The following is a 57,671-nucleotide window of genomic DNA, read 5'->3' as shown; positions in this document are numbered from 1 at the left end:
AAAGTTGCAAGACTAGGGAAGATTTGTTGATTATTTATTGTGTGTTCAAAATTGTAACCGTCATGAGCATATAGGCGTGTACTGAACTTCATTTCATTAAGTGTTGAACTATTGCGTTCAATCAATGGATGAAGTTTTTCCACGGCTCCTTGTTTCTCAACAGGTGGGATCCAGTAGCGTTCTTTTTTAAATGGATAATGTGGCAGAGGAATTCGTCTTCCAGTGCCTTGGTGTAATAAATCCCACACAATCTCTACACCAGCTAACCATAATTCCGCAAGTTTGTTTAGCTCCTTGTTAACAGTAAGATTCTTTACAAAGGCTTCTCCCGCTTCTCCTTCAAACACACTAATAGAACGAAAAGAAACCTGAACATTTCCGACAAATATATTCTCATCATAAATCTGATCTGCACAAAATTGTTCAAGCTTATTTATTAATTCATCTATACCAGATACAACAAGGGCTAATCGTTCATCCATTTTTTCTCGTCCTACTTGAAGCGTGTAGGCAATATCACCGAGAAAAAGGTTATTGCCACTTTTAAGATTCACGGACTCATTCTGATCCTTTTGATCGATCTCATTGATATTTAATTCACTATACAACGTTTCTGACAGTGCTTGGATTGAAGAAGGTTCGGAAAAAATGGTAGAGTCTATTTCTATACCATAAATTTGATTGATATGGTGGATAATTTCAGATAAGTTCATGTGATCCGTAATATAATCTGTAATATTTTCATTTATATCAATATCTTTTTTCACCACACCCATTACCTTTGAAACAATATCCACGATTTCTGCTTGCAATCTGCTCATTGTAACTGTTTTATCCGTATGATTTCCAGTATTTGAAGGTGTATCTTCATTAGTTAGAAATTCTATCAATTGGCGAGCTTTTTTCTTTAACCTATCTTTATCTTTAGCAGAAAGGAGAATCAACTGCGGATCATTACCTATCTGATTAGATGTAATATCCTGTTCATATTCTTGTACAATCAAATGTGCATTAGAGCCTCCTGCCCCAAAAGAACTTATACCTGCTATTCGAGGAACTGTTACCTTCTCCCCAGCTTTGAGTACAGTTGGCTGAGCCCACTCTTCCAATTGTTTAGGTACATAGAATGGAGAGTGTTCAAAGTCAATATTCGGGTTAAGTGGTTCTGAATGTATAGAAGGAACAATCTTCTTATGTTTCATCTGTAATAAGACTTTAGTTAATGCAGCAATTCCTGCTGCTGATTCCAAATGACCAATATTAGATTTAACAGATCCTATTGGAAACTTGTCTTTCTTCGATAAATTATGAAACGCCTTGGTCAATCCAGATATTTCAATTGGATCTCCTAATGAAGTGCCTGTTCCATGGGCTTCAATATAACTAATCTCGTCTGGAGATACATTTGATTTTTGTAATGCTTCCATAATTAAATTCCCTTGGGCATTAGGATTAGGAACAGTATAACCATTAGTTTTCCCACCATGATTCACAGAACTTCCCTTAATGACACCGTATATATAGTCATTGTCTTCTATTGCTTTATTTAGAGGTTTTAAAAGGACTGCCCCAACTCCTTCCCCGGGAACATAACCATCCCCACCCTCACCAAAGCTTCGACAACGCCCATCACTAGCAGTAAATTCACCTTCACTTAATTGCAAATACTTATTAGGATGTACAGTCAAATTTACTCCACCTGCTACCGCGACATTACTTTCTCCTTTGTGGATGCTCATACACGCTAAATGAATTGCAGTGAGTGAAGATGAACACATTGTATCCAAAGCAATACTTGGTCCCTGGAAGTTAAAATAATAAGACGTTCGATTAGCAATGGAAGCATATGACGATGCAGGAACAAAGCCATTCTGCTGTTGTGCCTCACTCGCACCGTATAATTGGTATTGCCCATACATTACGCCAACAAAAACCCCAACCTTTTCACTCTGGAGACGGTGCTTTGTGTAACCAGCATCCTCAATTGTGTGAAAAACAGTTTCTAAAAATAGACGTTCTTGAGGATCCATTAGTTCAGCCTCTTTGGGTGAAATATTGAAAAATAAAGGATCAAACTTATCCATGTCATCAATGAAGCCACCCCACTTACTGTATGTCTTACCTTTTTTCTTTTTCCCTTCAAAGTATTTTCTATAGTCCCATCTTTCTTCCGGAATTTCTGTAACACAGTCACTTCCTTGCTCCAAACTTTTCCAAAATTCATTAAGATTTTTAGCTTTTGGAAAACGGCCGCTAATACCAATAATGGCAATCTCCTCATTATTTTCATGACTTGTTCGGGAAGTTTCGACTTTTTTACTCTGTTTTTTTTCAGTTCGCATCTTCAGATCTGACTGGGAAAACACAGGACCTTGTTCTAAAACTTTAATTTGATTTTGAACCTTAATATCTAGTATTTCAATTAAAGTTTTAGCATAATGATCAACGAAGTAATTTGATAGTTCTGTCAGTGTTTGATATTCGAAAAATATGGTTTTAGATAAAGGTCCAAAATTTTGCTCTAATGTCCGAGTCAAGTCCATAATAATCATAGAGTCTATTCCATATTTTTCAAGTGGATCATCCGGTTTAATTTTATGATTTGGTATCTTGGTTTCTTGAGAAAGAATATTACGTAAGTATGCTGCGGTCTTCTGTCGTAATTCTTTTTTATCCAATGAGGACACTGTCTCAGTGTTTGGCGAAATAGACAATGGACTCTCCAAACGCTGTTTACCTTCTACCATTCTAATAGCCTCGTAAATTTTTTCCCTTTCACCTACTAAAACCATCACTTGTGAAGCATCATAGTCTATGATGTGTTCAAATGCTTGATATCCTTGCTCAGTCTCTAATGGAACGAGTCCCATCCCTTCCTCCAACCATTCTTGTGATTGTTCGTTAGCCCTCATTCCACCTTCTTTCCAATACGGCCAATTTATTGAAATAGTTTTACCAAAGCGCTTCCCCGCAACTCCCATCCTTTGGCGCTGTTCTGCAAAGCCATCCATAAAGCAATTTCCATAAGAGTAATCAGCTTGTCCTTCGTTTCCAAACTCAGCAGTAACAGAAGAAAACATAATAAACAGATCAAGGTTTTGAGATTGAGTCACTTCATCTAACCAAATCGTGCCATATACTTTAGCTGCCAGTACTTCATCCATCTCTTCTTTGCTCTTATTAATAATTAGAGAATCCCGTGTAACCCCTGCGCAATGAATAATACCATTAATACTATGAAATAATGATTTTGTTTCCTTGATCAAAGCATCGACTTCTATTTTGTTAGAAATATCAGCTTGAATATATACTACTTCTGCACCTAACTCTTTAAGTTCCTCCAATTTCTTTTGCTTATCTGGAGTTAATGCTGATCGACCGGTTAGTATAAGCCTTGCTTGTACTAACCGTGCCAGATATTTAGCAAACAACATTCCAAGTCCGCCTGTGCCACCAGTTATGACATATACACCTTTTTCTTGCAGTAGCAACTGATCTCGTTCCTTTTGCTTAGGTGTATACTCATTTAAATGTCTAACAAATCTCTGATTTGCTACATACTTAATATCTGTAGAATAATCCGCCATACCAAGTTCCTGAATAATGTTATTCATATATTCTTCCTTATCTGCTGAATCTATCGCAACTACTTTCATAAAGATATGGGGATTTTCCTTATTTACTGTTCTTGCAAAACCACTGACTGCAGCATATTGTGGCTTTAAGTGATCCTGGCTAAATTGATAAGCATACAATACATTGATATTCCTCATGGGTGAGTGTTTCATCAGAACTTTACTAAGGTATAGCATCGAATAAATGCTCTGTTCCAATTGTCTACTAATATCTGTCTTCTCAGTGAAATTTCCCTCATCGGACCAATGATGAAGGATCGTACTTGGCATCATTTTTTGTTTAACTAGGTCCTGAAACAATTGGTGATAATCTTCTTCTTTTCCTGGATTAATAATATAAATATTTTCTGCTTGCTGATGATAACTTTCTCCGGGTTTCACTACCGTAACCGATACATCAACATCTTTTTTTGCACATTGAGATATCACCATTTCTGATAGGTTACCAATTGAATCAAAAACTAAAATGTTTTCTGCTCTTGATTGAAGCATGTCCTCTTCTGGCCCAACAGTTGATTTTTTCCAAATCGATTCGAAATAAAGATTATCATTAGTCTGGATTGTTTGCTTACTTTGAGTCAATAGCTCGAAGCCTTCAGCTGCTGACAATTCTTTATTCTGTATCATTTTAAGTATCTCTTTCCGATTAGCAATAGCGTTACTCATACGATATCTCCTCCATTATTTTATTGGCTTCATCAGCATCTATTTGTCCAAGTTCCAATTGTTTTAGCAATTCTTTAATTACAACGTGTTTGTCAACATTGCCCCTTTGACCTTGAGTCGTAGCAATTATTTCTTGTTGATAGGAACGTACGGAAAGGTTTATTAATTTAACCAGTAGTTGCCCGTTCTGGTCAAGAATCCATATGTCAAACGTATGATGATTTTTGGTCGACTGTTCACTTGCATATTTCACATAAGCGTAACACTTCTGAGTTGGTTCACTGATTATTTGCACTTCTTCCAGTGCATACGGAACAGACATTGCTTGAGTCTGGGCGAGCCCTAAAATTCCAATAACGGATTGGACAGCTGCATCCATAAGAGAAGGATGTAAAACAAACTTGCCAAAATTACTCCGGAGTTCGTCTCGCAATTCAATTAAGGCTAAAGATTCCGACTCATTATAGGATAGTTTTTGAATTCCTTGAAAACTTGGTCCATAGGTTAATCCTACTTCCTTAAAAGCTTCATAGCATTGTTCACGAGTCATTGAATAGGATAACCTTTGTTTAATATCCTCCAAGTCTATCCATTCAGTAGCGGGAACTGAAGAATCAGTTTTTATGTGTAGCTCTCCTTGGGAGTGGAGGATTTCTTGGCCTTCTTCGCCTTTCATACATATTTCAAATTCACACTTATCGTTCTTCCCGATATATACAAATATGTCCTGAATTTGGTTTTCAGACACTGTAACCGGATGTAACCAAACAATATTGGTTATCTTGTCAATCTTATTCTCCAAGGCCTTATTACCAGTAAATAAAGCCATCTCTAAAGTGGCTACACCAGGAAGAACTTTTTGTTGATTAAGTCCATGGTCGGAGACTACAAACTCACTTCCCCTTAAATGCTTGACAAACTTTATTGCTGAAATAGTCGATTCGTTTCGATCAATAAGAGGATGTAGACTTGCTATATCGTTCGGATAATTCTTGTTTTGAGAGTTTACGGAAACCGGTGTTGGCAGCCAATGACGTTTTCTCTCAAAAGGATAAGTAGGTAATGAAACACGATATAATTGGTGTCCTTCATGCAATTGTTTCCAATCAATTTTTTCCCCTGCAATCCAAAGTTTGGCCAGTTTGTCATACTGTTTTTCTTTCATCAGCCTTAGAAATTCATCTTGTTTAATTTCCTTTGATGCCGATAAGTGTTTGGTCTGTTGAGCGGTAACAATTCCGTAATTTAGTTGGTCAACAGATTCTCTTTCCGTACAGAATCGATTCAATCTCTCCTTCAGCTCTGCAATACTATCAACAACTAAGGCAAGACGTACGTCCATCTCTTCTCTCCCAATTTGTAGCGTATAAGCAATTTCTTTCAAATTGTCACTTTCACTTAATTTATTTGCCAGGTTAGCCGCATATTCTTTCAAACAATCTTCATTCTGAGCTGATAAAATAATGATCTGGCCCTCATTATCTCCGTTTAAATGTCTTGACGATTTCGGTCGATATTCCTCTATGACGACATGCGCATTTACCCCCCCAAATCCAAAAGAACTTATCCCCGCACGTCTAGGAATCGGTTGTTGATATTCATCTTTCATCCTTTCCCAATTAGCCTTTTGGGCGGTAATGTAAAATGGACTGTCATCAAATTTAATGTATGGATTTAAATGGTTAAAATTTATGGAAGCAGGTAAGACATTATTTTTCATGGCTAGTAGTACTTTGCACACACCTGCTATTCCTGCTGCTGTTTCAAGGTGACCGATATTAGTTTTGACAGAACCCAGTCCACAGTAAGGTTTTTCAGGCATCTTTTTTCCCCAGTCCTTGTATAGTTGATCAAATGCTTTTTTTAGTCCATTAATTTCAACTGGATCCCCTAATGGTGTTCCTGTACCATGTGCTTCAATGTAAGACACTGTCGATGGATCTAAATTTGATTCTCCCCATGCTTGAACTATCAGATCGGATTGTGCATTTGGGTTCGGCGCAGTTAAAGAATTGGCTCTGCCACCGTGATTTACTGCACTTCCTTTAATTACACCATAAATATGATCACCGTCATCTTCAGCTTTGCTTAAAGGTTTCAATAATAGTGTCGCTACACCCTCGCCTCTGACATAACCGTTAGCATCTTTATCAAAAGTTTTACATTTACCATCTTCACAGAGCATACCAGCTTTGTTAAAGGATATATATAATTTTGGACTTATCATCACGTTTATGCCACCAGCGATAGCTAAATCGCATTGTCCACTCTGGATTTGTTCAACAGCTCGATGAATGGCAACTAATGAACTGGAACAAGCTGTATCAATTGGTTCACTTGGGCCATGTAGGTTAAGATAGTAAGAGATTCTATTTGTTAATATTGAATGGGACATCCCTGTTGACGTTTGAGCCTGTATTTCACTGTTTTCCTGTAAATAACCATAATCCGTACTTGCAACTCCGACAAAAACGCCCGTCTTTGTTCCAGATAAATCCGATGCCTTGTACCCTGCATCCTCAATTGTTTTCCACACTGTTTCCATTAAAATTCTTTGCTGAGGATCCATCAGTTCTGCCTCTTTCGGAGAAATACCAAAAAATAGGCTATCAAATTTATCGACGTCTTTCATAAATCCCCCCCACTTAATATTCGTTTTATTCGATTGAGTAGCGGGATCACCATAAATTTCTTTCCAATCCCATCGATCTTCAGGGATTTCAGTAATTAGATCCTTCCCTTATTCAATGTGTTTCCAAAAAGCATCTAAATCATGCGACTGGGGCATTTTTCCACTCATCCCTATTATTGCAACTGGTTCATTCGTCAAAGAATATCTTTTGCGTTGGGATTTCTCAGGATTCACTTCTTCCGGTAACCAATCACCATCATCCTGATTAGCTAGTAATGAATCTGGAGCTTCAGAGATATTTTGTCCACTATCAATTGACAAAGTAGGTTTATCTATTTTTTCCTGGTACATTTCTAATACTGAATCATTATGGTGTTCCAATATAAAGTCGACAACTGAACTTAACGTTTGATGTTCAAAAAAGATCGAGGGCATTAGCTCTAGCTGAAATCTATCATTTAATTGATTACTCAAATCTGTTAATGTTAAAGAATCAAATCCAAATTCACTAAAATTTTCATCTAGAAATATATGCTCCTTATCTATTCTTAATAGATTAGCAACAATTTCTAATACATCATCCTCGAAATACTGCCTTAGTGAATCTGTATCTAATTCAAAATTCGTATCTCCTTTTGTTGATACAGTTTCATCAGCTTGCTTAGTTTCGTTTATATCACCGATTAACGCTTTCATTTTTTCCCGTTTTCCTACAAAGACGGCAAAATGATTGTTCTGTTGTCCTATACCGGCTACGACTGTCTGGATACCAGTCTTCGTTTCTAGTGGCTCCATACCTAATGTCTTCGTCATCATTGTTTCAATTTGCTGCTCTACTTTCATACCGCCTTCCTTCCATAACGGCCAGTTAATAGACAACGTTTTTCCATTACGTTGTCCAGCTTTACGTAACTGTTCACGATGATCAGAAAAATGGTCCATAAAAGAATTACCATAAGCATAATCACTTTGTCCTATATTACCTGTAACAGAAGCAGTTGAAGAAAAGAGTACAAACAAATCTAAGTTTTCCTGTTTAGTTAATTTATCGAGCCATACAGTACCAAATATTTTAGGAGCAAGTACTTGTTCAATTTGATCACTTGTCTTATTCGTTAATTTGTCGTCTTTTAGTACACCAGCACAGTGTAAAATACCGTGTATAGAATCTCTTTCTTCTTTAATATCTACCATCAACTGTTCTACTTGTTGACGATTAGAAACATCAGATTGATAATAGGTAACCTCTGATCCAAAAGTACGAATCTCTTCGATTTTCAATTTATCTTTTTCTGTTAAAGGTGAACGCCCAGTCAGTAGAAGATTGGCCTTGTATTCTTTTGCGAGATACTTGGCAAAAATAAACCCTATTCCTCCTAGTCCACCAGTAATTAGATAAACACCATGTTTCCTCCAAGGAGAATTTCCATCTTCAACTGTATTTAAAGCAAACTCCCTCATTTGCTTAACTAAGCGCTGTCCCTTCATATATCGAACATCTAACTGCTTTGAAGCGCTTTGTAATTCAGGCAATGCTGTTGCTAGAACCGTTTCAGGAGTTATGGATTCCATGGCCAATGATCGATACAAGTATTTTTTCTGTTCAAGGCTAATCGATTTGGCAAATGCCTCAAACGCTTTATGTAGCGATTGTCCAAAGAGTCCATTAGTTAACTGATAGACATACAGTAACTCTAGTGGATGTGAAGTCCAAAGTTTATTAAACGCCTGACTCAAGTAAAATATGGCATAAATCCCATAGCTGAGTTGTTTGTACACATCATCGCTTGTATCAGCAGTCTCCCTGTGAGCCCATAGAAATAAAATTTGGGTTGGAGTTATACCTTTCTGTTTAAGAACGCTTAACAGTTGAACATAATCACTATACTTATTAGGACTAATCACATATACGTTATTTTCAACCTCTCGAAATGCCACGCCAGGTCTAACTAATATTGCCTGTGATAAACTTGGGTGAGATTTTACCGCTTGCCAAACCTCTTCTTTATCATCAAAAATTAATAAATTACCTAGTAAAGTGTTCTTTTCAAAACTTAGCGGTGCAGGCTCCCAGACCTTTCTAAAATATAGAGGGTGAGGTTGAGGTTGACTGTTCTTTTCATCAAAGACATATCTCCTAGCTGTAAGATTCCTCACACGAACCAACACCTGGCCCCTGTCATCCAAAAGATCAACATCAAAGGTCATGGATTGTTCGTGTTGCCCTGTGCGTACTGAATATACGGAACTGACATTTGATAATGAATGTAAAATTTCTATTTCACCTAAGGAAAATGGTACATACAAGTTTTCAGATTGTGTGCCTGCTAATGCTGTTTGAAATGCACCATCCATGATGGATGGATGAAGTTGGAACCCATGATTTTCCTCTTGAACAACCTCTGGAAGTTTAATTCTGGATAAAGTTTCACGCTCATTACCATACAATTCTTGAATTGATTGAAAGCTCGGGCCTAAAAATATTTTCGTCTTTGTAACAGCCTTGTAAAATACATTACTTGTTGACAAATGTTTGCATCTACTCATCACCTCTTCAAGATCTAAAAACGTAGGCTGTGTCTCTTGTTGTTCATGATGTTCAAATATTATTTTCCCATGGTGAAGTAATTCCTCTTTATTGGATTCACAAAATACTTCATAATGAACTTCTTGCTGTCTTGGCTCCAGTTTAATATGTATGTCCTTGAAAGTATTATTTATTTTAAAAGGATGGATCCATACTAGATTTTTCATTTTCGCAACTTTTGCTTTACCAGCGATTTGACCCGCAGCGCGTCCCATCTCGATATAAGCTACTCCTGGCAACACACTTTCATCACCTATCACATGATCCTTTAGGAAAAATTCGTTACCATACATTCGGGTAGTAAATTTTATTCTGTTTAAGTCAGAGGTATTTTGTTCTATTAATGGATGGATCTGTTTAATCCCACCATCTACATGTTGAATAACTGTTCTTGCCTTTGGTACAGAATTACTAGGCAACCAGAAACGTTTTTTCTGAAAAGGATAGGTTGGCATTGATAGACGGTAATGTCTGGTATCTCTGTATATTTTTCCCCAGTCCAAGTCATACCCGTGGATATATAAATCTAGCAGGAACGACAACTTTTCTTTATATTTACTTTCTGACAATCCCACTAGCTGTAGCGTGACATTCAAAATATGCTTACCTCGGTCTTCCTTAGCTTGGTCATACTTTTGTGAGGATGTTCTGTTGTTGAACTGATAATAATTGGCAACTCCCCCATGTTCTAGAATCTCATCTAACTTCTGTCTCAACTCATCCACATTCCTCACAATCAACCCCCCACGGACGCCAAAATGTTTTCTCCCCACCATTAACGTGTAGGAAATATCAGCAATGGATTTTTCATCTTCTTCTAGCAACCATTTTTCTAAGTTAGCGATTTGTTGGAACAAACCTTCTTCGTTTCGCGCTGAAAAAGGGATCAAGTACAATGGATTTTCTTGTGAAATACTGGCTCGTGTAGGCGGTTCCTCAATAACTAAATGAGCATTGGTTCCACTAAAACCAAACGAGCTGACTGCTGCGGGTCGTTTTTCTCCATTCTTCACTTTCCAATCTTTTAATTCTGTATTGACAAAGAATGGACTATTCTCAAAGTCTATATGTTCATTTGGTTTATCGAAATTAAGTGAAGGCGGAATTTGTTTATTTTTCATTGACAGCAAGACCTTTATTACGCTCGCAACTCCAGCCGCTGTAGCAGCATGACCTATATTCGATTTAACTGAACCGATCGCACAGTATTGGGTTTTAGCAGTTGATTTCCTAAATGCATTCGTTAACGCCTCAATTTCAATTGGATCACCCAACTTAGTCCCTGTTCCGTGTGTTTCAACGTAAGTAATCTTTTCTGGGTTAATATTTGCTTTTTCATATACTGATTGTTCTAGTTCCGTTTGCGATAGACTACTAGGAGCGATGATACCATTCGTCGTTCCATCCTGATTGATTCCAGAACCTTTAATCACTCCGTAAATATGATCACCATCTCGTTCGGCGTCATCCAAAGATTTTAAGACGAGCATGGCTACGCCTTCACCAGGAACAAATCCGTCGGCATCGTTGTCAAAAGCTGCACTTCTTCCCCTAGGAGAAAGCATCTCAGCATTGCTAGAAGCAATATGAAACTGAGGAGTAACGTTGATAAAAGCACCACCAGCCAAGGCCATTTCACTCTCTCCAGAAATGATACTTTGACACGCCAAATGAATGCTGACCAATGAAGAAGAACAAGCTGTATCTATTGCTATGCTAGGTCCTTTCAAATTAAGAAAATATGATATTCTTGCTGCTGATACCGAGTTGTGGTTCCCCCAAAATGACTGCGCTTCTTTTTCAACGCCCATTTCATTCATCTTTTCCACGTAGTCACCATTGCTTAGACCAACAAAAACAGAACAAGACTTATTTGAAATTTGGTCATTGGCATATCCTGCATCTTCTAATGCATTCCAACTTTCTTCCAATAGTAAACGTTGCTGAGGATCACTCAATTCAGCTTCTTTTCCAGATATTTTGAAGAATAATGCATCAAATAGGTCAATGTCATCCAAAAATCCTCCCCATTTACAATTTGTTTTATCCAATTTTTTCGGGTCACTATCATAATATTTATCAGGGTCCCATCTATTCTTTGGAACTTCTCGAATAGAACTGACACCCTGAGATAGGTTGGACCAAAATTGTTCTTTATTTTTGGCTCCTGGAAATTGACAAGATAGCCCGATAATCGCAACATCTTTTCTATTTGGAGTTTCAGTTGCCTTTGCATCGTAGGTTGTCTTCTGTTTTTCACCTTGTACTAAATCTTTATCGCTCCATAGGGTAGATGGTGTAGTCACCACAACTTTCCCAATATTTTCTCTCTGATCTAAATATTTATAGGCTTGATGGATATCTGAAAAAGAAAATACTTTACCTACAGTCGGCTTAATCATCCCTTTTTCTAGCACTTCATACATTTCATCAAGGTACTGTGTAACACTTTCTATGTTTGACAACATCATTTTACGCATGTCAATACTGTAAAAGATTTGATTATTGTCTAAACATGATAAATCGATTTGTTTAGCAGTTTTTAAACCGGTCATAGCAATTTCAAGATACCGTCCATTGGGCTTCAGAATGTTTAACCCTTTTTGGATTGATTCGCCTGACAAGGTATTAATAACTACATCTACACCTTCACCTTCAGTCAAGGATAATACTTTTTGTTCAAAATCTTCTTTTCGGTAATTGATACAATGATGCACCCCTAGTTGTTTCAAATATTCTATTTTCTCTTGTGATCCTGCCGTAGCAAAAATTTCAGCTCCTTGCTGAAGAGCCCTTTGTACTGCAATCAAACCTGTTCCACCTGTAGCTGTTTGAATCAGAATTTTTTCACCACGTTTAACATCCGCTTTTTTAAAAACATGATGCATCGTCAAATAGACAATGGGTAACGAACATGCTTCTTGATGATTCAAATTTTTTGGTTTTTTGACGACTAATGCTTCATGTGTATTTAAAACAAAGCTTTGTCCACCAAGTTGTGGGCCAGTTAATGCTATAACTTCATCACCTACTTTAATCCTTGAAACTTCTGACCCTGTTTTGGTAACCACTCCAGAAACTTCAAAACCAGGTGAAAAAGGATATTCTGGCATAGTCGGGTATAGACCCTTTACACAAAGTAAATCACCGAAATTTAATGAAAAAGCATGAACAAGAATTTGAACTTCGTTTTTCCCGGGATCTTTCGGGTTAATTGCATGCGTCTGAATACTTGAAATTGGCCCTGGTTTTTGTATGACAACTGATTTATATTTCTCATAACCCTTTACATTATCTGTTTCCATTTGATCGGGCTGAAGTGTTTCATCAGCCCGAGATTGACTCATCTTTTCAATTAGTTTTTTTCCATCTAAAGGTGACAGCTTTCCATTCTGTATCAAGTCAAGTATTTTTTTAATCTTCCGCTCCATAATTCCACCCCATTAACTTATAAACTTGATCAATATTTAATTCACCATTGGCTAATTTATTCAGGAGTTCTAGTTCTTCATCCTCCTCTTCTATTACGCCATCAGACATTGCTTGAGAAATGATTTCGCCATATTGATTCAAGATATAATCTGTTAATACATTTACATTCGTATAATCAAATAAAACTGTCGTCCTTAAAGTGATGCCTAATGTATCATTAATCTTCTTTATTAGTTCTAATCCGGTGATAGAGTCAACACCATATTCAGAGAACTGTTTCTCAATAAAAATGTCTTCAATATTCACCTCAAGCGCTTCAACAATACAGTTCACCAATGTCTCTTCAATATAATCCCGTATATTATTTTTTTGTGCCGAAACTGTGTGAGACTGTGAAGTAGGCTCTTGTGTCACTGCTACCATTTCTTGAGACACCTGTTCTTCTGCTATTTCAAAGGAAAGTTCCTTTGTATCCACAATTTTAGTGGAGGTACTGTTTTGAACAATTTCTGAGAGTCCATTACTTTCCCCAATGATAACATTTTGGACAAAGACACTATTCTCCTGAGACATGGATTCTAGGGCAGTAGTTTGTTCATATCCTAATCGCTTCAATAGATCTTCCCACATAGATGTGCTGAGTAAAGGTGAGTATGGCAACCTCTCCTCAGAGTCTTCGTACAGCCACCATCCTTCAAGTAATCCAAAGGTAAAGGTTGTAAAGTTATTAACGATCGTTGCTTCATTTAAAATAAGCCATCCATTGGTTTTTAGTAGTTTTTTAATGTTATTCAATGTCTCCTGCAATTGTTTGGTCGCATGGAGCACATTTGTAGCAATAACTACATCATATCCACCAAGAATAAATCCCTGTGACTGAATATCCTTTTCAATATCTAATAAGGAAAACTTAACAAATTGATTCTGAACTCCATATCTGTTTCGACCATAATTAATAAATCCTAGGGAAATGTCTGTATATACATACTCCAAGTGTTCATCAAATTCATGAATTCCTTCAAATACTTTGGCACTTGTTCCTCCCGTTCCAGCACCCACTTCTAATATTTTTATTTTTTCTCCTTCCTTCAATGTTGGCAATCGTTTCTGGATAAAAGAACGTAGTCCCCAGACAATCAATTGATTAAAATAATCTGCTACGACATTGTTTTGATAAATGTTTTCTACCTTGGTCATTGATGAATTAGGGAATATAATGTCAGTGGCAAGAACGTTACCCCTTAAAATATCAGCAAAATTTTGGAAACATGTTCTTAGTAAATCTACGTGGCCCTTCATGTCTAGAAGACTATCTGACTGATCAAATCTATGCGTTATACTCTTGATCTCTTCCTGTAAAAATGGATTTTCAACTCGGGAAGTGGTTCGTATAGTCTTCTCCTCAATTTGAATCAATTCACTTCGTGCCATAATATCTAATAGAGCCTCGAATAATTGACTATACTGATCAATAATCCCTAGCTTCCTTTTCAATTCTTCTTTTTTGTATTGTTCATGACTACTCTTAAAAACCCCTAAGTTCTGAAACATGAGCAATAACATTAGCTCACTAAGTTCTTCAATCTCCAGAAATGCTTTCCTTGACTTTTGCAGGGATTCTTCATTAAGTCTTGGCCTTCGATTCACATCAATCGTTGAATGCAACGTAGATGGCAGATTAACACGATGTTGAATCATCAAGGAATTCATATCTACACCAATATGTTCTAATACGTCTTTTTCCGCTTTCATGACCATCACCTGGTCGACTGGATAATGAAGAACTCTCTCTAACGCTTCTATTCCCTCATGCAAATCAATAGAATAAATTCCTTGAGAACTTAATAGTTTTTGATAATGTTCTGAGGCCACAATACCAACATCACCCCAATATCCCCAATTAATAATTTTAACCGGGAAGGAAGCGGTCCGCTTAAGATATTGAGCAAAAGCATCTTTAAACGTACAGGCAGCTGCATAATTGCCTTGTCCAGCATTTCCACTAAAGGATTGGGCAGATGAGAAAAACATCATGAAATCAAGTGGTTCATCTCTAAACACTTGATAGAGGATGTAGCTGCCTTGGACTTTTGGCGATAATACAGCTTGGAATGACTCCTCATCCATATTTTTTATCGTACTATCTTTGAGAACAATAGCAGAATTAATAACACCATGAATATGGCCAAATCGAGACTTTACCTCATTAACAGCATCTTGCATACTTTTTAGATCAGTACCGTCTGCCTGAATATATAATATTTGTCCATCATATCTCTTTATTTCATCTATCATTTGCTGTTTCTCATCATTTAATGGGCTACGACCGATTAAGATAACTTTTGCCTCAAATTGCTGGACAAGATATTGGCTTAATGCTAAACCAATACCTCCAGCACCCCCAAGAATAAAATATACGCCATGCTTCCTAAAACCACTTTCCTTTACCGGCGGGAGTGAAATTTGTGAAAGTGAACGGACATAACGCTGACCCGCATAAATTAAAATATCTTCACTTGATTTAGCAAAAGATTCAGCCATTAGAGCTTTAATTGTTCCTTGCTTTACAGATGATTGTGATGTATTAATAAACGATCTTAGATCAACATCTGTATAGCTTATATCCCAGTAAGGATACTCTTTTATCATCGATTTTGTTAGTCCATGTATACCTGCTACTTCCGGATTTGGAAGCTCATCTTGTGAGAGTATATATACATGATTTGTGATGACATGTAAACGTAGATATCGTTCATCATACCCTTGCTCACTTAATGCTTGAACAATTCTAAACAAACTAAGAACACCAACTTCTTGTGTATTGTTCAGTTGATCAATGTCCGTAAGTTGTATCCCCTTTCCTTTAATCCCTCCGAGGAAGTAAACCACTTCAATATCACTTGGGAATTCCTGCAAACAAGCTTTGAAAGAGTATGGGTCGCTTGAGTTAATTTCCCAAGTATTGTCTGAATATTTAACGTTTTTCTTCCCTAAATGAATATTATAAACTTGTGATCTATCGTGCACTTCCGCTAAACCAACGTCTAATCCAGCACAATCATTATGAGAAATAATTAATATTTTCTGATGTGTTGTAAAATCTAGTTGAGAAATGAGGGGTAAAGGTGAGCGCTTCCATCTAGGCTTATAATAGATAGAAGTCGATGGTATTGTTTTCACAGGTGCTGGACGAACACTAACATCATGAAGACTGACACATACATGCCCTTCGTTATCCAACAATTCTACCTGATAAATATCATTCCCTGTTGAATGAACATAGGCATAACCAGAAGAAGAAAGAGGCTGTTTCACCACTACACGTTCAACAGAATATGGCAATTTCAGAGCATTATCCTGACCTTGGATACCCGCAATTGTTTGTAGTGCACCGTCTACTAAAGATGGATGTAAGTTATATTGTCTTAATTGTTCCTCCTGTCCCTGTGAAATCTGGAACTTACTTAATGCTTCTAGTTGGTTGCCCCAGATGTGTTGTGCACTTTGAAAATACGGACCATAATCAATACCTATCTCAGAAAAACTTTCATAGAATTCCGTCTTTTCTAACTCGAATGTCGTTCTCAGTTTTACATCTTCAACAGAAACATATTGTTCCTGCTCACCCCTAGGTAGACTCTCCTTACGGATGATGCCTTTTGAATGGGTAATAGTCCTATCTTCGGGAGTACTTTGAATTTCAAAGGTAAGTTGTCCATCTTTTTCTTTAATCAAGATATGAAGTTCCAGTTCCTTTTGGTTCATGAGTACTGGCTGTAACCAAACTACATTAGATAGACTATAACCGTTACTTTGTTTTAAATGAGTTATTGCACCCATTACCATTTCTAATTGGCCAACACCAGGAAGAAGTCGTTTTTTATCTACAAGATGATCTTTGACGATTAAATCATTGTATTTCAATTTTTTCACATAAACGATACCGTTGTTTTTTAGGCTTAAATCAGGATGAATGAATTCTACCAAAGGATGAATCTCTAAATTACTGAATGCGGTATTATTAGGCTTAGCATCTTCTCGAAAAATCCAATGCCTCTCTCTCTGGAATGGATAGGTAGGGAGTGGTTGCTTTGTACCTTTATTTAGCGATAGTTTGTCCCAATGAATTTTTACACCTGCCACCCACAACTCAGCTATTTTACCTAACTCTCCATTTTCCCTCCACTTACTTACAATACTTTGTACATCTCTTCCATGAGAGTGTAAATCAGAAATCTTTGTAACTTCTGTAACCTCATTTATATTTCCAACATAAATGGATGAAGAATGCTGCCCTTGAATATATTGGCTCAATTCACCTCTAAATTCCTCTATAGTTGAAGCAATAATGGCTAATCGCTCATCAAATTCCTCTCTCCCAAATCGTAAAGTGTGGGCAATGTCAGCAAAGGAAATCTGTGACTCTGGTTTTTTACTATTTAATCTTCTGTTGCTAATCGTCTTATCAAGAAATTCTATCATTTTTCTCGAATATACTTGTAGTCTGTTTTTATTACGGGCTGATAAAATGAGTATTTGTGGCTCTTCCTTAACATCAATCGGTAATTTTTGTTGGATGTACTCTTCAACGATGAGATGGGCATTCGAACCTCCTGCACCAAAAGAGCTAATTCCAGCGATTCTGGGAATTTTTTTCTCTTTTCCATCTTGTAAAACAGTTGGTTGCCTCCATTCTTCCAATGATTGCTGTAAGTAAAAAGGTGACTGTCTAAAATTGATGTTTGGATTAGGTTCAGACGCATGAATCGAAGGAACCAGTTGCTTGTGTTTCATTTGCAACAACACTTTAGTAAGGGCTGCAATACCAGCGGCCGATTCCAAATGACCAATATTAGACTTGATTGAACCAATTGAGCAATACTGCTTGGCATGCTGTTTACCAAAAGCTTGGATTAATCCGTTGATTTCAATTGGATCCCCTAATGATGTTCCTGTTCCATGAGCTTCCACATAGCTAATATCTTGTGGAGATACATTTGCTTTTTTCATTGCTTCCTTGATGAGATTTCCTTGAGCATTTGGATTAGGCACTGTATAACCATTGGTTCTCCCGCCATGATTTACGGTACTAGCTTTTATCACACCGTAAATATGGTCGCCCGCGGCAATAGCTTTGTTAAGGGGCTTTAATAAGATAGCTCCCACACCTTCACCAGGTACATAACCATCGCCACCATTTCCAAAGCTTCGACAACGTCCATCACTAGAAGCAAAGTTGGAACCACTTAATAGTAAATACTTGTTCGGATGAATAGTTAGATTCACACCACCTGCTACCGCCATTTCACTTTCTCCTTGATGGAGGCTGTTAATTGCCAAATGTATGGCAGTTAACGAAGATGAACACATCGTGTCCAAAGCCAAACTTGGGCCATGGAAATTAAAGAAATAAGAAACACGGTTGGCAATAGATGCATAGGATGAGTTTGGTAGAACAAAATTTCCTTTTGCCTCCTCTTCTATCCCATATAATTGGTATTGACCATACATCACTCCAACAAAAACACCTATTTTCCGTTTCTCAAGCTCCCTTTTTGTATAGCCGGCGTCTTCTATTGTATGCCATACAGTTTCCAAAAACAGACGTTCTTGGGGATCAATATTTCTTGCTTCCTTTGGGGATATATTGAAAAATAACGAATCAAATTTATCGAAATCGCTAATAAAACCTCCCCACTTACTGTAAGTTTTTCCGATTTTCTTTTCTAGATCGTAGTATTTCATATAATTCCATCGCTCTGCGGGAATTTCCGTAATACAATCACGCCCCCTTTTGAGTACTTCCCAAAATTCATCTAAGTTATCAGACTGAGGGTAGCGTCCACTTAAACCAATAATAGCAATATCATCATTTTGTTGCTGATCATTTTTTTCAAATCGTACACGTTGTCTCTTACTTCTAGAAAACGGTTCTTCAATATGATTCTCTTCGGAAGTTTTCGTTTCTTCCCTCTTTAATATCCCGAGTATGTGAATTAATTTATCATAATGCTCTTCCATAAAATATGTTGTTAATTCTTCAATGGATTGATATTCAAAATATAATGTTTTAGGCAGTTCACCAAAAACTTTTTCTAATTTGCGAACCATTCGCATAATAATAACTGAATCTATTCCAAATGTTTCAAACTCTTTCTCGACATCTATATTTGATACAGGTATCTTCGTTTCTTCCGAGAGTATAACTGCTAAATATTGTTCTGTCTTTTGGCGTAGTTGTTGTATGTCGTTACCCACTAGTGGTTCATAAGAACTTGCTTCATTTTTTGGAAGTGAATTTTGTATTGACCGTAATAGTTTGTTCTTGTTCCCTTCCATTACAGCGAGTTGTGTATAAGAGGCTGTTAACCCCTTTTCAAATGCCTTTACCCCATTTCTTGTACGTAAAGGTAGAAGACCGTACGTTTGTTTCAGCCAGTTCTGCTCATCAGTATCTAACTGCATCCCACCTTGTTCCCAGTAAGGCCAATTAATCGAAAGTGTTCTTCCATAACGTTGTTCTTGTGCTTGTTTTCTGTCTCTTAGGTGAGCAAAATGATCCATAAAACTATTTGCATAAGCGTAATCTGCTTGCCCTACATTACCTAACAGTGCAGCTATTGAAGAGAATAAGCAAAAGAAGTCTAGTTTTTCATTCTCTGTATATTTGTCCAACCAAACTGTGCCAAAAACCTTTGGTGCCAATACGTCATCTATATCTTGCTTCGTCTTTTTATAGAGGAGAGAGTCTCGTATTACCCCTGCACTATGAATAATACCGTGAATTTCCTTAAATTTATTTTTTGTATGTTTGATGATGTGTTTTACTTGATCTTGATTTGATATATCTGCTGAAATATACTTAACTTCAGCTCCCATGTCCTCCAGTTTTCTTACCTGATTTTCTATTTCGAGACTCCATTCCCGTCGTCCAACGAGGACTAGTTTAGGTTGGTATTTTTCAGCAAAGTATTTTGCGAACAGAAAACCTATTCCACCGGTCCCCCCGGTAATAATATATACCCCATTCTTCCGTAAAGGTACAGATTCTTCCTTCTGAGATTGCTTTTCCTGAAATGAATTAACATATCTCTGCCCAGAAATATACTGAATATCTGAATGGTGGTTAGCGTCAACTGTCAATTCTTTGGAAAAGATTTGACATATGGATATGTACCGTTGGTCTCTTGAGATTCCGATTGTTTTGGTTGCAATTCTAGGATTCTCTAATTCAATTGTTTTTACTAGTGCGTGGACTGCTTCATATGTTGGTACGGGCGTTTCCTTTTCAAACGGGTATACATATAGTAAATTGACGCCGTTTTGATATTTTTCACTTATTAGTGCTTGGCTAAGATGCACTATGGAATATATGCTTTGTTGCAATTGTTCGCTTAATAGAGTGTTAGAATTGCTGTCTTCCTCTTTTGACCAGTAATGAATAATGTGGTTTGGGATAAAATGTTCTTCTTTTATAGATTTCAACAAGTTCCGATAATCTTCCGGTTGTAAAGGATTAATTTCATATGTGTCATGTCCTACACATGTGAATCGGTCACCCTTCCTAACTTGGATAATTCTTTTATCATGCTCACTCAATTGTCCATTCAGTATATTACGAAGATTAACATCGGAACTAAATAATAAGATATTTCCCGATAACTGTTGGCTTTCTTCTGAAAAATCAATCTCCTTTCTGTGCCAAACCTTTTGCAGTAACAAAGTCTCAGACTCTTTAATCGAAGTGCTTTTTGTTAAAGACATCTTCACAGTGAAATTATTTAGTTGGACAAGTACTTGTCCTTCTTTGTCCAAAATGTTAATCATGAAGCTATACATTGTTTCGGGCCCAGTTGGTTGTTGCTCTGCCCAAGTGACGTGAGCATAACATTTATCTGTTAATGGCCGAACGAGAATAACTTCACCTAGTGAAAAAGGTAAATAAGTTGATGTAGAGTTTTTATCGATTAATAACCCTATAACAGCTTGAAAAGCTCCATCCAACAGGGAGGGATGTAATCCATATTCTGATTGGTTTTCCTTTAAGTGGGGAGGTAAAGATAGCTCTACTAGAGTTTCTTCCCGATTGAAATATATTCCCTGTATGGTTTGAAAGCTTGTTCCATAATTAAGACCTGCTTTTTGAAAATGGTTGTAACACTCGTCCTGTGGCATAGTTTGATTACATCGGGAACTAATAGAATTTAAATCTAAATTTCCTGGTTTATCAGATACACCATACGTCATTAACCCCTCGGCATGAATTAGTTTTTTCTCTTCTTGGGTGAAAGTCCACACTTCATATTCGATACCGTCTTCAACCATAAACAGACTTACAAAAACATCCTTATTAGCCAATTCTTTACCTTTTTGTTTCAAAACAATAGGTTGATTCCAGGAGATATCCTTTATACTGCAAATTTTATTCTCTGTGGAAAAACTACCTGCAGCCCTAGCCATTTCTAAAATGGCTGAACCTGGTAAGACCATTTGATTACCTAACTTATGATCAGCCATTAAAAATTCATGTCCTGTCAACTGTACAGTAAATTTTTGTTCTTTTAAAGTTGATATATTACTGACAAGCAAAGGGTGTAATTTCTCTCTATTATCATTAGGTATACTGTTACTCCTTGATATCCAATAGGACTCCTTTGCAAATGGATAAGTGGGCAGTGAGACCACTTTGGGTTTTTCTCCCTGATATAACCCTAACCAATCAATATCTATACCAGAAACCCATAATTTAGCCAGTCGGCTTAAATTCTTTTGTTGAAGACTTTTTTGTATTTCCTGTTCTTGTTGGGTTTCGGACTCCTTTTGATAGTACAGATTTTCAATATTTGTTTGCTCTTTATTGAAAAATGTTAACTTCTCTATTAGCGTGTCTATATTAGTAGCGACAATTGCTAATCGTGTCTCCATTGCTTCTCGACCAATCTGAAGTGTATAGGTGATATCAGCAATTTTGATTTCCGACCTGTTTTGCACTAAAAAAGTCTGCAATTCACTAGCATAATCACGCAATGTCGCTTCATTTTTGGCTGAAAGTAAAAACAAGCATTCTTCTTCCTTAACATAATTGTTTTGAACTAAGGGTTCATTATACTCCTCCACAATGATATGGGCATTGGCACCTCCTGCACCGAAAGAGCTAATACTAGCTCTTCGAGGCAACGTTTTCCTTTCCCCATTCTCGTACTTTACAGGTCTCTCCCATTCTTCTAACTGTTGTTGCACATAGAAAGGTGTGTTCTCAAAATCAATACGCGGATTCAACTGTTCTGAATGCAATGAGGGTACCAATTTCTTGTGTTTCATTTGTAAAAGCACTTTGGTTAAACCGGCTATACCCGCGGCTGATTCGAGATGACCAATATTTGACTTAACAGAACCAATTGGACAACTTTCATTAAATTTGTCTTCCCCCTGAAACGCTGTAGTTAGACCTGCTATTTCAATCGGATCACCCAAAGATGTTCCAGTTCCATGGGCCTCTACATAGGAAATAGTTTCTGGGGAAATACGAGCTTCCTTAAGGGCTGCTTTAATTAGGTCTGCTTGAGCATTCGGATTAGGAACTGTATATCCACTGGTTTTCCCTCCAGCATTAATAGAAGTTCCTTTGATTACCGCATATATCCTATTGTTATCTGCTATTGCCCTTTGCAATGGTTTGAGTAGAACAGCACCTAGGCCTTCACCATCCACAAATCCATCGGCGTTCGCACCAAAAGCTTTACACTTATCATCCTTAGAAAGCATGTTCATTCGTGACAAATTCCCATAATGGTCAGGATGGAGTATTAGGTTTACTCCTCCAGCAATCGCTGTATGACACTCCCCTTTTTTTAGGCTTTCACAAGCCAAGTGAATAGCAGTCAGCGATGAAGAGCAGGCTGTATCTACCGCTAGGCTAGGACCTTGTAAGTTCATAAAGTACGAAATACGATTAGCAAGAGACCAATATGCCGAAGTCCCCCCTTGGCGTACATAGAAGTTATTCATTATTCCTACGAAAACCCCAACTTTTGAGCTTTGTTCAATTAGTGTAGATCTTGTGATGCCTGCATCTTCTATAGTTGCCCATGCTGTTTGCAAAAACAACCTTTCCTGAGGGTCAATTTCTTCTGCTTCCTTCGGTGTAATGTTAAAAAATGCTGGATCAAACTTATCAATATCCTCTATAAAACCGCCCCATTTAGTATAACTTAAACCTTGTTCATAGCTATCTGGATTGTAGTACTCTTCCCAGTCCCAGCGATTTTTAGGAATTTCACCGATACAATTTTTTCCATTACTAATATTCTCCCAAAAATCATTAAGATTTTTGGCCATTGGATATTGTCCACTAACACCTACGATGGCAATATCTTTTGGAGATTGTTCTGTCTTATCTAGTAGGCGTTTCAATATTTCCCTTTTTTGTTGTTGATTAGGTGTATGCATATTGATCTCTCCCATACATTTTCAATTTAAACCCACTATTTTATTAAACAACTCATCGATCTCTTCGTCAGATAAGCTGTCAACAAGATATTCCATTTCTTCCGTTTGTAATTGTTCTGTAACAAATGGTTGAGTCTCTTTAGTGGCGGCGACTCGGTTCTCATTATACGAATGGTAAGATTGTTCCTTCATTAATTCCACTGATTGCGGTGTAAAGAGTTTGTTTAAATGTTCTTTATGCTTTAGCATGAAATATTCGCTAAGTTTTTCAATTGTCATATGTTCAAATAGTAATGTTGATGGAAGCTTACCAAATTCTTTTTCTAGGTGAGAAATTAGCCTCACCATCACAAGAGAGTCCACACCATAAATTTCAAATGTTGATTTGTGATCTATTCTATCTTTATTAATTTTTAATACATTAGCAAATTGTTCTTTTAGATAATCAGTCGTCTTAGATTGCAATTCAACGTGTGAAAGGTCTTGGTTAATATTTGCATTTGAAAATAAAGTTGATTCATTTTCCTTATCAATCTGGTCCTCATTTGTTGAATCTAGCTTTCCAGTAACGGTTGTCGAAACTCGTCCGTCACTTTCAGCAATAATAATGCTCTGGTTCTTGACATGATCCGATTGGTTAGGAAGACCCAATAGCTTCGTACGCTTATATCCTGTTAGAGCAAGTAATGACTGCCATTTATCTGTATTTAGTAGTGGAGAATGTGGGAGTCGGTATTCTGGATCCTCGAATAACCACCAACCGTCTGTTAGTCCAAAAGTTAAAGTCAAAAATTCTTGATTCTGCGTTACTTCATTAATTACCACGATTCCATTTGTTTTAAGAAGGAATTTGATTCGTTCCAAAGTATTTTTAATATTCTTAGTGGCATGTAAGACATTACTTCCTAGAACAATATCAATGCTATTCATTTGAAAGTCCTGTTGTACTATATCTTTTTCTACATCAAGTACCTGAAACTCCACAAACGGGTAGTGTTCCCCATATACTTTTTCAGCTTGCTTAGTAAATCCTGGTGAAATGTCAGTATAATAGTAATGGATATATGGGGCATATTCCTTTATGGCCTTAAATACAAGATGGCTTGTTGCCCCTGTACCTGCACCGATTTCTAGTATATTTAGTTTATTCTTGGTACTATTTTTAAGACGTTGCTTAATATATTTTTTAATAAACTGAGCTACCAACAAGTTGTAATAGTCTGCACTGTCGTTACCCCCGTATATGTTTTTAACCTGATCTGTTGACCCAGATGGAAACAGCACTTCCATATGTGACTTTTTCCCTGTAAGTACTGAAGGATAAGAATTTACACAAACCCACAATAAATTCACATAAGGTTCGAGATTAGGATAATGATATAGCAAATCATTTTTATATTCTGAAATTTCTTTCGTCTTTTGTTGTAATTCTTGACTGTCTAAATAATGTGTTGTGGTAACCTGATGCGAATTTGTACGAATAAAGTCACCTTCTTCTAAAATAGTTAGCAATGTCTCAAATAATCCTGAATAGGTAGGAACAATTTGCATTTTCTTTTTTAGATATTCTTTGTTATACGATTCTTTGCTTCGTTTAAAAACACCTATTTGTTGAAATGCCGAAAGTAATAAATAACGAGCAAAATGTTTAAGTTTTTTAAGGGCTTCAGTATAACTTGTTGCATTTAAGCTATCCAAGCCCTCTTTTTCAACTGCTTGTACAGTTGTATCAATAAGCGATGGTATTTCTACAGAGTAAATTCGATCACATTTTTGTAATTGAACTCCCAACTGTCCCAGAAAATCATTACTTGCTTTAAATGGCATGACTTGTGTAACTTGGCTTAATAAAACTTGCTGAATGACTTCTATTCCTTCTTCAGGTTGAATCGATTTAATTCCCCTTGCCGCCATTCGTTTGTTATATTCTTCTGTAGCGACAACTCCTATCTCTCCCCAATAACCCCAATTGATTAGTTTTATAGGAAAGGGTGCGTTTTTGTGCAAGTACCTAGCCCAAGCATCTTTAAATGTAGACGCAGCAGCGTAATTGCTTTGACCTGCACTATCTAAAAATGAAATAGCCGAAGAGAAGAACATCATAAAGTCCAATGGTTGATCTTTAAGAGCTTCATATAAATTAACACTTCCTGATATCTTAGGTTTAAGTATAGACAGGAGTGTTTCTTCATCCATATTGACCAGCATTTTATCATTTAACACCATGGCTGAATGAATTGCTCCATGAATATTACCAAAGGTTTCTTTTACTTGATTGATTGCCCGTTCCATGCTCGAAAAGTCGGAAGCATCAGCCTGTATATGGAGAACTTCAGCACCCATTGATTCAATATGCGTAATTTGTTCTTTTTGTTTTGCGGATAATGGCTTTCGTCCCAATAAAACCAACTTTGCTTTGACACTCTTAGCCAGGTAACGACTTAACTCCAAACCGATTCCACCAGTACCACCAAGTATGACATAAACCCCATTTTGTCTAAAAGGGATTTCTTCCTTGTTGGGTAGTTGTAGTGATCTAATCCTTTGTATATAGCGTACACCGTTGCGAATAGCAACAGCACTTCCTGGAAGACTACCGCTTTCTTCCATAATAGATTCGACTATGTTTTGTGCTTCCTCAGAATATAAGTCCACATCGATACAACTAATAGACCAGTTTGTATGTTCTAAGGCTACAGACTTTGCAAAGCCGAACAAACTTGCAGCTTGAGGATATGCAAGATACTCATCCATTACCTGATGTACATTATTCGTTATCACTTTAATTTCCAAAGGATCCTCTACATAACTTGTTCGTTGTAATGTCTTAATCAACCTAAAAAGCAAAAGCACTACCTGTTCCTGACCGCCATCTCCTTCTTTCAAATGGTACATACTGTCAGTAGATTGCTGAATCCCACCTAAATAATATAAGGTATCAATTTTTGGTAATTTTTGTATGATTGAATCAAAACAATCCTCTTCATTTGATTGGACTTCCCAGTTGTAAGGGCCTACTTGTCGGGTTTCTGACCCTAGATTAATACAAAACACTTCTTGATGTTTATCACATAAATCATTGACAAGTTCCGTCCCCTGATCTGAATGAATAATCAATGCTGATCCCGCGTCTTTCTTATTCCTTTCTGAAAAAACTGGTTCTGCTTCCCAATTAGTGGCGTACAAAAAGTTATTGTCTGTTTCCTTCACCTCTTTGATGATAAAATCAAACACCCTTATGCAAACAACCCCTTTAGCATCTGTAATTGCCAGTTGAATTCGATCCTTATCCACCATACAAACATGAGTATAAATATTAGATTCTAAAGGTCGTAAAATTTCTATTCTCGATGCAGCAAAAGGAATTTTTAACGTTCCCTTTTCCACATTTTCCATATCTAAACAGGTCAATGTTTGCAAAGCAGCATCCATCAGCATAGGATGCAATGTATACGACAATTTTTCTTCTAAGCAACTCTCAGGTAACTCAATATAACTAAGTGCTTCGTCTGTGCCTTTCCAAGCTTCTTGAATACCTTGGAACGAAGAACCATATACCAAGCCAACTTTAGCAAGGGCATTGTACATTTTATTTTGGTCTATTTGTTCTGTACACCTTGTTTTGATATCTGCTATAGATATTTCCTGTTCTTCAGAAGCGGTAGCTGTAAAATCAATACGGCCTTTTCCATGGATAATTGTATTGTCCTGTTCTCCACTAACAACTTCATAATTCAGTTGGTCCTCATCATTTGTTATTACAACACTTACCGTCTTTTCATCCTCAACAATCAGTGGTTGCAACCAGTACACATCCAATATGGATTGGGGCAATTCGTTGGTAATTTCTGAAGCTGCTGCATACACCATCTCCAAATACCCAACCCCCGGTAACGTTGGTTTATTATTAACTTTGTGTTCTTGTACAATTTGATCCAATCGATTGAAATGTTTACGTAGAACTATCCCATTACCAAGGCTTTGTTTCATATCAATTTTGTCAAGTAAGGGATGTAAAAAAGTATTATTTTTTTTCTTTTTCGACAAAACAGGACTAGGAATCCAATATCTTTCTCGTGCAAATGGATAAGTTGGTAAAGGTATACGTCTACGGTTGTTTTTTGTAGGCAACAAATTCCAATCAATTTCTAAACCTGACAACCACAGCCTTGCCAGTTTTTCATACTCCATCTCCTTCATTAGCCTTGCGATAAATTCTTTTCCAGCTCCACCCGAAAGTAAGCTTATTAATTTACTGTCGGATGTGTTTTCTTCGTAAAGGACGCTCATATTTTCTTTTCCCTGTTGATAATCTGTTAATACTTCTTTTAATCCTTGTACAGATGAGACCACCATAGCCAATCGTTCACCCATTGACTCTCGTCCAATTTGTAATGTATAGGCCATAGCACTTAAATTAATGTCTTGTTCTTCCTTACGATCGATATACAGTCTAAGTTTATTTACATATTCTGCAAGTCTTTTCTTATTCTTAGCTGATAACACGATCAACTCTGGTTGTTGACTTTGTGTTACAGTAGGTTCCGGTTGCATATATTCTTCAAGAATCAAATGGGCGTTGACCCCACCAAAACCAAAAGAACTCACACCCGCCCTTCTCGGAATTTGGCGACCATTCTTGTCCTTCAAGTGTTCCCATGACTGAGTTTTATCTACTATATAAAATGGGCTTTCTTCAAGCTCAATATATTGATTTAACTCATTAAAGTGTAGGGTTCCTGGTATTTGATTATGTTTCATTCCTAATAAAACTTTAAATACGCCTGCTATACCAGCAGCGGTCTCTAAATGACCAATGTTTGTTTTCACTGAACCCAAACCACAGTACTGTTGTGGGGGGTGTGAAATTCCCCAGTCTTCATGTAACTGTTGGAAAGCTTTTTTAAGGGCTTCAACTTCAATAGGATCTCCCAGAGACGTACCTGTGCCATGTGCTTCAATATAGCCCAGTGTAGCAGGATTTACACCTGACTTCCGATAGGTTCTTACTAACAAGTTCTTCTGTGCTATTGGATTTGGCGAAGTTAATGAATTTGCATGTCCACCATGATTCACTTCTGTTCCTCTTACCACACCATATATATGGTCACCATCAGCTTCAGCTTGTCTTAATGGTTTTAAAAGTAGTGCGCCAGTACCTTCTCCACGTACATACCCATTAGCTTTATTGTCAAATGTTTTACAACGCCCATCAGTAGCTAACATTCCAGCTTTGTGAAATGAAACATTAAGGTTAGGGCTTGCGATTATATTAACCCCACCAGCAATTGCCATCTCACACTGGCCGTATTGTATGGCTTCAACAGCTCGATGAATTGCAACAAGAGAACTAGAGCATGCTGTATCAATTGGCTCACTTGGACCATGAATATTAAGCAAAAACGAAATTCTATTTGCCAGAATACTATGGGATGTTCCTGTGGTAGTCTGAGCATTTATTTCAGTATGATTTTTTTGATAAAGTTCACGATAATCAGTTGTAGCAACACCAACAAATAATGCTGTTCTAGTTCCCGAAAGATCTGAAGGTTTATATCCTGCATTTTCTATAGTTTTCCAAACTGTTTCCATAAAAAGACGCTGTTGTGGGTCCATTAATTCTGCTTCCCAGGGTGAGATGCCAAAAAACAATGGATCAAATTTGTCTATCTCGTCCATAAAACCTCCCCATTTTGGAAAGGAATGTTGTTCACCGTCAAATTCTTCACTAACATTATTTATGTGCCAACGATTTTCTGGTATCTCTGTAATCAAATCTTTTTCTTGTTCAATATTTTCCCAAAAACAATTTAAATCTTCCGACTGTGGCATCGTACCGTCCATCCCAATGATAGCAACAGGTTCAAATGTAGATCCTCTATCCATTTCCACTGATTTTTCATCAACAGTTGAAATAGATTGAAGTTGTTGTTCTGAATCTTCCTGTAAACCCTTAAAATTTTCCAGATATCGCTCTACCATTTTTCCTCTATATTCATTTGCAAGATAGTCTATCAAAGAACCGAGGTTTCGGTATTCAAAGAAAATATAAGGATAAATATTCTCATGATATAAATCACTTAAATGCTCACTAAATTTAGTCAGTAATATTGAATCAAATCCAAAATCACTGAGTTCAGTATCCATATCAATATCGTCTTCATTTATTTTTAGTATTTCTACCACAATAGAGAGAACATCATTATAAAGATACTTATTTAATTGACTTGACTGTACATGTTGTTCTTCTGAATTTAGGACCTGTCTATCATTTGTTTGAATGATTAACTCTGACTCTTCTGTAGTTTTTTCACTATTGTCACCTATTGCCTCTATTATTTTTTGACGATTCCCCTCTGCTACAACAATATGGCTCTCGGAATTTGACAAGCTATACTGAAAGGCTTCCAGTCCCGTCTTGGTATTCATTGGTGACATACCATACTTTTTTAGAATATATTGTTTAGTTTGCTCGTCTACGTTCATTCCACCCTCTTTCCATAAGGGCCAACTAATCGAGACTGTTTTTCCATTTCTCTTTCCAAAATGGCGTTTTTCTTCACGATCCGCTGCAAAACTATCCAAGAAACTGTTTGCAAAAGCATAATCACTCTGACCTGTATTCCCCATAACACCAGCTGTGGAGGAAAATAGCACAAAGAAGTCAAGCGGCTCATTTTTGGTTGTTTCATCCAGATAAACACTGCCGTACACTTTGGGAGCAATCACTTTCTTTATTTCATCTTGTTCTTTTTGGATGAGCAAACGATCCTGAATTACTCCTGCACTGTGAATGATGCCATGCAATTCACCATACATAGCTTTCACTTCTCTTATCAGTTCTTTTACACTTTCTTCTCTAGTGATATCTCCTTGGATATACACTACCTCTGCCCCTAAAGATCTCAATTCATCTAGTTTGGCTTCTTTATCTGGATTAAGCACTGAACGACCTACCAACACTATCTTGGCATGAACTTGCTCTGCAATATAACGTGCAAAGTTGAAACCTAAGCCACCTAAACCTCCTGTAATAAGATAAACACCGTGATCTTTCAGCATATTGAACTGCATTTGATCAACAGGCGGATCAAACTGCCTTAATGTTCTTACATGTCTTTCCCCCTGGGTGTATCTAACTTCGACTGCACTATCACTCATTTGATATTCACGTTGCAATAAGTCGATGAGTAGTTCCGATTCTGTCAAAGGAAAATCAATCATTACAGACTTATATACAAAACATGGATTTTCAATTTGAACGGTCTTAAATAATCCAGCCAATGCCCCATGGTAAATCTGTTTTTGTTTTTCACTATGAACATACAATAATTTAACGGTATGTTTTAATTTCATCTTCATAAGCGCTTGTGTCAATGGAAATACTGAATATAACCCTTTATGCAGATGTTTGTCTAATTCTGGAGTTTCATCATTAAACCTTTCTTTTGACCATAAATATAGAACTTTTGAAGGAAGAGCATTATTAAGCTTAAGCGTTGTGATTAACCGCTCATAGTCACTGAATTGATTTGGTTTTATTTCAAATACCTCTGAACTTACGTAGCGATAAGCATCACCTGGTTTTACCAAGATTACTTTTACTTTACTTCCTTCTCTAGCAATCTTTTCTAGTAAGATATCTCGTAAATGTTCGTCTGTATCGAATATGAGAATAGATTCTCCATGCCATGATTCATGCTTACTCAGCATTGAATCACTTTTATTCCAAACATGACGTAGGTATACTCGATTCACGCCTTCTAAATACTCTGAGTTCACGCTAGGCGGAAACACAACTTCATCTTTTGATTTATCAGAGCTGTGTAATCCCGTTATCTGTCCAATCCATAATGAGTTTTTCTCAAAAGGATAGTTTGGAAGTGACATTTTTTGCGGAGGACGTTCGTATAAAGACTCCCAATTCACTTCCCCTCCAGATACCCATTTTTCAGCCATGTCGCTTAGTTTATCGGATTCTATAGTTGCTCTCCATTGGGATGATTTAAGCTTAGTAGATCCCTTTTTCACATTTCCAGCGAACAAATTGTTTATTTGTTGCTCCCCCGAAACATAACGGACAAGTTTATTCTTTAACTCATCGGGACTGGACACAACAACTGCCAACCGTTCTTGAAAAGGCTTGCGTCCTGTTTGCAAAGTATACGCCATGCTAGACAAAAAGGAGTTAGTATTTCGTTCTCTCAAGTTTTCACTTTCTTGATCTAAAAATTCAATAACCGATTGCGCATATTGCTTCAAATTAGTTTCTTTACGCGTAGATAGAACTACCACATGCTGATTGGAGTAATCATTTTGTTCATTTGTTTCTTTCACATATTCCTCTATTACCATGAAAGAATTAGCCCCTCCGATACCAAAGGAATTAATTGCTGCCACTCTCGGACGGTTATTACTCTCCCATTCCATAGTTTCTTGAGGAATATAAAAAGGATAGTCATCTAATGAAATAGCAGAATTCACACGGTTTACGTTAGCACACTTTGGTATTTTGCCATACTTCAAACTGAGCAACACCTTGGTTAAAGAACATATTCCCGATGCAGATTCTAAATGACCAAAGTTAGCCTTCGAACCAAGCGCACAGAAGCTCTTTTTATTGGTAAAAGTTCGAATAGCAGTCCCTAAAGCTTTCAATTCCAATGTATCACCCACTGAAGTACCTGTCCCATGCGCTTCAATATATCCTATATGTTCTGGGTTCACACCCGATTGCTCAATACATCTTTGCGCCAAACGTGCCAAAGACTTCACATTTGGAACATGCTGCCCTGCTTCTGATCCAGAATGATTAACAGATGAACTTTTGATGACGCCATATATATGATCACCATCCGCAATCGCTTGCGGTAACGACTTTAATAGAACCATACCTACTCCTTCAGCAGGCACATATCCATTCGCTTCCTCATCAAAAGTTCTTTCCGTTCCGTCAGGAGATAATATTTTAAGTCCACTTAACATCAGATACTTACTCTGATGCAAACTTAAATTTACACCTCCAGCTAGTGCAACTGTACATTCTCCACCAATGATTGCATTTCTAGCAAAATGAATAGCTGTCAATGAAGAAGAACAAGCTGTTTCAACGGTTAAACTTGGACCACTTAAATTTAAGCAATACGAAATACGATTAGCTATTTCATGATTAAAATTGCCCGGGGAGCTAAATTCTCCTGTCTTAATATAGTTCTCAGAGGCCACCCAAGTAAAGTCATTATTCATGACCCCGACATAAACCCCGACATCTTCTTTGGAGAGTTTATCAGGAGTATAGCCTGCATCCTCAACAGTATGCCATGCAGTCTCCAGCGTAATCCTTAATTGGGGATCAAGCTTTTCTGCTTCACTGGGAGCAATTCGAAAGAAAACAGGATCAAATTTATCGACTTCGGACAAAAAGCCTCCCCACTTACTATAATTCTTATTTTGGCTTGTTGGATTAGGATCTAAGTCCGTTTCTACATCCCAATGATCTGCAGGAACTTCTGTAATACAATTCCGTCCTGTTGAAATATTGTCCCAAAAAGAGTACAAATCTGGGGATTGTGGATATCTACCTGACAAACCAATTATTGCAATATCCGTTGAGTTGTCATACTTAACATGACTTCTTTTTAATTGTAATGGTCGAGCTTGTGATGCTGTCATACTCTCTTTGATACTTTGTTTTTCTTGTACTTGTTTAGCACTTACATTATTATAGTTCGTTTCCAAATAAGACTTATATTGCTCTCCGTACTCCTCCATTAGATAATTGGATAATGTTTTAATATTCGTGTATTCAAAAAGGAGGGTAGGGTATAGTTGGCAATTTAATTTTTCTTCAATTTTCATAACCAAATCTAATAGTTCGGTAGAATCCAAGCCTTGGTCATAGAATGCTATTTTTGGATCAACATCATCTATACTGCAATTACGAACGGTGGCGATCATTTTACGCAAATCATTTTCAATCGTCACTTCCTCAGAATCCATATCATTATGAGATATAGAAATTGCATCAACCTCATCATTTATTTCTTTATAGCTCAAATAATCTTCTCTCTTATGATCCAAATATTTGGTAATAAACTCTTTCGAACGAATTCTTTTTGATGAAAAACCTTCAAATTTAGCAACCATATCCCCATTTTCGTTGTATATTGCATATTGAGCAGTCATCATATCATCCGTCAAACGCCTTCTAGCTGGATCATTAATATAGATATAACATCTCTCACCTAATGAATCGACTGTCCGAAATTTTTCGATAAATATAGGTATAAATGGCTCTGAAATATTAATGTTATCATCATGAAAGAAAGGAATTAAAGTTGAACAATCTAGGAAAGCTGGATGTAAATAAAACTGTTCCATATACTTTTTTGACAAAGGACTTAATGAAACTTCAGCTAGGATAAATCTCTCTCCCTTATATAAAGTCCCTAACCCTTTCATGAACTCATAATGATTGATATCCAATTGGCGAGCTAATGAGTACACGCTATCTAAATCAACTACTTCATCGGCAGAACGTTTTAATTCTTCAATATTAATGGGTTGTTCTTTTTTTGCTTCTATTAAGTGAAGTTCACACTGAAGATTTTCTACCCATTCATCCTCTAACTCAAGACCATTTTTGACTTTTTTACTTTTGGCAACTACTGTCCAAAATGGATTTGTTTCATCACGATAAATGTTAATATATACTTTTTTGTCATAAAATTCGGTAGTTGCAATCGCTTCTTTAAAGAGAATATGTCGTAACTCAACCTGTTCAGGATTGAATTCTTTTGCCTGTAAAAGCTTATATATGAGATCTAAAAATGTTACTCCGGGCATAATCCGCACTTGATGAACCCGATGATCCCGAAGAACAAAATTCTCATTTTTAACATCAATATAACATCGAATCTTATTAGCTTGATCCATGTGATCACTTCCTTTCTAAATAATATCAAATTTGAATAATGAAGGAAGCTGCCCCTCTTTTTCTTGCTTAATATCTGGTTGTTTCTCTAACCAATATCGCTTTCGGTTAAATTCTATGGGCAATAACGGCTTTCGTTTTTGTTGATGTTGCTCAAGTAGCTGTTGATCTGGTTCACTAACAATTACATGAGCATTTGTTCCGCCAAATCCAAAGGAACTGATGCCTGTACGCCGTATGCTGTTGAATGCATCCCAATCTTTGTACTCGATATTTGGATAAAAGGGTGATTCAGAAAACTCAAACCGCGGATTAGGCGTTTCACAATTTAAGGTTGGTGGAAGCTTTTTGTGGTGTAGTGAAAGTATAACTTTAATAAAACTTGCAATACCAGCTGCACTTAAGAGATGGCCAATATTTGTTTTTACACTTCCTACCCCACAGAATTGTTTTTCATCAGTAAATTCACGAAATACTTTTGTCAAAGCCTTTAGTTCTATTGGATCTCCGATCATCGTTCCCGTACCATGTGTTTCAATATAACTAATAGTATTAGGGTTGATCTTTCCTTTATGCAATGCTTCTAATATTACTGCACGTTGGCCTTCTTCGCTCGGTGTTGTGACACCCATTGTACGTCCATCATTGTTAATAGCTGTTGAATCAATGACACCATAAATCTGATCACCATCTTTTAAAGCCTGTTCAAAAGGCTTAAGTAAAACAGCACCACTTCCCTCGCCTGGAACAAATCCATTAGCTTTGGCATCAAAAGTATGACAATTTCCATCAGGGGACAGTGCGCGACCTTCACTGAGAACAAGATAAGGATTTTCATCGAGTAAAATATCCACTCCGCCTGCTAAAGCCATTTCAGATTCACCGGAGAGCAAACTTTGGCAAGCTAAATGTATACTGACCAAAGACGAAGAACAAGCAGTATCAACGACAATATTCGGGCCTTTGAAATTAAAATAATGAGAAGCATAGGCCCCGATAAAGTTCTGACCTGTTCCTACAATACTATTCTTCATTAAGCGGGTAATGCGGGATGAATAGTCACTTACTCTTGATCCAACAAACACACCAATTCGTCTATTGGAAAGTTCATTATGTTCATATCCGGCATCTCTAATTGTCTCAATGCTTACTTCCAAAAACTGACGAACTAGAGGATCAACTTGAGCAGCACTTTCTTGACTAAAACCAAAAAATTCTGGATCAAAAAGTTCTATTCCATCAATAAATCCACCCCATTTACTTATGCTTTTTCCTGTTTCATGATATGGGGAATAGAACTGTTCAACATCCCAACGCGTTGATGGTACCTTTACTATACCGCTTTTACCCTCTATTAAATTATTCCAAAAAGCCTCTTTATTACTGGCTCCAGGGAAGTGACACCCTATCCCAATTACTGCTATTTTCGGAGTAATAAATTTCTTTTCGGTCGACAGTTTATAAAGGGAATCCGAACGTTGGGAATAGGAGGTTAACGTTTTTCGAGCTTTCTTGTTAAAATCTAGCTCAATATCTTGATAATAGTTAGAACCCATTTGGCGCTTACTTGTTTCATTTTCATCTCCCTGTCTCTGTTTTTTCTCTTCTTCATTAATCTGAATTGAGTATTTGCTTGTTAAAAATTCACTTAGTCTTTTCAATGTTGGGTACTCTAAGAATACTGAAGGATCTAAATTGGTATCTAATCTCTTCTCAACTTTATTAATGATACCTACCAGTAATATAGAATCTAAGCCAAATTCACCAAAGTCTGTATTAGCCTCCAACTTTTCTTCAGGGATACGTAATTCCTTAGAAAAAAGTTCTGTCAGCCATTTTTGAAAAGTTGAATTACCTGTCGAATTTATCGAATGATTCCCTTCTTTTGTTTTTTGTACTGAAAAGGTTTTATTATCGTTATCGCTATTCTCACTCCCCTGAAAATACAGTAAATCTTGCAATTCAAATTGATTTAAATTGACCAGACAAGGCATACAAGTTTCTTGATTTAATTCCATTGCATTGTCCAACATATCTAATCCATCTACTGTTGAATGAGCGAGCAAACCTAAATTTTTATACACAGAACTTGTGACTTCTCCCATACCGACTTCTTTCCAACTTGGCCAATTAATCGATAAATAATAGTTATAACCTTGACTCTGCTGATAAGCCGCAAAATAGTCCATAAATGAATTCGCAGCGGCATAATCACTGACCCCTACACCTAAAACAGGAATAAGTGCTGAGACAGAAGAAGAGAGAATAAAGAAATCAAGTGAATCATCAACAAAAATCCGATGCAATGTTTGTAATCCTTTTACTTTAGGTTCGAAAACTTGTTCAATGTCTTCTACTTTCTTATTAATAAAAGCTAGATTATTGTTTATCGCAACTCCTGCACAGTGAACAACCCCACCTATTTCACCGCCATGTTGCCTAATCTCATTGAAATATGATCTTAAGTTGCTCTCCTCAGTTAATGAGCCGGAATATAAATAGACATGAGTTCCGTGTCTTTCCAAATCCAAAATTGTTCTTAATTTATTGCTCAAACTCGTATCAACATGTTGATCTTCTAATATGTTTTTCCATTCATTCCGTGGTGGGAATTGTTGTCTCCCCATTAATACTAATTTACGTGCACCTTTTGAGACAAAGTGTTTTGCCACCTCCACCCCTATACCACGGGTACCACCTGTAATTACATACACTTTATTTTTGTCTATTTTTGTCTTTTTCAATTTTTGATGTTCGGCTCCGACCTTAGTCATGTACGGGATATATCTTTTTCCGTCACGGTAACAAATTTCACTTTCTGAATCCACAATAGCTATTTCATTAGTAAGCATTTCTAACCAGGAATCCACGTCGGTCACGGAAAAATCGGCATCTATAGTTCGTGCTTGTATTTTGCTATATTCAGCCCCTAACATCTTAACAACACCCGCTAACTCCGCTCCAGCCAGTATTGAATGTTGGGTTCGGAAGGTTTGTAATCCCCCTGTCGCATGCAAAATAACAAGTGGCTGTTGCTGATTGTTTTTTATAATATTTTGTAATAGTACCAGTTTTTCCATACTTCTCTTAGCTGAGTCCTCAGTAGAACCATACAAATCAGAAAAATCAACAACAGTATTAAAGTTTTGCTTTAATATTTCCGACTCACCAATATCATTGTCTAATTCTGCATAATCTAAGATTGTGCCATTGACCGACCACTGATTAATTAACTGCTCCCCTAGTATCCGGGTCCTATCGTTAACAACGATTAGTACTGAGTCTACATGCTTTTCAGTTCGCTTTTGCTTTCCACTACTTTCCCTCCATTGTTTAACTAACATATGCTGACCTGTTTCAATGTACATTTCTTTTTCAGGAGATTGATGAATGATTTCCTGATTAGGAGTTAATTTCACATGTTTCATACTGAGTACAAGTTGACCAGTATTATCATATAGAAACAAATCAAACACTTTGAGGCTTTCACTACTTTCCTCCTCTAGTAAAACAGCATGAACGTGACATGTTTTAGACATTGGGGCAAGAATATTAATGTTTCCTAAGGAATCCAACACGTATGAATACCTAGCTAAAGGCCTCTCCTTTGATACCCATGCATATAATGTTTGTAAAGCCCCCTTCATAAATGGTAGATACATAGAATCAACTGAAAACTTTTCTTCTACTAGATGTGGTAATTCTAAATAAGCGTATAATTCCTTTTGCGTATATCTATATTCCTTAATGACCTGAAACGTCGGTCCGTAATGAAAATTGTATTTATCCAATACGGAGTAAAAATCCTTATCAATTAAATGATTCGTAAACCTATCTTTTATACTTTCAATACTTCTATTCGTGATAGAGTTGCTTTGACCCTGTTTCTCATATATTAATTCCCCTTGAGCACATATGATTTTTTGGTCTTCATCCATAGTAGTAATCTCAAAATATACTTGCTGATCATCTGTAAATAGATTGACCCATATATCTTGTTTTTCTTTGTTTATAACAAGTGGGTTAGAAAACTCTACATTAAGAATCTGTGTTACCTGTTTATTACTATATGCGAGTTGACCTGCCACTTTGGCCATTCCTATAAAGACAACACTTGGAACCACTCGATTACCATGGATGAGATTGTCAGTTAATAGTGGATCATCACTTTTCAACACTTTTTTGAAACGTAGTTCATATAAAGTAGATTCGTTCACATCCAACAATTCATGTATTTTTCCTACTTCTCCATTCACCGTTAAAGATTTTTCCTCGTCACCCTCTACATCGGGAACCCAATAGCTTTCACTAGCAAAAGGATACGTAGGTAGAGAAACACGGTAAGGATTTTGCCCCCAATACAACAGTTTCCAGTCAATCTCTTCACCTGCTACCCAAAGCTGTGTTAGTTTAACAAAGTTCTGATTTTTTATAATCAAACGGATAAATGCATCGCCCTCCTCCCCGTCAATGATGTTTTCCTTTTCTAACTGCCCCTTTAAATTCCCATGATATACTTGCTCAATATCCTCTTGACCTTGAGAAAAGCGAGATAGTTTTTCTGCAAATTCCTCCTTACTAGAGACAACCATAGCCACTCTTTCTTCCATAGCTTCTCTTCCTACTTGTAGAGTGTATGCTATATCACGAAGGGAACTTGAAGTTTCTTTTAAAAATTCAGTATATATTTGGGCATACTTACGAAGTCTAGCTTCATTTTTAGCTGATAATACCATTAGGTATGGTACCTGCTCAGTTTCTTGTGATAATAAACGATGTTGATTTTGGTGTTCCTCTATAATAATGTGCGCATTTGATCCTCCAGCACCAAAGGAACTAATACCAGATCTTCTTGGGAGAGTTTTTGCAACATCATTATCATCTATAATTGGACGTCTCCATTCTTCCAATTTGTGCTGTATATAAAAAGGAGAGGCATCCAGATCTATATTTGGATTTAGCTCTTCTGAATGTATTGAAGGTACCAGTTGCTTGTATTTCATTTGCAATAGAACTTTAGTGATGCCAGCAATCCCAGCTGCCGCCTCTAAATGTCCGATATTAGATTTAGCAGAACCTATTGAGCAAAAACCATTGTCCCTGGCCTTTTCCTCAAAAGCTTTTGTTAATCCCGTAATTTCAATTGGATCTCCTAATGCTGTTCCTGTGCCATGTGCCTCAAAATAACTTATTGTCCTTGGATCAATGTTTGACTTTTCTAATGCATTCGCTATCAAACGTGCTTGAGCATTAGGGTTAGGTACGGTATAGCCATTAGTTTTCCCACCATGGTTTACAGTCGTTCCTTTGATAACAGCATAAATATAATCCCCATCTTCTATAGCTTTCTTAACTGGTTTCAATAGGATTGAGCCTACCCCTTCACCCGGTACATATCCGTCCCCGTTTGCTCCAAAGCTTCGACAACGTCCATCTGTTGAAGCAAAGTTACCTTGACTTAGTTGAAGATATTTATTGGGATGTATCGTTAGATTTACGCCTCCTGCAATTGCAGCTTCACATTCCCCTTTGAGAATACTTTCACAGGCAAGATGAACAGCTGTCAAAGAGGAAGAGCACATTGTATCTACTGCCATACTTGGCCCTTGAAAATTGAAATGATAGGAAATGCGATTGGCTATAGAGGAAAACGTTGAGTCTGGAACATAGTCCATATTATTCCGTCTTCCGTCTACGCCGAATAATTGATAGTGTCCGTACATAACACCCACATAAACCCCCACATTACGTAACGAATCCTTTGTATAGCCTGCATCCTCAATTGTTTTCCAAACTGTTTCCATAAACAAACGTACCTGTGGATCCATTGATTCTGCTTCACGTGGAGATATATTGAAAAACAACGGGTCAAATTTGTCTACATTGTCAATAAAGCCCCCCCACTTTGAATAGGATTTTCCTTTTTTATGCTTATCGGGATCGTAATACTTCCTTAAATCCCATCGCTCCTTGGGTATCTCTGAAATACAATCCCTTCCACTCTTTAAATTATTCCAGAATTCCTCGATATCATTAGCCATTGGATAACGTCCGCTAACGCCAATTATAGCTATTTCATCATCAATTTGATCCAAATTCTGTTCACTGGAACGATGCTGATGTAACAAGTTGCTATCGTTTGTTATCTCATCTGTTGTGCTACTTATCTCATCGTGAGTCACTAGTTGATACTGAGGCTGACTTTGTTCAGATTGTTTAGACTCCTCTGTTCTAACTCCGAACATTTCAACCAATCGTTCGTGATGATAGGTTTGAAAATAAGTAGCTAATTCTTCGATGGTTTGATATTCAAAAAACAATGTTTTTGATAAATTACCAAATTGGTCTTCTAATTCACTTGTTAAGCGTAGTACCATAACAGAATCAATTCCGTATTCCTCCAATGGAAATTTAGCGTTTATTTTGCTTATTGGAAATTGTGTTTCTTCTGATAGCAAGTTCTTAATGTAATGAATCAAGTCCCCTTTAAAATCAACTTTGGGTACAATTTTTTTTGTAGATATCTGTTTTCTTTCTCGTGTAATGGTATGTGAAGAATTCATTTCCAAAGCCTTTTTCATTTTTTGATTATCACCTTCAACAACTAATATTTGTGTTGCAGATGATTGGATAGCATATTCAAATGCCTTTAGTCCAGAATCTTTCTTAAGAGGGACAATTCCCATTCTGTTATACATATCCTTTACTAATTCTTGATCGATACTCATACCACCCTCTTCCCAAAAGGGCCAATTGATAGTCAGTGATTTACCTGACCTATTCGCCTGGGAGCGCATATAAACAAAATGATCCATTAAATGGTTTGCGTAAGCATAATCGCTTTGTCCTACATTACCAATCAAAGCAGTAATCGATGAGAAGAGAACAAAAAAGTCCAAATCTTGATTCTTTGTTGCTTCATCAAGATTCCATGTTCCTTGTAGTTTTGGTGATAGTACTTCCTTGACTTGTTGAACATCTTTTTTCAATATAAAGGAATCCCGAATAACGCCGGCACAGTGGATAACACCATTAATGCTTCCAAATCGTAATTTTGTTTGACGAACGACTTCCTCGGTCTCTTCCCACCTAGAAATATCAGCCTGAATATACATAACTTCTGAACCAAAATTATCTATAACTTGAATTTTTTTCTTTAATTCTTGAGTAAGTGAAGAACGGCCTACCAAAACCAACTTTACTTTAATTTTCTCTGCTATATACTTTGCAAAAGTCAATCCCAACCCCCCGGCCCCACCGGTTATAAGATAAACTCCATTTTCTTTAAATGCTGAAGTAGTGGGTTGTCCCTTCTCGATTTGGTATTCTTTTAGGATCCTTATATAACGGTAATTTCCTTTATAACAGATAACTATGGAATCACCGGCCTGAAACTCGTTCTTTGCCTTGACGTACAACTGTGTAGCTATCTTAAAGGTATTTTCACCTAGTTCAATTGTTTTAATTTTAAGTAAAGGATATTCTAGGCGTACTGTTTGAGCAAAACCACTTATTGCTGCACATTGAGGATTTTGTCCCTGCTCATTTGAATAAAAATAAAGTAAAGTTACCTCTTTGTTCAATTTCTGTTCTATCAAGACTTGTGATAAATAAAAAACCGGATAAAATTCTTTAGTCTTATCAAATAACGGTTCATTTATAGACCAATTATAAATAATTTGAGTTGGCTGATTGTGATAACTACTTAATTCTGCTAATAATTTCTGATAATCCCTTTTATCAAATGGATTTATTTGATAATGAATTCTATTAACGGCCCTATAACTTTCAGATGGAGTAATTAGAATAACCTGATGCTCACGTTCCACATTTTCTTGATTCCATTGATCAAATAAATCCGTATTTCTATCAAAAATGAGCGTTGGCCCCTCTACATGTTTCTTTTTTACCGAGGATTGAATTTGTGACTTTTTCCAATCCGTACGATAATATATTGTTTGATCACTATTAGAGGTAACGTGATTTTGAGTGTACAACTGTTCGTACAACTCTATCCCCTCTTCTGGGGTAATTTGACGATTTTTAATTTTTTCTAATATCTCTCGCCTATTCAAATACATATGATTTTTCATAGTATCCCTCCACTAAACGTTCAACATCAGCGATATCTATTTCATTCCGTTCTAGACTTTGGAATAGTTTCAATACTTCTTCACGTTTCTTTACACCTTGACGAGATATTCTAAGTGTAAAATCTTGTACTTTTACTAATATCTGTCCCTGCTGATCCGTAATATTTACATTCATTCTGTATATACCATTTCCTAGCTGTTTTTCATGCAAGGTTGCATAAGCATAGCATTCCTCTTTTAGTGGTCGGATGATCTTCATTTCACCGATAGCAAAAGGCAGTACTGTATGATTTATCATTGCTTCGTTAAGTAATACTAAAGATGATTGTAAAGCCCCATCTATTAAAGAAGGATGCAACACTAAACTTTCAAGACTTGATTCAGGATTATTAGAAAGTTCGTCTGGTAAAAGTAGATGTGCAATAGCTTCGTTTTTTCCATAAGAAACCGATTGAATCGCTTGGAAGCATGGGCCGTACTGTAGTCCGATTTCATTTAAACGATTGTAATATTGCTGTTTAAATATTTTTTGTGTACATCTGTTGCTAATTGCTTCTATGTCAATAAATTCGCTTGATGATCCGTTTTCTTCAGAAAATTCTATTCTACCTTCTGAGTGAAGGTGCTCCGTAGTGTTACGCTCCGATGAAGTAATTTTAAAGTCCGCACCACCTTCATCATTAGTACGTAATCCAATATAAACTTTTTGGTGTTCCTGCCCGACTGTTATCCGCTCTGGCCAAACAACATTTGTAATCTTATGCACTTTTCTATCTTCCGCAAACTCCCCAGCTGCTCGAGCCATTTCCAACATGGCAGCCGCAGGAAATACATTCTCCCCCATAATTACATGATCCGAAACAAAAAATTTATTTTTTTGCAATGTCGTACTATATTTCTGTCCATAAAAATGGGACAAATTTCGATCCAAAAGCGGGTGTAATTTTTGTACTTGATTAGTGCTGTGTGACTTTTGATTTCTCAACCAATAGCTCTCCTGTGCAAACGGATAGCTTGGTAAAGATATTCGTTTCGGTTGATATTTAGAATAAAGCAGTTCCCAGTTGATTTTAATTCCGGAAGCCCATAACTTAGCCAATTGATCCCATTCATTATCTTGGACAATAATTTTTAAAAATTCTTTCCCTGCCCTGCCTGTGGTTAAAAGACTAAAACGTTTTTTATCCCGTTGAACATCTCCCCTATATACTTTTGGCAGAGTACGACCATTATAAAATTCATATAAGGTCTCCATTAAATCTTCCATATCGGAAACAACTACAGCAAAGCGTTCATCCATTTCTTCTCTGCCAACCTGTAATGTGTAGGCGACATCAGCTAGGCTTATACGATCTGCTGTTTTTACATTTTTATTATTCAATAAATTATCTTTGTAATATGATTGAAGTTTTGTTTTATACTCAGTGTATAAATATTCCGCAAGATCCCTCAGCACATTAAATTCAGAAAAAAGTGAAGGCGATATTTCAAAACCAAATTCTTCATTCATACGGTCTGCCAATTGCTTTAAGTGAATAGGATCAACAAAATAATCACCAAAATCTAATTCAGGCAAGGATTCTTTGCTCACGTTAAATATTTCTTCAAAAATATCTAACAAGTCCTGATCAATACGATGAATCAAATCATTCTTATCGATTGCATGTGGTACATTGTCTAATTCTCTAGCGAGAAATTGATAAAGGCTTTTCACGTTTTCCTTTAATCGGTCCTCGTTTTGAGATGATAGAACAATAACGTATGAAGAATGCGTATTATTCCTGCTCAAGATGTTTGAATCAGCCACACTATATTCTTCCAAAATAACATGGGCATTGGCTCCCCCCGCTCCAAAAGAACTTATTCCAGCTATGCGTGGATATATTTTGGTTTCATTGTCTTGTGTTATGACAGGTTGCTTCCACTCGGTGAAATGTTTTTGTACATAAAAAGGCGTATTTTGTAAATCGATATTCGGATTAATTTTTTCTGCATGAAGAGCTGGAACTAACTGTTTATATTTCATTTGTAACAAAATTTTAGTTAGACCGGATATCCCAGCTGCAGCTTCCAAATGACCAATATTTGATTTTACCGAGCCGAGAGAACAATATTGTTTAAGCCCAGTATAAGAATTAAATGCCTGTGTTAAACCGGTGATTTCAATTGGATCACCTAATGATGTCCCTGTCCCATGTGCCTCTATATAACTGATTTCCTGGGGATCTACATTAGATTTCTCTAGTGCCTGAGTAATAACATCTGCTTGAGCCTTTGGGTTTGGAACAGTATACCCATTTGTTCTACCACCATGATTAATCGCAGTCCCCTTTATTACTGCATAAATATGATCACCATCTGCAACTGCATCATGTAGTGGTTTTAACAAGATAGCGCCTACCCCTTCACCCGGCACATAGCCGTCTCCCTTTTCCCCAAAGCTGTGACATCTACCTGTTGGAGAAAGCATTCTTTTTTGGCATCTAAAGGCATATTCCATAGGATGAAGCAATAAATTTACTCCTCCAGCCACTGCAACTGAACTTTCTCCTTTACGTATACTTTCGCATGCTAAATGAATGGCAGTAAGTGACGATGAACATGCTGTATCAACAGGCATGCTTGGTCCATTGAAGTTAAAAATATATGACACACGATTTGCTAGTGACCATGGCAAGGAATGCGGAATACGATTATCTCCATTTCGCCAAGACTCTAGACCAATCAATTGATAAGAATTGGTGGTTACACCAACGAAAACACCTATATCTGCTTGGTCTTTGTGATCAACATATTTTCGAAGTTGATCCCGAGTATATCCTGCATCCTCTAGTGTGGACCATACAGTTTGTAGCCATATGCGCTCTTGGGGATCCATTCTTTCTGCTTCACGAGGCGAAATATTAAAAAGCAAGGGATCAAAAAAATCAACATTTTCAAGGAATCCACCCCACTTACAGTATATTTTTCCCTCATCTGCTTTATCAGGGTTAGGATCATAATAGTCTCGGTAGTCCCAACGACTAATAGGAATCTCAGTAATACAGTCTTTACCTGAAACAAGATTATTCCAAAATTCATCTAGGTTATTAGCTCCTGGATAACGTCCAGCTACACCTACAATTGCAATATCATCATTTTGATATCTCTTATTAATAGGTACTTTTGACCTTTCATCATGCTCTGCTTTTTGTATTTGCGCTTCAGACGCCTTATCATTCTGAATCTCAGAATTAACTATTACCTGTTGTTCTTCAATATTTACTAAAGATTCTTCTATGTTTAAACCAAAGTGAGAAACGAGTAATTGCACATTATTTTGTACAAAATAATCAATCAAATCTTTCAAGCATCGATACTCAAAAAACAGAGTTTTTGAAATGGAACCAAATTCACTTTCTAATCTTGCATTAAAATGGTGAATCATAATCGAGTCGATACCATATTCCTCAAAAGTTACTTCCAAGTCTATTTCTTCGACTGCTACACCCAATTCTTCCGCAATGATTGTCTTTAATAAATGTGAAGTTTTTTCATACAATAAATCTAAATCTACCTGTTCATGTTGTACTTGTTGTTCTTCTGGAACAAGTACTTTTTCTTGACCAAAATGTTTATCCAAAAAATATTGAACCTTATTTTTATCACCATAGCCTACTAAGCAATGAGTAGAAGTTGCTGCGTTAAATGTTAGATTATGAAAAAACTGAGTGCCCTGTTGTGCAGGGAGAGGGTTAAGACCTGTTTGCTCGAAAAATTGTTGATTTACAATCTTTGATAATTGAATTCCCCCTTCCTCCCATATTGGCCAACTAATTGATAGTGTTTTTCCTGAACGTTGCTGTTTTTGCCGTTGCATATCTCGCCATTCTGTATAGTGATCCATAAAGCTGTTAGCATAAGCATAGTCACTTAAACCAACTTCCCCTACGACACTAACTATAGAAGAAAACATAACAAAAAAATCTAATGGCTCATCTTTTGTGTATGCATCGAGGTAAAAGGTACCCCAGACTTTTGGTGCAAGTACCTCTTCTATTTCATCAATAGTCTTTTTCATAATTATTCCGCTTTTATGTAAACCAGCAGAATGTATAATACCTCGAATACAATTAAATTGTTTTTTGACTTGTTTTATTAACTTAATTACATCAGATTTATCCGAAACATCTGCCTGAATATAGGTAACATTAGTACAAAGTCTTCTTAATTTATCTATCTGTTGTTCCTTTACTTTATCTAAAGGAGAGCGCCCAGTCAGTACTAACGATACTTTTGATTGTTTGGTCAGATGCTCGGCAATGATTAATCCCAGCCCACCTAGACCTCCTGTAATGATATATGCTCCATCCTCGTGAAGTTGAATATGTGAGGTTCGTTGATTTTCAACTTCCACTTCTTCAAATCTTTTTATTAACCGCTTATTTTTTGTGTATTGAATATGATTGGCCGTATCCCCGGAAATGAATAATTCATTCCAAATAATATGACTCCAATCTGCCAGTTCATATGAACTATCAATCTGTACATATTTACATGTATACGATGGATTTTCTTGTTGAATTGTTTTAATATAGCTGCTTAAAGCTTCATGCTGAGGCTGTGGATGAAAAGTATTCTTTGCTGACAAAGTTAGTAGTGTGATTTTATCTAGTTTGTAATTCATAAATGCTTGGGTCATGTAATATAATGGATAAAACCCTAGATAAAGTTGTTGGCGTAATATATTTTCTTCAGCAAAGGATGTAGTATAAGACGTTTGATGAATAAATGCGGAAGGAATGAGCATCCTTTGTTTTAGGTGATTAAATAATTGTGTAAAATCTTCTTGTTGCATTGGGTTTATTTCATATTTATTATTTCCTTTATCCACAAATTTAGTTCCTGGTTGAACAAGAATAATTTGCGCTTCTAAATTACTTTTTAGTTGTTCATCTAACGTATCAAACAATTTAGTCTGATCATCAAATAAGAGCAAGGTACCCTTAAACTTGTCAGGGGACATCTCAGCCCTTAAATCAGTTTCCTTCCATATTGTTTGATAATATGTCCTAACTGAATGCCCGTCATTTGGACTATCTTTTTTAATTGGTTGAGGAACAGATTTATTACCATTAGATGGCCAGAATGATCGACGTGTATAGTTATAGACAGGTAACGGTACTTTTTGGAAGTCCTCTTGTTCATAGAGTCTATTCCATTCTATGTTAACCCCTTTCTGCCAAAGTTGAAGAAATGTAGATTTCATATTCAGGTTAATCCCACAACTAACCGAATCATAGGTTCTATTATTATGGTTTACCAGTACAATATTGTGCATATCTTCATTAACGTGAATGTTTGTTTCAGAAATTGCACTTAACAACCATTTAGAAGCATTACCAAATTCCGTAACCCTCTTATTTAATGCTTTAGCCAAAGGGTATTCACGATCTCTATTCAGATTACTTTGGCGTTCGTTTAGTGATTCGGCAATCTCTCTGTAATGTATATTTGAACCCATAAGAAATTGAAGAAACCTCTGTTTTGTTAACACTTCATCAATAGTTAAATGAAGTAATTCATAAAAAGCATCATGTTCAAATTGCTTTTTTTCTGATAAACCCCATTTAAGATTCAACTTATTTAATGAACTCATGATGGTCATCAACAATAATCTTTTAATACCTTTTTCCTTAGATTTAACATGAAGTAATGAATCATCATATAAAAACAGGATAAGATCCAATCCCAATTCTTTTTTCGTATATTCATTCCATTCTTCAATGTATCTTTTGAAAGTAAACTGACTTGTTAAGAGTAGCCGAGCTTTTTCAATATATGTTGGTACATATTTAAGGTATAAGTTTTCATCTTCGAATAGCCTTGATCGCAGCTGTAGTAAGTAATCCTCATTAAAATGCCATGGCAAAACAACTTTTTTATCGACCGAATCATAAAAAGGCATTGTTGGCCGATAAAATGCCACCTTTTCTTCTCCCTTTTTACCACTTAATATATCCAAAACATCTTCTAATTTCAAAATATTGCTTATGGCCATACTAACCCATAAACCACTTTGCTTCGATGAAATCAAATCAGGTATAAAATCGATTTCCATCAACATTTGTACATATGCATAATATACTGCAAACGAATATTGTGAACGAACTTCATTTCTCCAATGTTTATTCCAGAATTCTTTGCTATCTACCAGTGATAAGACATGAGTCAAGTGTTTATTAAACCTATAGTTACCATTAATAAGTTTTTCAATCTCTTCTGAATACCCCGTTAAGTCGACTTCCCCTATGCATAAGTGCCATGGTTTATCTTCTACATTAGATATAGTCGCGTTTTTTAGCTGAGACATTAACTCATCCTTACTATTAATCTGAACCCCATATCGGTATGCAAAAGCCCCTCTCCCTGTTTGTAAAGTGGCACAAATATCTTTCAAATTATTGTTTTTAAATATATCTTCTTCAACAAATGATTGCCATTCTTCAATTTGCCCTTCCAAGCTTTTAGCCGTTTTAGCTGATAATATAAAGATTTCATCGTCTTTTTCTGTAACTTTAGTAATTGCATGATTTGTATATTCTTCAACAAGTACATGGGAATTGACCCCTGAAAAACCGAACGAACTCACTCCTGCCCGAAGGGGTAAGTGTCCTTGTGTAGGATGCCAATCAACTAGCTCATTGGCTAAACAAAATGGCGAAGATTCAAAATCAATAATCGGATTTATGTTATTGCAATTTAACGTAGGAGCTATTTTTCTATAACGCATCATCATTACCACTTTAATAAGCCCTGCTATTCCTGATGCAGACTCCAAATGTCCAATGTTTGTTTTTACTGACCCGACTTTACAATATTGCTTTCGATTCGTATATTCCTGGAACAATTGGATCAGTGCCTCCATCTCAATTGGGTCTCCCAAGTTAGTCCCTGTTCCATGTGCTTCGATATATGAGACGGTATCAGGACTGATTTTTGCATCTTCATATGCTCCCAATATTAGATCTTTCTGAGCCGCAACACTTGGAGCTGTAATTGATGCTGTTTTTCCTGAATGATTTACATTTGATCCTTTTAGAACTCCATATATGTAATTACCTTGTGATTGCGCATTCTCTAAGCGTTGCAAAAGAAGAACCCCAACACCTTCACCCGGCACAAAACCATTAGCATCTTTATCAAACGTTTTACATTTTCCATCCGGACTTAACATTCTAGCCTTACTATAGGAAATGTATCTACCTGGATCTAATGCTACGTTAACTCCTCCTACTAGTGCATAATCACTGTCTCCTAACCTCAACGATCTCATTGCGTCATGCACAGCAACTAGAGAAGCAGCACAAGCTGAGTTTACTGGCATACTTGCCCCACTAAAATTGAATATGTGAGATATACGATTGGCCAATACAGATTCTAACGTCCCCAGGTTCATGTAACTGTCAATATCTGCTTCATTTTCGGTAATAATATGACGATATTCAGTATTTATGACACCTACAAACACCGAAGTAACTGCTTGTTGCAACAATTCTAGTGAAATTCCTGAGTCTTCTATGCAATGCCACGCTTCTTCCAATAATATTCTTTGTTGCGGATCCATATTCTTCGCTTCTCTTGGGGAAGTGTTAAAGAAATTATGATCGAACAAATCAATTCCCTCTAGCATGGCCATTTGACGAATATTCATCTTATTTGGAGTGTTTATATCATCCGAATAAAACTGGTCGTTATCCCATCTTTCCTGAGGGATATCCTTTACAGACTGAACCCCGTTCCGAATATTATTCCAAAACTGGTTATAGTTAATCGCATCAGGAAAACGACAAGCCATACCTACTATTGCAATATCCCCTGTATATTCATGCATAAAGTTCACCCCCTCCATTACCTGTCTCGGTCAAGAGTTTAAACCGTTCATTCAGTATTTTCGCCGTATCTTCCATAATTTTTTCGGCTATAATGTCAACATTACGGTTTTTCCAATGTTCCAATGCAGTTCCTTTTACCCATCTGTTAAAATCTCCTAACGCTGGCCCCGTGTGTATTTGATAATCTACTCTATGGTCTGGATCACCATTTAAGGCGAGTTGTGAGGTATGATTGAAATACCATTTGAAAACCAGCGCCATTTTACTTTTGGGATTACGTTCTGCCTTGACAATTACCTCAGGACGCATCTTTTTCTTAGCTTCTTCGTATATACTTTCAAAACTTCTTTTAAAATATTTTTCTTGGATTTGTACCTTCGTATGTTCGTCAATCTCCTCCAAAGATTGATGACTACGATACAAGTCATACAGTTTGTTTGCTCTTGCTGGAAAAAATAGCCCCTTTCTTAACACTTGAATACGTGCACCTATTTCAAACATATCACCTGCAGGTGCAGACGCCGTATCTTGAATATCCATGTTATTTAACATATCTTTTACTTCGTCACTCGTACCTGATTCTACCGTGCATTGGTTAATCGAACCTGTTACAATAAAGTCTACCCCTAGTATAAAGGCTGCAGCGGCGGCATCCGCTGTTCCAATTCCTCCAGCAGCCCCAACCCTTACTTTCTTTGTATATTGATACTTTTTCATCATTTCATCTCGCAAACGTAACATACCTGGTAGTAAAACAAATGCCACTCCATGGTCTGTATGCCCACCTGAATCCGCTTCCGCACAAATATCATCTGCCATCGGAACTTCCTTCAACATAGCAGCTTGTTGCTGTGTGATGACATTTTGCTGAAGTAATCTTTGTACAATTCTCTCTGGGGCAGGACTCAAAAATGCTTCAGCTACTTCTGGACGAGATACCTTAGCTAAAATCCTATTAGTTGATATTACTTTTCCATCTCTATCTCTAACTAATCCATGAGCTCTATATCTGACTAGTTGAGGCCCCATACTAATATAAGCTGCAGCTTCTACATTTTTAACATTATATTTAAGCAATAAATCCACGATATCTTGTTCTTTTTGAGGATTATCAGGTGTTGATAAAAGATTGATACCGTAAGCTTGTCCATTTTTTAATTCGTGTTTTATATATAAAATAGCATCTTCTATCTCAGACTTTTTCAACCCACCGGATCCGAAATATCCCATCAACCCTGTTTTACCCATACGGACCACTAATTCCTTAGATGCTACACCTCGGTACATTGATCCCGTAACATAAGCATACTTAATGTTGTAGTCATTTTTAAAACTTTCACTTCCCAAGGAGGATGCGGTAATAATCGCTTGTTGTTTTTGTGGTTCTTTATCTAGCTTTGGTTTTGTTTTTTCTGGTATTATTAACGGCTTTGCTTCCTTCTTGATTCCCTTAACCATATTAGAAAGAACTTGACCTGGCCCTACCTCTTCAATCTCAATATTGCCATGTCCAAGAAGATATCGGATGCTGTCCGTCCACTTTACAGGATGATCAACTTGTTCAATTAAGTTTGTTTTGATTTCATTGGTACGATAGGGCTGAGCATGAATATTGGAAATGACGGGTATATTTAGATCGTCAAATTCAAAACCATCTAAATATACTAACAATTTTTCCTTTACTTTATTCATATATCTTGAATGAAAAGCACCGCTTACTTTTAAGGTAATATATATCCCGCCAGCATCTTCAAAAATGGGTTTTACTCGATCAATATCTTCAATTGGTCCAGCAATAACCGTTTGAGAAGGTGTGTTATAGTTAGCAATATCAATATTTTGTATATAGTTTTCTCGAAGTAGTTGCTCCACACGTTCCACGTTTAGTCCCACTATAGCAGCCATACCTCCTCCAGAGATTTGACTCATCAGTTCGCCTCTTTTTTTCACAAGTTTTAACCCTGTTTCAAAATCAAAAGCTCCGGCGGCTAATAAAGCGTTATATTCTCCTAAACTATGACCCGCAACAAAATCAGGTAGCTGCCCTGAATCATCGACTTTATTAAAATAATGAAAGGCATTTATAATGTAAAGAGCGGGTTGTGTATATTGAGTTTGCCCTAGTACATTTTGTGGATCCTCTAAACAAAGCTCTTCAATAGAATAACCTAATATTCGATCAGCTAATGCTACCTTGCCTTTAAACTGTTCAAACAAACCGGCACCCATGCCCTTTTTCTGCGCACCTTGACCAGGGAAAATAAACGCTTTCATCTCTTCCCCATCCTTTCTCGTATTATTTCATTTTCAAAATATTCCAAATTGTGTAATTCTCTTTTGAAAGGAGTCATAATACTATACGTATTTGAGTGTGAATGGCAATTAATATGATGTTTAGCAAAATTCGATAAGGTACCTGAAGGACCGACATCCAAATATAAATGGTCACACTTGTCTTCAAGAAAACGAATAGCCTCAGAAAATTTCATTGGTTGTCTAATGACGTCCCACAAATAATCAGTATTGATTTGTTCCATTTTTTCGCCATATAATCCGGAAATAAAATCAATCTGTGGTAATTGAATAGATTTATAGTCTAAGTAGTTTTTGAATTGTTGAGAAATAGGATCAATAGCTGATGAATGGAAGCCGAACAAAACTGGTAATCTACTTATATATATTCCTTTATTATGTAAATATTGCTCGATTTTATCAAGCTTTCTACTTTCACCAGAAATGACAAAATGAGAATCATAATTAATTGAAACTAGTTCACTATTTTGATTCACCTTAGGGTCTTCAAAAATACTGAAGGGACCTAGTACCGCCAGCATCTTGCCAGCAGGACACGTTCTTTCAACCGCATTAGCTTGTACGATAATTGATTCCAATGCTTCGTCGACGTTTAATATTCCCGCTATGGTAGCAGAGGAATATTCCCCCAAACTAACGCCCAAAACACAGTCTGGCTTTATTCCTTTTTGTATCAACATTTGAGTTAATGAATATTCAACCATAAAAATCGCTGGATGGGTATAAATGAGACGATCGAACGAATCCATCATTCCCTTATTTTTCTGATATATTTTTTTAATAATAGATTCACCAATCAGCTTCTTAACCATCCCATCAAGCTCGATCATCACTTCACGAAAAGTATTATTGTGATTGAACAGTCGTTCGCCCATCTGGTAGTAGTGTGAACCTTGACCTGAGAACATAAAAACAACACGTTGTTCCATATTATTCCCCCCTACTTAAACTCATACAATCCAGTTTGATACTTACGCATCCTAAACCTTACAAAATGTTCTTTCTTACTAATCTGAAAATAAAGATTGTATTCTAGGACTTCTTTAAACGTTAACCCGGCTTCTTTCCCATAAGAATGACCTGGACATACTCGGACATCTAAAGGAACCATATTTCTCAGCTTTTGGAAGCTATTAAACATGTCTTCTGCTGATCCACCGTCAGTATTACATTTGCCACATCCTTCAATAAAAACTGTATCCCCTGTTATAATATGATCTGATAACAAGAAACACATTCCTCCAGCAGTATGGCCAGGGGTTAATAGACATAATATTTCAGTATCACCAAGTTTCAGATATTGCATATCTTGGAGGGGATGTAGATTATCACATCTAAAATTATAAATTTCTATCTCCCTTTGAGACATGTATACCTGAGGTGAATATTTCTCAAGAATGGGGTTAACCATATTTACATGATCATAATGAGAATGAGTTAATAAAATAGTTGTTAATTTTACACCGAGAGCATCAAGGGCATCATAAATAACCTCCCCTTCCCATGCTGGATCAATGATAGCCGCATTTTTGGTATTTTTATCACTAATAATATAAATATAGTTTTTAAAAAGTGAAGTTTTTGATTTCAATTGCGTTAATTTATACGTATTTAGCATATACAACACCTTTTTTCAATCTCATCCTATTTAAATGTCTACCTACTAAAGCAGGTAGACTTAGACATAAATGCCGACGACTATCGTTCTCCAACTAAATAACTATATAAAGTCCATATGCTAAAACATACTCTAAGACTGACTGAAATCATTTATCAATCTTGAATATTTCATCTTTATGTCATGGAGCTGATTAGCAGTGTAGTTACGGGTTGTTTCTTCTGCCACAGTTCCTACTGGCACAAAAGTAACCTCTTACTCATAAGTGGTGTTGTTCTCAATTTTTTCTTCATTTCTGAAAATTCATCTCAGTAATCTTGATGATCGTCCTTTAAGTTATCGCAATATTTAACTAGCGCTAAACTTGGTGTTCTAGCAGTAATAATGAGTATGAATTTATTCAATACTACCCTGTTCAAGTGTAATCCTTTTTGCTTCAAACTCTTACCTGATTAGTTCTTTTGCTCTTCCAGCTATCCGGCAATGAAGACCTTATATCTATCTTTAATTATCCATATAATAAAACATGATTGATGTAAACATAAAGTTCATGGCTACTTTACTATATTCATCCAAACTTCCATCTTATGTTTAATATGGACAATTAAAGATAAGACTAAAAAGCTAATACTGTATAGAGACCGTTGAAGTTATACCCAGGATTTTCAAATTGAATATTATATTATTTTAACCAGCTTTATTGGGACATTCACTTTATTATACATTTTATACCTGTTTCTGGAGTATTATCAATCTTCAAATATTAAACTATTAGATAGGCATGTGGCCATAAACTCCATAGTCTGATCATGAATCTCCTCACCTATATCTTTCTTATGTAAGAATAACAGAAAGAATGCACGCAAAGTCCCAACGATAACATGTGGTTCCTCCTGCACTAACCTACCACTTTCTTGCCACATTTCCACAAGAGGAATAAGTTGTTTCTCGTCTCGGTCAATATGATTTTGCATCTGATCAGGTGACAGTCTTCTGAAAAGATTATCATATTCACCACCAATAAATATCATCTGAATGAAAGGATTATTATCAATTAGATCCAACGCTTTCATCAAGAACTTTTTAAAGGACGCACGAGTTATCTCGCCTCCCGTCATATTTTCATCTAATAGTATTTTTTTAACCTTAGCTTCTTCCTTATTTAATATATCAAAAAATAGGGCTTCTTTTGAATCGTAAAATTTATAAAAGGTACCTTGAGCAATCCCAGCTAACTTTGACAGTTCACTTATATTTGTCTTTTTAAAACCATAACGGATAAAATGCTCTTGACCCTGCTTTAACAAAGTCTCTTGAATGGCTTCTTTCTCATGATGGGTAAAACCTCTTGCCATATATTTTCCCTCCTCTACATTTGGAGATAATCTTATTTTCAACTAAAGATAGTCCCAATATATTTCATTTATATGAATATATAATCACAATCCTCATATGTTCATAATACGTTCATCATACGCTATTGTCAACATACTACCTGTTTTTAATCAGCTCAAAACATGGCTTGTTACTCATAAAGAAATTATAAAATAGCTTTAAGTTAAATAATTACTAATATAAAACCTTTATTCCTACTTCTAAAAATACTTTTCAAGTTTTATAGAGGACAACGAAATGCATTTACATATCCAAAAAAGATCAGATTCTCGCAAAAAGTGTTTGGGGAAGAATAATTTCTACCTTCACAGCTTCCTCAAACACGTTACAAATTTCCGGATTGGAGATCAGCAAAAGTTCAACTGAACTATCACATCCAAGTTGATCGAATGTATTATTCAGTTCCATATGATTACGTCCGTGAGTATGGTCGATGTTTGACTAACAACGGATCAAACTGATGTTCACTTCAAAAAAGCTCGAATTGCATCCCATAAAAGACAAAATGGTGAGAAAGGTCATATTCTACAAACATTGACCAAATGCCTGATAATCATCGATTATATCCAGAACACATCCATGAAATAAATTGCGCATGGGCAGAGACGATTGGAACTTCTGTGGTGCAATTCATTTCTTATATCTTAGAAATGAATGTCGAAAAAAAGTAATAAATACCTTAGTAGATTAACAAATCTATCAAGAAAATACCCAAAAGATGAACCCGAGAAAGCAGCACAAACAATATCAACAAACCTAAAGAGTGTTAGAAAGAAGATAATCGAAAACAAAATCAAAAGACAGATACAAAATAGTGATCAAACCAACAGCAATAACTATGCATTTGTACGTAGAGCTAAGTGCTTTGGGGGAATAAATAATAATGAATCAAGAAACGTTACGTAAGTTGACTGTAATTAAAATGGGTATAATGGCAGAATTATATCAAGCAACAAGGAAAAAATTTCAAAGGATGGATTTTCGATCGATTCAACCTTTTGGTAGATTATGAGATTTTTAAAGACTAAGAGACTTGATCTAGCTATGGAATGGAATTATAGCCTGACTCCCAATGATTGTTACATTATTTAATGTCTCAATGGCATCCTACAAAAAACAAAACAATCGATCCAATTAAGATATCTACTGTATCAGGAAAAAAGTTTGGTGGAAATGTCAGGAATGTCATCATTAATAAGAAGCAAGTATTGATAACAGAAGACGTGGAAGGGGATGTTCTAAATGTAATTTTGGTTATGGAACATCCTTTCACCAAAGTCTGTTCTATTATTTAAGAAAAAGGTAACCATTCTTTTCTCGTATGCGAACTAGTTTAGTATTTCTCTTAATACTTTTTCTCCTCGTCTTGTTTTGCTGTTTTTAAATGATGGTAATATAAACCATATAAATGATCAAAGGGAATTTTTAATATAAATAAAAAGATAATAGAAACCATTGATGAATTCGATGCCTGCCGCTTTAAACAAAATGGATATCAACATAGAATGAGATAATTTAATCATACAAGCTTCTGCTAAGATGCAAAAAAATGAAAGAAGTATAGCTTTTCTGTTTCCATTATAGCAGAAGTATGGAATAAGGAAAGAAATGAAGGATTATCCGCTTGAGATTTTTCACCAAGCTAAGTGCACGTGTTTCGTGGAAATGTAAAACCTGTTCAGAAAAATTGAACGCAATTATAAGCAGAAGGATTAAGGGACAATCCTGTCCATATGGTGCTGGTAACAATGCTATAACTTCCTTACGGTGCTTTAACATACTATCTTCTTGCATAGGGTTAACTTTAATGTAACGGCGTTTGTTTAGCCAATTTAAATAACGCCCTTAATGCCGTTAGCCGTGTGTTAATACTTACGGGCTTAATGTTAGCCATTTTCATGGCTTTAATCACGTTCTCAATTTAAATCATTATTCCAACGTTTTGCCACGCAGCAACACTTCCGCACACTATTTTTATGGGTAAAATCGTGCGTGTAGACAAAATAAAAACGCCATGCCATAGGGGACTGACCCCCGTTTTTGA

General features: G+C 36.4%; 9 protein-coding genes and 9 pseudogenes (1 of these 18 running past the window's edge). 2 read left to right on the top strand and 16 right to left on the bottom strand.

Annotation, left to right across the window (positions count from 1 at the left end):
* The 16 genes and pseudogenes from MOF34_RS21010 to MOF34_RS08380 form a co-directional block, all read right to left on the bottom strand.
* Window positions 1-791, bottom strand: a pseudogene (locus MOF34_RS21010) (alpha/beta fold hydrolase); its annotated part reaches 4,402 nt to the left of the window's first position; the annotation flags it as partial.
* Between the two features lie 75 nt (window positions 792-866).
* Window positions 867-2,747 (bottom strand): annotated as a pseudogene (locus MOF34_RS21005) (beta-ketoacyl synthase N-terminal-like domain-containing protein); the annotation flags it as partial.
* Between the two features lie 183 nt (window positions 2,748-2,930).
* A pseudogene (locus tag MOF34_RS21000) lies at window positions 2,931-4,262 on the bottom strand (SDR family NAD(P)-dependent oxidoreductase); the annotation flags it as partial.
* A gap of 31 nt (window positions 4,263-4,293) precedes the next feature.
* A complete protein-coding gene (locus MOF34_RS20995) occupies window positions 4,294-6,021 on the bottom strand; it encodes a polyketide synthase dehydratase domain-containing protein (protein ID WP_419901027.1) in 1,728 nt (575 codons plus the stop codon).
* Window positions 5,998-7,128 (bottom strand): annotated as a pseudogene (locus MOF34_RS20990) (type I polyketide synthase); the annotation flags it as partial. The gene MOF34_RS20995 and the pseudogene MOF34_RS20990, both read right to left, overlap by 24 nt.
* Before the next feature lie 180 nt (window positions 7,129-7,308).
* Window positions 7,309-12,825, bottom strand: a pseudogene (locus MOF34_RS08420) (SDR family NAD(P)-dependent oxidoreductase); the annotation flags it as partial.
* A gap of 109 nt (window positions 12,826-12,934) precedes the next feature.
* Window positions 12,935-23,401: an SDR family NAD(P)-dependent oxidoreductase gene (locus MOF34_RS08415; RefSeq protein ID WP_268399765.1), complete on the bottom strand. Its 10,467-nt coding sequence runs from the start codon at window positions 23,399-23,401 to the stop codon at window positions 12,935-12,937.
* Between the two features lie 21 nt (window positions 23,402-23,422).
* Window positions 23,423-34,336, bottom strand: a complete 10,914-nt coding sequence (locus MOF34_RS08410) for an SDR family NAD(P)-dependent oxidoreductase (RefSeq protein ID WP_268399763.1) — start codon at window positions 34,334-34,336, stop codon at window positions 23,423-23,425.
* Between the two features lie 15 nt (window positions 34,337-34,351).
* The gene (locus tag MOF34_RS08405) at window positions 34,352-42,427 is read right to left on the bottom strand and encodes an SDR family NAD(P)-dependent oxidoreductase (protein WP_268399758.1); all 8,076 of its coding nucleotides are present in this window, start codon (window positions 42,425-42,427) and stop codon (window positions 34,352-34,354) included.
* Window positions 42,402-44,039: pseudogene (locus tag MOF34_RS20985) on the bottom strand (polyketide synthase dehydratase domain-containing protein); the annotation flags it as partial. The gene MOF34_RS08405 and the pseudogene MOF34_RS20985, both read right to left, overlap by 26 nt.
* 72 nt (window positions 44,040-44,111) lie before the next feature.
* Window positions 44,112-45,563, bottom strand: a pseudogene (locus MOF34_RS20980) (type I polyketide synthase); the annotation flags it as partial.
* 204 nt (window positions 45,564-45,767) lie between these two features.
* Window positions 45,768-50,300 (bottom strand): annotated as a pseudogene (locus MOF34_RS20975) (SDR family NAD(P)-dependent oxidoreductase); the annotation flags it as partial.
* Window positions 50,293-52,575 carry an ACP S-malonyltransferase gene (gene fabD, locus MOF34_RS08395; protein ID WP_268399756.1) on the bottom strand — a complete coding sequence of 761 codons (2,283 nt, stop codon included), beginning with the start codon at window positions 52,573-52,575 and terminating at the stop codon, window positions 50,293-50,295. The gene fabD and the pseudogene MOF34_RS20975, both read right to left, overlap by 8 nt.
* Window positions 52,572-53,543: an acyltransferase domain-containing protein gene (locus tag MOF34_RS08390; RefSeq protein ID WP_268399754.1), complete on the bottom strand. Its 972-nt coding sequence runs from the start codon at window positions 53,541-53,543 to the stop codon at window positions 52,572-52,574. Before MOF34_RS08390 ends, fabD begins: the two co-directional genes overlap by 4 nt.
* 11 nt (window positions 53,544-53,554) lie before the next feature.
* Window positions 53,555-54,232, bottom strand: coding sequence for an MBL fold metallo-hydrolase (locus MOF34_RS08385; RefSeq protein WP_268399752.1), 678 nt, complete (start codon window positions 54,230-54,232; stop codon window positions 53,555-53,557).
* A gap of 749 nt (window positions 54,233-54,981) precedes the next feature.
* Window positions 54,982-55,587 carry a TetR/AcrR family transcriptional regulator gene (locus MOF34_RS08380; protein ID WP_268399751.1) on the bottom strand — a complete coding sequence of 202 codons (606 nt, stop codon included), beginning with the start codon at window positions 55,585-55,587 and terminating at the stop codon, window positions 54,982-54,984.
* Between the two features lie 363 nt (window positions 55,588-55,950).
* Here MOF34_RS08380 and MOF34_RS20970 point away from each other — a divergent pair.
* Both MOF34_RS20970 and MOF34_RS20965 read left to right on the top strand, forming a co-directional pair.
* Window positions 55,951-56,088 (top strand): annotated as a pseudogene (locus MOF34_RS20970) (Mu transposase domain-containing protein); the annotation flags it as partial.
* A gap of 1,163 nt (window positions 56,089-57,251) precedes the next feature.
* The gene (locus tag MOF34_RS20965; protein WP_419901026.1) at window positions 57,252-57,440 is read left to right on the top strand and encodes a zinc-ribbon domain-containing protein; all 189 of its coding nucleotides are present in this window, start codon (window positions 57,252-57,254) and stop codon (window positions 57,438-57,440) included.
* Window positions 57,441-57,671 lie beyond the last annotated feature (231 nt).

It is taken from the genome of Bacillus sp. T17B1 (assembly GCF_026796395.1).
GTDB classification, from domain to species: domain Bacteria; phylum Bacillota; class Bacilli; order Bacillales; family Bacillaceae; genus Bacillus; species Bacillus spizizenii_A.
Note: the sequence above shows the minus strand (reverse complement) of the source record. Positions and strands in the feature narration are given on the sequence as shown.

Coding starts and splice junctions, on each gene's coding strand:
- MOF34_RS20995 (WP_419901027.1), bottom strand. CDS start 6,021: ATGAAAAATAATGTCTTACCTGCTTCCATAAATTTTAACCATTTAAAT.
- MOF34_RS08415 (WP_268399765.1), bottom strand. CDS start 23,401: ATGCATACACCTAATCAACAACAAAAAAGGGAAATATTGAAACGCCTA.
- MOF34_RS08410 (WP_268399763.1), bottom strand. CDS start 34,336: ATGGATCAAGCTAATAAGATTCGATGTTATATTGATGTTAAAAATGAG.
- MOF34_RS08405 (WP_268399758.1), bottom strand. CDS start 42,427: ATGAAAAATCATATGTATTTGAATAGGCGAGAGATATTAGAAAAAATT.
- fabD (WP_268399756.1), bottom strand. CDS start 52,575: ATGAAAGCGTTTATTTTCCCTGGTCAAGGTGCGCAGAAAAAGGGCATG.
- MOF34_RS08390 (WP_268399754.1), bottom strand. CDS start 53,543: ATGGAACAACGTGTTGTTTTTATGTTCTCAGGTCAAGGTTCACACTAC.
- MOF34_RS08385 (WP_268399752.1), bottom strand. CDS start 54,232: ATGCTAAATACGTATAAATTAACGCAATTGAAATCAAAAACTTCACTT.
- MOF34_RS08380 (WP_268399751.1), bottom strand. CDS start 55,587: ATGGCAAGAGGTTTTACCCATCATGAGAAAGAAGCCATTCAAGAGACT.